Source organism: Bacillus sp. NPDC057893, assembly GCF_042796455.1.
Classification (GTDB): domain Bacteria; phylum Bacillota; class Bacilli; order Bacillales; family Bacillaceae_G; genus Bacillus_A.
The window spans coordinates 162,826-220,496 of sequence record NZ_JBHVNG010000005.1 but is presented as its reverse complement, the minus strand read 5'-3'; the positions used below and the strand labels follow the sequence as shown (position 1 = coordinate 220,496).

Annotated in this window: 54 protein-coding genes and 11 pseudogenes (1 of these 65 running past the window's edge); 45 read left to right on the top strand and 20 right to left on the bottom strand. The window is 32.9% G+C overall.

What is annotated here, in order from left to right; all coding sequences use genetic code 11:
- Positions 1–264, top strand: a pseudogene (gene thrS, locus ACFVQC_RS22280) (threonine--tRNA ligase) (it extends 1,656 nt beyond the left edge of the window).
- Between the two features lie 267 nt (positions 265–531).
- On the opposite strand, the gene ACFVQC_RS22275 reads toward thrS, so the two are convergent.
- Positions 532–1,029, bottom strand: a complete 498-nt coding sequence (locus ACFVQC_RS22275) for a DAPG hydrolase family protein (RefSeq protein ID WP_377899294.1) — start codon at positions 1,027–1,029, stop codon at positions 532–534.
- Positions 1,030–1,185: 156 nt separating this feature from the next.
- Here ACFVQC_RS22275 and ACFVQC_RS22270 point away from each other — a divergent pair.
- The 8 genes and pseudogenes from ACFVQC_RS22270 to ACFVQC_RS22235 form a co-directional block, all read left to right on the top strand.
- Positions 1,186–1,362, top strand: a pseudogene (locus ACFVQC_RS22270) (TetR/AcrR family transcriptional regulator); the annotation flags it as partial.
- A 371-nt stretch (positions 1,363–1,733) separates the two neighbouring features.
- Positions 1,734–2,264, top strand: a complete 531-nt coding sequence (locus ACFVQC_RS22265) for a hypothetical protein (protein WP_002065306.1) — start codon at positions 1,734–1,736, stop codon at positions 2,262–2,264.
- A gap of 1,295 nt (positions 2,265–3,559) precedes the next feature.
- A complete protein-coding gene (locus ACFVQC_RS22260) occupies positions 3,560–4,327 on the top strand; it encodes an ABC transporter ATP-binding protein (RefSeq protein WP_201040266.1) in 768 nt (255 codons plus the stop codon).
- Positions 4,328–4,339: 12 nt separating this feature from the next.
- A complete protein-coding gene (locus ACFVQC_RS22255; RefSeq protein WP_377899293.1) occupies positions 4,340–6,223 on the top strand; it encodes an ABC transporter permease in 1,884 nt (627 codons plus the stop codon).
- Between the two features lie 301 nt (positions 6,224–6,524).
- The gene (locus ACFVQC_RS22250; protein WP_377899292.1) at positions 6,525–7,556 is read left to right on the top strand and encodes an alpha/beta hydrolase; all 1,032 of its coding nucleotides are present in this window, start codon (positions 6,525–6,527) and stop codon (positions 7,554–7,556) included.
- Positions 7,557–7,823: 267 nt separating this feature from the next.
- Positions 7,824–7,953 (top strand): annotated as a pseudogene (locus ACFVQC_RS22245) (MFS transporter); the annotation flags it as partial.
- Positions 7,954–8,140: 187 nt separating this feature from the next.
- A pseudogene (locus tag ACFVQC_RS22240) lies at positions 8,141–9,006 on the top strand (ABC transporter permease subunit).
- Between the two features lies 1 nt (position 9,007).
- Positions 9,008–10,012 carry an ABC transporter permease subunit gene (locus tag ACFVQC_RS22235; RefSeq protein ID WP_335470990.1) on the top strand — a complete coding sequence of 335 codons (1,005 nt, stop codon included), beginning with the start codon at positions 9,008–9,010 and terminating at the stop codon, positions 10,010–10,012.
- A gap of 44 nt (positions 10,013–10,056) precedes the next feature.
- Here ACFVQC_RS22235 and ACFVQC_RS22230 read toward each other — a convergent pair whose 3' ends face one another.
- Together ACFVQC_RS22230 and ACFVQC_RS22225 are read right to left on the bottom strand one after the other, a co-directional pair.
- Positions 10,057–11,757, bottom strand: a complete 1,701-nt coding sequence (locus ACFVQC_RS22230; RefSeq protein ID WP_377899290.1) for a pyruvate oxidase — start codon at positions 11,755–11,757, stop codon at positions 10,057–10,059.
- An 82-nt stretch (positions 11,758–11,839) separates the two neighbouring features.
- The gene (locus tag ACFVQC_RS22225; protein ID WP_377891030.1) at positions 11,840–12,577 is read right to left on the bottom strand and encodes a ZIP family metal transporter; all 738 of its coding nucleotides are present in this window, start codon (positions 12,575–12,577) and stop codon (positions 11,840–11,842) included.
- A gap of 192 nt (positions 12,578–12,769) precedes the next feature.
- Here ACFVQC_RS22225 and ACFVQC_RS22220 point away from each other — a divergent pair, with 192 nt between their 5' ends.
- Positions 12,770–13,489: a class I SAM-dependent methyltransferase gene (locus ACFVQC_RS22220; RefSeq protein WP_377899330.1), complete on the top strand. Its 720-nt coding sequence runs from the start codon at positions 12,770–12,772 to the stop codon at positions 13,487–13,489.
- Between the two features lie 74 nt (positions 13,490–13,563).
- The gene (locus ACFVQC_RS22215; RefSeq protein ID WP_377899329.1) at positions 13,564–13,725 is read left to right on the top strand and encodes a DUF7003 family protein; all 162 of its coding nucleotides are present in this window, start codon (positions 13,564–13,566) and stop codon (positions 13,723–13,725) included.
- Positions 13,726–13,736: 11 nt separating this feature from the next.
- Here ACFVQC_RS22215 and ACFVQC_RS22210 read toward each other — a convergent pair.
- Positions 13,737–13,838 (bottom strand): annotated as a pseudogene (locus tag ACFVQC_RS22210) (ArsR/SmtB family transcription factor); the annotation flags it as partial.
- 488 nt (positions 13,839–14,326) lie between these two features.
- Here ACFVQC_RS22210 and ACFVQC_RS22205 point away from each other — a divergent pair.
- Both ACFVQC_RS22205 and ACFVQC_RS22200 read left to right on the top strand, forming a co-directional pair.
- Entirely contained in the window at positions 14,327–15,640 is a 1,314-nt protein-coding gene (locus tag ACFVQC_RS22205; RefSeq protein ID WP_377891025.1) for a hemolysin family protein, read from the top strand.
- A gap of 389 nt (positions 15,641–16,029) precedes the next feature.
- On the top strand, positions 16,030–16,896 hold the full coding sequence (locus ACFVQC_RS22200; RefSeq protein ID WP_033706758.1) for an MBL fold metallo-hydrolase: 867 nt from the start codon (positions 16,030–16,032) through the stop codon (positions 16,894–16,896).
- Positions 16,897–17,147: 251 nt separating this feature from the next.
- On the opposite strand, the gene ACFVQC_RS22195 is transcribed toward ACFVQC_RS22200, so the two are convergent.
- Positions 17,148–18,101, bottom strand: a complete 954-nt coding sequence (locus tag ACFVQC_RS22195; RefSeq protein WP_033706759.1) for a nucleoside hydrolase — start codon at positions 18,099–18,101, stop codon at positions 17,148–17,150.
- A 33-nt stretch (positions 18,102–18,134) separates the two neighbouring features.
- Positions 18,135–18,737: a DUF2441 domain-containing protein gene (locus ACFVQC_RS22190; protein ID WP_377899289.1), complete on the bottom strand. Its 603-nt coding sequence runs from the start codon at positions 18,735–18,737 to the stop codon at positions 18,135–18,137.
- Positions 18,738–18,917: 180 nt separating this feature from the next.
- On the opposite strand from ACFVQC_RS22190, the pseudogene ACFVQC_RS22185 reads away from it, so the two are divergent.
- Positions 18,918–19,157: pseudogene (locus ACFVQC_RS22185) on the top strand (GNAT family N-acetyltransferase); the annotation flags it as partial.
- Between the two features lie 304 nt (positions 19,158–19,461).
- Positions 19,462–19,965: a GNAT family N-acetyltransferase gene (locus tag ACFVQC_RS22180; protein ID WP_377891017.1), complete on the top strand. Its 504-nt coding sequence runs from the start codon at positions 19,462–19,464 to the stop codon at positions 19,963–19,965.
- An 80-nt stretch (positions 19,966–20,045) separates the two neighbouring features.
- Here ACFVQC_RS22180 and ACFVQC_RS22175 read toward each other — a convergent pair.
- Positions 20,046–20,174: pseudogene (locus ACFVQC_RS22175) on the bottom strand (class I SAM-dependent methyltransferase); the annotation flags it as partial.
- Positions 20,175–20,217: 43 nt separating this feature from the next.
- Positions 20,218–20,658 carry a MarR family winged helix-turn-helix transcriptional regulator gene (locus ACFVQC_RS22170; RefSeq protein WP_377891014.1) on the bottom strand — a complete coding sequence of 147 codons (441 nt, stop codon included), beginning with the start codon at positions 20,656–20,658 and terminating at the stop codon, positions 20,218–20,220.
- A 535-nt stretch (positions 20,659–21,193) separates the two neighbouring features.
- Here ACFVQC_RS22170 and ACFVQC_RS22165 point away from each other — a divergent pair.
- Together ACFVQC_RS22165 and ACFVQC_RS22160 are read left to right on the top strand one after the other, a co-directional pair.
- Positions 21,194–21,601, top strand: a complete 408-nt coding sequence (locus tag ACFVQC_RS22165; RefSeq protein ID WP_002148047.1) for a GNAT family N-acetyltransferase — start codon at positions 21,194–21,196, stop codon at positions 21,599–21,601.
- Between the two features lie 68 nt (positions 21,602–21,669).
- Positions 21,670–22,323 (top strand): MBL fold metallo-hydrolase, encoded by a 654-nt coding sequence (locus ACFVQC_RS22160; RefSeq protein ID WP_377891011.1) that lies wholly within the window; start codon positions 21,670–21,672, stop codon positions 22,321–22,323.
- A gap of 132 nt (positions 22,324–22,455) precedes the next feature.
- Here ACFVQC_RS22160 and ACFVQC_RS22155 read toward each other — a convergent pair whose 3' ends face one another.
- On the bottom strand, positions 22,456–23,073 hold the full coding sequence (locus tag ACFVQC_RS22155; protein WP_377891009.1) for a TetR/AcrR family transcriptional regulator: 618 nt from the start codon (positions 23,071–23,073) through the stop codon (positions 22,456–22,458).
- A 122-nt stretch (positions 23,074–23,195) separates the two neighbouring features.
- Here ACFVQC_RS22155 and ACFVQC_RS22150 point away from each other — a divergent pair, with 122 nt between their 5' ends.
- From ACFVQC_RS22150 to ACFVQC_RS22120, 7 genes and pseudogenes are all read left to right on the top strand, one after another.
- Entirely contained in the window at positions 23,196–25,424 is a 2,229-nt protein-coding gene (locus tag ACFVQC_RS22150; protein WP_377891007.1) for an MMPL family transporter, read from the top strand.
- A 436-nt stretch (positions 25,425–25,860) separates the two neighbouring features.
- A pseudogene (locus tag ACFVQC_RS22145) lies at positions 25,861–26,124 on the top strand (hypothetical protein); the annotation flags it as partial.
- Positions 26,124–26,471 (top strand): annotated as a pseudogene (locus ACFVQC_RS22140) (Ger(x)C family spore germination C-terminal domain-containing protein); the annotation flags it as partial. The pseudogenes ACFVQC_RS22145 and ACFVQC_RS22140, both read left to right, overlap by 1 nt.
- A gap of 478 nt (positions 26,472–26,949) precedes the next feature.
- Entirely contained in the window at positions 26,950–27,267 is a 318-nt protein-coding gene (locus ACFVQC_RS22135; protein WP_377899287.1) for a heterocycloanthracin/sonorensin family bacteriocin, read from the top strand.
- 325 nt (positions 27,268–27,592) lie between these two features.
- Positions 27,593–28,117: a GNAT family N-acetyltransferase gene (locus tag ACFVQC_RS22130; RefSeq protein WP_377891003.1), complete on the top strand. Its 525-nt coding sequence runs from the start codon at positions 27,593–27,595 to the stop codon at positions 28,115–28,117.
- 37 nt (positions 28,118–28,154) lie between these two features.
- On the top strand, positions 28,155–29,081 hold the full coding sequence (locus tag ACFVQC_RS22125; RefSeq protein ID WP_377891001.1) for a GNAT family N-acetyltransferase: 927 nt from the start codon (positions 28,155–28,157) through the stop codon (positions 29,079–29,081).
- A 172-nt stretch (positions 29,082–29,253) separates the two neighbouring features.
- A complete protein-coding gene (locus ACFVQC_RS22120; RefSeq protein WP_219918378.1) occupies positions 29,254–29,763 on the top strand; it encodes a GNAT family N-acetyltransferase in 510 nt (169 codons plus the stop codon).
- A gap of 25 nt (positions 29,764–29,788) precedes the next feature.
- Here ACFVQC_RS22120 and ACFVQC_RS22115 read toward each other — a convergent pair whose 3' ends face one another.
- Complete coding sequence (locus tag ACFVQC_RS22115) at positions 29,789–30,676, bottom strand: DMT family transporter (RefSeq protein ID WP_219918379.1); 888 nt, start codon at positions 30,674–30,676, stop codon at positions 29,789–29,791.
- Between the two features lie 138 nt (positions 30,677–30,814).
- On the opposite strand from ACFVQC_RS22115, the gene ACFVQC_RS22110 reads away from it, so the two are divergent.
- The 5 genes from ACFVQC_RS22110 (at position 30,815) to ACFVQC_RS22090 (ending at position 34,802) form a co-directional block, all read left to right on the top strand.
- Complete coding sequence (locus ACFVQC_RS22110; protein ID WP_219918380.1) at positions 30,815–31,408, top strand: helix-turn-helix domain-containing protein; 594 nt, start codon at positions 30,815–30,817, stop codon at positions 31,406–31,408.
- A 209-nt stretch (positions 31,409–31,617) separates the two neighbouring features.
- Positions 31,618–31,764, top strand: a complete 147-nt coding sequence (locus ACFVQC_RS22105; protein ID WP_258236994.1) for a hypothetical protein — start codon at positions 31,618–31,620, stop codon at positions 31,762–31,764.
- Between the two features lie 148 nt (positions 31,765–31,912).
- Positions 31,913–32,863: a hypothetical protein gene (locus tag ACFVQC_RS22100; protein ID WP_002148033.1), complete on the top strand. Its 951-nt coding sequence runs from the start codon at positions 31,913–31,915 to the stop codon at positions 32,861–32,863.
- Positions 32,864–33,099: 236 nt separating this feature from the next.
- Entirely contained in the window at positions 33,100–33,249 is a 150-nt protein-coding gene (locus ACFVQC_RS22095) for an aspartyl-phosphate phosphatase Spo0E family protein (protein WP_219918382.1), read from the top strand.
- 158 nt (positions 33,250–33,407) lie between these two features.
- On the top strand, positions 33,408–34,802 hold the full coding sequence (locus tag ACFVQC_RS22090) for a protoporphyrinogen oxidase (RefSeq protein WP_377899285.1): 1,395 nt from the start codon (positions 33,408–33,410) through the stop codon (positions 34,800–34,802).
- A gap of 71 nt (positions 34,803–34,873) precedes the next feature.
- Here the strand turns inward: ACFVQC_RS22090 and ACFVQC_RS22085 are convergent, their stop codons facing one another.
- Positions 34,874–35,422 carry a hypothetical protein gene (locus ACFVQC_RS22085; protein WP_264540784.1) on the bottom strand — a complete coding sequence of 183 codons (549 nt, stop codon included), beginning with the start codon at positions 35,420–35,422 and terminating at the stop codon, positions 34,874–34,876.
- Positions 35,423–35,625: 203 nt separating this feature from the next.
- Here ACFVQC_RS22085 and ACFVQC_RS22080 point away from each other — a divergent pair, with 203 nt between their 5' ends.
- A complete protein-coding gene (locus ACFVQC_RS22080) occupies positions 35,626–35,793 on the top strand; it encodes a hypothetical protein (RefSeq protein ID WP_002148028.1) in 168 nt (55 codons plus the stop codon).
- Positions 35,794–35,912: 119 nt separating this feature from the next.
- Positions 35,913–36,464 (top strand): GNAT family N-acetyltransferase, encoded by a 552-nt coding sequence (locus ACFVQC_RS22075; protein WP_033718163.1) that lies wholly within the window; start codon positions 35,913–35,915, stop codon positions 36,462–36,464.
- A 42-nt stretch (positions 36,465–36,506) separates the two neighbouring features.
- Here ACFVQC_RS22075 and ACFVQC_RS22070 read toward each other — a convergent pair whose 3' ends face one another.
- On the bottom strand, positions 36,507–36,692 hold the full coding sequence (locus tag ACFVQC_RS22070) for a cold-shock protein (RefSeq protein WP_000286202.1): 186 nt from the start codon (positions 36,690–36,692) through the stop codon (positions 36,507–36,509).
- A gap of 86 nt (positions 36,693–36,778) precedes the next feature.
- The gene (locus ACFVQC_RS22065) at positions 36,779–36,982 is read right to left on the bottom strand and encodes a cold-shock protein (RefSeq protein WP_377890988.1); all 204 of its coding nucleotides are present in this window, start codon (positions 36,980–36,982) and stop codon (positions 36,779–36,781) included.
- Between the two features lie 384 nt (positions 36,983–37,366).
- On the opposite strand from ACFVQC_RS22065, the gene ACFVQC_RS22060 reads away from it, so the two are divergent.
- Together ACFVQC_RS22060 and ACFVQC_RS22055 are read left to right on the top strand one after the other, a co-directional pair.
- Positions 37,367–38,263, top strand: coding sequence for a CPBP family intramembrane glutamic endopeptidase (locus tag ACFVQC_RS22060; protein ID WP_377890986.1), 897 nt, complete (start codon positions 37,367–37,369; stop codon positions 38,261–38,263).
- Positions 38,263–38,922: a chloramphenicol acetyltransferase gene (locus tag ACFVQC_RS22055; RefSeq protein ID WP_377899328.1), complete on the top strand. Its 660-nt coding sequence runs from the start codon at positions 38,263–38,265 to the stop codon at positions 38,920–38,922. The genes ACFVQC_RS22060 and ACFVQC_RS22055 overlap by 1 nt, the downstream gene beginning before the upstream one ends.
- Before the next feature lie 40 nt (positions 38,923–38,962).
- Here ACFVQC_RS22055 and ACFVQC_RS22050 read toward each other — a convergent pair.
- Positions 38,963–39,713, bottom strand: a pseudogene (locus ACFVQC_RS22050) (arginase family protein).
- Between the two features lie 342 nt (positions 39,714–40,055).
- Here ACFVQC_RS22050 and ACFVQC_RS22045 point away from each other — a divergent pair.
- The gene (locus ACFVQC_RS22045; protein ID WP_377899284.1) at positions 40,056–40,829 is read left to right on the top strand and encodes an HAD family hydrolase; all 774 of its coding nucleotides are present in this window, start codon (positions 40,056–40,058) and stop codon (positions 40,827–40,829) included.
- 76 nt (positions 40,830–40,905) lie between these two features.
- Positions 40,906–41,511, top strand: a complete 606-nt coding sequence (locus ACFVQC_RS22040) for a PRK06770 family protein (protein ID WP_002148017.1) — start codon at positions 40,906–40,908, stop codon at positions 41,509–41,511.
- 73 nt (positions 41,512–41,584) lie between these two features.
- Here the strand turns inward: ACFVQC_RS22040 and ACFVQC_RS22035 are convergent, their stop codons facing one another.
- On the bottom strand, positions 41,585–42,451 hold the full coding sequence (locus ACFVQC_RS22035; RefSeq protein ID WP_264540788.1) for a LysR family transcriptional regulator: 867 nt from the start codon (positions 42,449–42,451) through the stop codon (positions 41,585–41,587).
- A gap of 129 nt (positions 42,452–42,580) precedes the next feature.
- Between ACFVQC_RS22035 and ACFVQC_RS22030 the strand changes: the two genes are divergently transcribed.
- Positions 42,581–43,624: an aspartate-semialdehyde dehydrogenase gene (locus ACFVQC_RS22030; protein ID WP_377890983.1), complete on the top strand. Its 1,044-nt coding sequence runs from the start codon at positions 42,581–42,583 to the stop codon at positions 43,622–43,624.
- 78 nt (positions 43,625–43,702) lie between these two features.
- On the opposite strand, the gene ACFVQC_RS22025 is transcribed toward ACFVQC_RS22030, so the two are convergent.
- Complete coding sequence (locus ACFVQC_RS22025) at positions 43,703–44,077, bottom strand: hypothetical protein (protein ID WP_377891089.1); 375 nt, start codon at positions 44,075–44,077, stop codon at positions 43,703–43,705.
- Between the two features lie 344 nt (positions 44,078–44,421).
- On the opposite strand from ACFVQC_RS22025, the gene ACFVQC_RS22020 reads away from it, so the two are divergent.
- Positions 44,422–45,546, top strand: coding sequence for a C45 family autoproteolytic acyltransferase/hydrolase (locus ACFVQC_RS22020; protein ID WP_264540789.1), 1,125 nt, complete (start codon positions 44,422–44,424; stop codon positions 45,544–45,546).
- Positions 45,547–45,609: 63 nt separating this feature from the next.
- On the top strand, positions 45,610–45,873 hold the full coding sequence (locus ACFVQC_RS22015; RefSeq protein WP_377890979.1) for a hypothetical protein: 264 nt from the start codon (positions 45,610–45,612) through the stop codon (positions 45,871–45,873).
- Positions 45,874–45,968: 95 nt separating this feature from the next.
- Here the strand turns inward: ACFVQC_RS22015 and ACFVQC_RS22010 are convergent, their stop codons facing one another.
- Complete coding sequence (locus ACFVQC_RS22010) at positions 45,969–46,877, bottom strand: LysR family transcriptional regulator (RefSeq protein ID WP_377891087.1); 909 nt, start codon at positions 46,875–46,877, stop codon at positions 45,969–45,971.
- Positions 46,878–47,006: 129 nt separating this feature from the next.
- Here ACFVQC_RS22010 and gabT point away from each other — a divergent pair.
- From gabT to ACFVQC_RS21985, 5 genes and pseudogenes are all read left to right on the top strand, one after another.
- A pseudogene (gene gabT / locus ACFVQC_RS22005) lies at positions 47,007–48,310 on the top strand (4-aminobutyrate--2-oxoglutarate transaminase).
- Between the two features lie 14 nt (positions 48,311–48,324).
- The gene (locus ACFVQC_RS22000; protein ID WP_377890975.1) at positions 48,325–49,014 is read left to right on the top strand and encodes an MOSC domain-containing protein; all 690 of its coding nucleotides are present in this window, start codon (positions 48,325–48,327) and stop codon (positions 49,012–49,014) included.
- 255 nt (positions 49,015–49,269) lie between these two features.
- Positions 49,270–50,154, top strand: a complete 885-nt coding sequence (locus ACFVQC_RS21995; protein ID WP_377899283.1) for a GNAT family N-acetyltransferase — start codon at positions 49,270–49,272, stop codon at positions 50,152–50,154.
- Between the two features lie 257 nt (positions 50,155–50,411).
- Positions 50,412–52,166 (top strand): ABC transporter ATP-binding protein, encoded by a 1,755-nt coding sequence (locus ACFVQC_RS21990; protein ID WP_377899282.1) that lies wholly within the window; start codon positions 50,412–50,414, stop codon positions 52,164–52,166.
- Positions 52,159–53,955 (top strand): ABC transporter ATP-binding protein, encoded by a 1,797-nt coding sequence (locus tag ACFVQC_RS21985; protein ID WP_377890969.1) that lies wholly within the window; start codon positions 52,159–52,161, stop codon positions 53,953–53,955. Before ACFVQC_RS21990 ends, ACFVQC_RS21985 begins: the two co-directional genes overlap by 8 nt.
- 247 nt (positions 53,956–54,202) lie before the next feature.
- On the opposite strand, the gene ACFVQC_RS21980 is transcribed toward ACFVQC_RS21985, so the two are convergent.
- Both ACFVQC_RS21980 and ACFVQC_RS21975 read right to left on the bottom strand, forming a co-directional pair.
- On the bottom strand, positions 54,203–54,463 hold the full coding sequence (locus ACFVQC_RS21980; RefSeq protein WP_000774136.1) for a hypothetical protein: 261 nt from the start codon (positions 54,461–54,463) through the stop codon (positions 54,203–54,205).
- A 311-nt stretch (positions 54,464–54,774) separates the two neighbouring features.
- The gene (locus ACFVQC_RS21975; RefSeq protein WP_377899281.1) at positions 54,775–55,359 is read right to left on the bottom strand and encodes a LysE family translocator; all 585 of its coding nucleotides are present in this window, start codon (positions 55,357–55,359) and stop codon (positions 54,775–54,777) included.
- 116 nt (positions 55,360–55,475) lie between these two features.
- On the opposite strand from ACFVQC_RS21975, the gene ACFVQC_RS21970 reads away from it, so the two are divergent.
- On the top strand, positions 55,476–56,033 hold the full coding sequence (locus ACFVQC_RS21970) for a helix-turn-helix domain-containing protein (protein WP_377899280.1): 558 nt from the start codon (positions 55,476–55,478) through the stop codon (positions 56,031–56,033).
- A 378-nt stretch (positions 56,034–56,411) separates the two neighbouring features.
- On the opposite strand, the gene ACFVQC_RS21965 is transcribed toward ACFVQC_RS21970, so the two are convergent.
- Positions 56,412–57,071, bottom strand: coding sequence for a BclA C-terminal domain-containing protein (locus ACFVQC_RS21965; protein ID WP_377899278.1), 660 nt, complete (start codon positions 57,069–57,071; stop codon positions 56,412–56,414).
- A 220-nt stretch (positions 57,072–57,291) separates the two neighbouring features.
- Between ACFVQC_RS21965 and ACFVQC_RS21960 the strand changes: the two genes are divergently transcribed.
- On the top strand, positions 57,292–57,671 hold a 380-nt coding region (locus ACFVQC_RS21960; protein WP_377899277.1), incomplete at its 3' end, for an exosporium leader peptide-containing protein.

Sequence of the window (57,671 nt, the reverse complement as noted above, 5' to 3'; positions counted from 1 at the left end):
GTACATGTACAATATGCAAATGAGGTTGCAGACAAACTAGCACAAGCTGGAATTCGTGTTGAACGAGATATACGAGATGAAAAATTAGGATATAAAATAAGGGAAGCACAAATGCAAAAAGTTCCTTATGTTCTTGTTATTGGGGATAAGGAAATGGAAAGCGAAGCTGTAAATGTACGAAAATATGGTGAAGAGAAGTCAGAAGTTGTTGCGCTAGATGTATTTGTGGCAAGCATTGAAGAGGAAATAAAGGATAAAAAATAATAATTGATTAGAAAATACGCCATTATAATGAAGTGAACTCGAATAATGGCACATGAAAAAAACACCTCCTGAATTCGCATACTAAGTATGTCAATTCAACGGAGGTGTTTTTTATTTGAAGGGAAGAGTACATTACCTGGATGAGGTAAAGTGGAAAGTGATTGATTTGATATTGAAAGGCCCACAACATTGTAGACATATCTAAAATGTTGGAGGCGATTTGTTTTCTAGTTAATCACTTATTAAAAGTAAAGCTGTTAACTTGTCTTACAAATTTTCTTTAAAAAGTTTCGGTAAAAATTTGCTGAACTGACTCATTTCTTCTACATTGTGTTTATATAAACCACTTAGGTTAATAAATGGTGGTAATCCTTTCGGGAAAATGAATGTAGAAGTCATTACTGTACCGTTCTCGGATTTTTCGTATTGATGTATTACTTGTGAAATTACATCGTCATTATCATCTAAACATGAACCCATTAAAACATGGCTGTAATGGGTATTTATAGGACAATCTTTAGGATCTTCCCATCTAATTCTTAGCGGAAATTCTAGTCCATCCCCAGCAGATTCGATTGAAGCTGATATGGCTCCTACATGCCCATGCACTTTAGGATCAACTAGCCACTTAAAATCAACATGTTCTTCTGGGTGCCATAGTTTATATCGTTCAGAGTTATCAATATTATCCCACCACCAGTCAATCATTTCTGGTGTTACGTCATTCAATTCATGTTCAACTACTAGTGATACTTGGTTTTTCATTTCTGTACCTCCTATTTTTTAATCAACATAGTGTTGGTTATTTATATTTAGTATTATAGTATGGGTATCTTATGGGTTCAATAAACAGAAATAGCTGATCTGTTGCATTCTGAACATTATATAAAAATATGTCTAAAAAAAGTTATGAGGTAAAAAATGAAAAGTGCATACACTGATTTACGTGTAGCTCGTACTAAAGAAGCGATACGTGATGCACTAACTGAATTAATAAATGAAAAAGGGTTTGATTCCATTACGGTTAAGGATATTACAGCTAGAGCCAATATTAATCGAGGGACATTTTACTTACATTATCGTGATAAATATGACCTATTTGATTTGTGGAGTAGTATTGGTGATTTATATTTTATATTCATTTTTTCTAAAAGATGAAAGTGATTTGAATGTAATTATTATATTAACTGTCTTGCTCATTATTTCTGTAATTTTAGACAAAAGAAACATAAAAAAACGGATCGATTAAAGATCGGTTTTTTTTATATTTTTTAATAATAATGAAAGTAAACCAATATTTAAAAGTTTACTTTGGAACGGCTTAAGAAAAATAACATTCACTTCTTATGGAAAGTAGTCATAGGAATACAGCCTTCATTGTGGGCGGGGTGCACATATTTATAAAAAAATACCCTTGTCCAATCCATTATCATTCTTTAGTCATTTAATATTACAAAGGGGGTGAGAACATGGAAAACAATGAAAAAATCACGTTTCGATTTGTAAAAAAAAATGGGCAAGAAATTAATTTGGGAAATCTTGATGATAAACGAAAAATTGTCATTGTCATTAATAATCAGATTACATTTGCACCGAATACAACACAAATCGCCAGTGGAGCCGGACAAAATAGTGCAGCAGGAAGTAATGCAGCAATCGATTCATCGAATACCCGACAGCAAGAAACGGTGGGCGCTGGAGGCGAAGCGATAAATAAAGGAATTAGTGGGGATCAGATTGAGCCGCATAAAATGAAAAAAGAAACTTCGGATGAAGAGGCAGAATTTGTACTCATCATCAATAATCAAATTAATAGAACCCGTGAGAAACAGGCTAGTGCTACTCAAGTGGCAAGTGGTGGTGGAGATGACAGTGCAGCGGGAACCAACGCTGCCATCGAAAGTTCTAACACCAAACAGCAGCATGCAGTGGGAGGCGGAACGGATAGTTCGGCAGTAAACACAGGTGAAGAAGGCGACCAAATAGAAAAATGCGATTAAAGAAGGAAAAATAATGTGAATTTTAAAGGTTCTCTCAGTTTATCTGAGGGATTTTTTTTACTTTAATTGTATTGGTAATTTGATAATAAACTTAAACCGTATGTATTCAAAGTGAACAAATAATGGATACAGGATTTGGTGCTAGCCTATAAAGAAAAGAAACCCTAAGGTGCCTTCCTCCGACTTGAACCACTTTTTTTAGTAACCGAATTCTCCATCAAAATCACTGCAAGTACCGCCGTAACTCATAATTCTCCTTAATTCAAACGTAACAATTTAGAGTATAAGAATATTTTCTGGCCTTTAATATAATGTGAAATTAGTAAGGAGCTTATTTTATGAAAAAATGTTAACTAAAAAAGCGTTAGAAGTGATTATTTGAATAAATTAATATTATTGTTTTCATTGGCTACATTCTGTCTAAATATTGCAGGATGTTCTAATGATATGGCTACACTAAGGAATAAGTCTAAACCTTCAACAACTGTGAAGGTTAAATGCATCAACAAAGCGTGGTACAAAAAACATATGTTATGCAATAGTCTAAATAGACTTTAAATAGTTGATGATAAAGGTCATAAAGAAAAGACACCCTAAGGTACCTTCTTCAGACTTGAACCATCTTAATTTTAATAATATGTATTGGACTCCCATCCAAATAGTATTTTACCATGTTAAGTTATTTTATTCATTGAGAAATATGGTTCAAATCTATATTTTAATAAGTTATATAGAAGAGAACAAGCTATTAATTAGGGATAAAACTACATGCCGAGCCGATCAAGTTAAGACATCATAATATCCCAGAATGAAAGTTTTGAGCATGTTGCTCGTATTTATTGTTTGGGGATAACTCGTTCTTTTAGCTTGATGGAGATGGGGTACCGTCAGTATTTCGGAAAAAACCCACGCTAAGAGCATGCAAGATTTTATACAGTTTTTCGGCTAATCTAGTAACAAATAAGAACCCTAAAACCGCGCCAGGATAGGAATGTATAAAAAATGCATAGATCCATAGAACAAAAAAGAAGGTCCCTTGTGAGAATAGGATTCCCCCTTTTCGGGTTCACTTCAATTTCAAAGTGGTGTGTTTTCTTTTTTACCTTACAAAATTGTAAGGTAAATGTAAGAGAAATCGAATGAACGAGTTTTAGAAAAATGAGAATATTAAGAAGTGATATGATTCATATTTCTTTTAAGTTTGAAAAGTTAAAAAATCCTTAAGGATTTATATGACAAAAAGATAAGAAATATATGAGAAGTTAATACTATACAAAAGGGATGGAGTGAAAGAGATGTCAACAAATGTAGTTACTGTAGAAAGTGTAGAAAAAACGTATGGGAAAAGAAATGAGAATCAGTCAAAAGCATTAAGGGGTGTTTCATTAAGTATTAAAGAAGGAGAGTTTGTAGGGATTATGGGTCCATCTGGATCTGGTAAAACGACATTACTAAATGTGATTAGTACACTTGATCAAGCGACAGGTGGCAGTGTAACAATAGCTGGCACAAATATTACTTCTATGAAAGGGAATGCATTATCAGATTTTCGTTCTCAAAAATTAGGATTTATTTTTCAAGATTTTAATCTACTAGAAAATTTATCAATTTATGAAAATATCGCTTTACCACTTTCCTTGCAAGGCGTACCGTCAAGTGAGATTACTGGAAAAGTAAATGAAGTAGCAAAGAAATTAGGGATTACTGAAATTTTAACTAAATATCCGACTGCTGTTTCTGGTGGACAAAAACAAAGAACAGCGGCAGCACGAGCTTTAGTACATAATCCGGCAATCGTATTAGCAGATGAACCGACAGGAGCACTTGATAGTAAAAATGCAAAAAGTTTATTAGAAGCGATGCAAGATTTACATGAAAATCACAATGTAAGTATTTTGATGGTAACACACGATGCATTTAGTGCGAGCTATTGTGAACGTATTTTATTTATACAGGATGGACTTCTTTATAAAGAGTTAAAACGTCAAGGAACACGAGAAAATTTCTATCAAGATATTTTAGGTGTGCTTGCCCAAATGGGCTCAGCGGCTGAGCCTAAGTAAGGGGGCGAGACTATGTTATTCAAATTATCACGTCATAGTATGAAAAAAATGTTAAAGGATTATATGGTTTTACTTATTGGTCTAGTCATTAGTATTAGTATTTTTTACATGTTCCAAACGATGGCGATGAATAGTGAATTTACAAAAGATAATAGTCTCATTAGTAGTATTAGGCTCGTCTTCTGGGTTGGTGCAATATTGCTTTCTTTCATTACAGTTTTTTACATCATATATGCCAATTCTTTTTTACTTACATTAAGAAGAAAAGAACTCGGTATGTACATGATGCTTGGAGCGAAAAAGAAAAAAGTAGCGCAATTATTATTTATTGAGACTTTTGGTATGGGGATTGTCAGTATTATTATCGGTATTTTAGTAGGAATAGTACTTGCTAGTGTAGCAGGAAATTTTTTAATGAATGGAATGGAAATTTCAGCAAAAGGTAATTACGCATCTGTGTACACACCAGCTATATTAGTTACATCTATTTTCTTCTTAATATTATTTTTCATTACTGGTTTAATGAATAGTTTCCGATTATTACGTAAAACAGAATTAGAGTTAATACGTGAAGATGAAACGCAAGATGAGGTGAAGAAAAGTAAAACTCGCACAGTTATTATGACAGTACTAGGTGTATTGCTAGTAAGTACAGGATACTATTTTATGGTAAATATACAAATGTTTGCTGAACTAGGATTTATAATAGCGACAATCGTTACGACATTAGGAACGTATTTCATTTTCAACTCATTACTGCCACTTTTTGTAATGAAAATTAAGGGGAATAAAAAGCGAAATGAAACGGGATTAAATAGTTTTACTTATGCACAGTTACGCTTTCGAGTGACTAGTTTATCGAGAGTACTAGGCACTGTAGCGATGTTAATTGCATTAGGTGCAGGTGCGATGACAGCAGGTATGGCGTTTCAAAAGAACGTCGGTATTATGACAGACTTCTCACGTGTGTATGATGTCGTAATTCATGATCCAAATGAACAAGATAAAGCAGCATTAAAAGAAATGGAAATTGTTGAAGAAAGTAAGTATAAGTATAAAGTAGATGAAGAAGCAGTTTATTACTTACGTAACGACTTAACTGAAAAACCACCACTTATTTCAGATCATTTTGATACAAAGACTTTAAAAGAACCTGCTCGTAAACGTGTAGCTGAACCTTTAACTGAACCCGTATATTCTGCTTTGGAAGCTCCTGAAGTAGCGAATAAGCTTCCTCGTATGCCAAAAGATTGGGAAGATGCGGTTGTAAGAGAAATACAAATTACACATAATCAATTTAACGGAAAACCTGTAAGAATTGCTGATGAAGAGCATTATAAAGGAATTCAAGGAACAGAACACACTGTGACATTAGCAAAAGTAGATGATATGAAAAAATATAAACCGTTGTTGATCGAAATAGATAAGAGACAAAAAGAACAAATTGAAAAAACAACAGGTGCAAAAGTAGACTTATTTACTAAAATGACAATTTATCAGTTTATGAACAGTTTCATGAGCGGGACAATGTTTATGGGATTTTTCCTTGGAATTGCCTTTTTGGCAATGATGGCAAGTTCTCTTATGTTCAAAATATTAACGGGCGCTTCTCGTGATGTACGCCGTTATGAAATGTTACGAAAAATTGGTGTGAGACGTAGTATGCTGACAAAAAGTATATATAAAGAAATTTCATATTTATTTATCTTCCCAGCAATTATTGGAATTTCCCACGTTTTAGTAGGGCTTAACTTATTCAGCTTCATATTAGTTGACCCGTTTGTAAAAGTGTGGATGCCAATAGGAATCTTCATAGTAATTTATTTCATTTATTATTGGATTACTGTCCAACTTTATAAAGGGATGGTAATGCCGAAAGAAGAAGTAGCGAAATAGTTTAAGAAAAAAGTCCTTGTTATGAAAACAAGGGCTTTTTTCTATAGGTGTCATACATAAATATGTGTATGCGAGATGTTATAAAGTCTTTCTGAGGTTAGAATATTGAAAATTAAGAAAATATTAAGAGTTTATATAGAGGAAAGTTAAGAAGTGTATGGGACATTAATAATGTATAAAAAGATTGAGATGAAATTGGAAAGTGTAATTGCCCTACGTTCTTATTTTTTGAGGCGATTTGATGTAGTTTTATAGAATTAAATCGATATTTTTATAAATTTAGATAGAAAGGAAGCGTCTTATGAAGAAGATAAAAAAAATAATAAAACTTATTGGAGTCACTGTTATACTACTAATAATCATTGCACTAGTATTTCCTACATGGACTTCACAAATAAAAGGTAATAACAGTATAAGTACATTAGAACAAGTAGAGATAAATGGAAGTGATCATGAAATTATGATACGCGGCAAAGATAAGAGTAATCCAGTTATTATCTTTGTACATGGTGGACCTGGTTCTTCAGAAATACCGTATGCTCAAAAATATCAAGACTTATTGGAAGAGAAATTTACAGTTGTTAATTATGACCAAAGAGCAAGCGGGAAATCGTATCATTTCTTTGAAGACTATTCTAACCTTTCGTCAGATCTACTCGTGGAGGATTTATTAGCTATGACGGATTACGTTTCAAAACGTCTCGGTAAAGAAAAAGTAATATTGATTGGTCATTCTTACGGTACATATATTGGAATGCAAGCTGCCAATAAAGCTCCTGAAAAATATGAAGCGTATGTTGGTATAGGGCAGATGAGTGATACAGTAGAAAGTGAGATGAATAGTTTAAACTACGTTATTGAACAGGCACAAAATGCTGGGAATGCGGATGAGGTTTCACATTTAAAAGGGTTAACTGAACAAATTAAAAATGGCGATACATATCCCCCGCGAAATTATGTTGCGAAATACGGTGGAACGTCAAGACTTATTGAAAATCCAGATGGTGATAACATAGGGATGTTATTCAGTAATGAATATAACTTGTTTGACGTAATTCGTTATAACTATGGATTATCCTATTCTCAAACAGTTTTATTAGAAAAAGATTTAAAGAATCCATTACCTACTAAAGTAACTAAGCTGAATCTACCGTTTTATTTTCTTATGGGAAAATATGATTATAATACTTCATTTCTTGCAGCAAAAAAATATTTTGATATGATTGAAGCTGATAAAAAAGAATTTATTACTTTTGAGAAATCAGCTCATTATCCGCAATTTGAAGAGAAGGAAAAGTTTTATAAATGGATGTGCGACACATTCGTCAAGTAAATCAAATGTATCCGAACTTTAGGAAATTAAAAAAATTGAGAGATTAAGTAGGTATTAGCGAGAAGTTTAAAGATTTTAGATAAATATCCACAACAAATTCGTGAAGTGAAGAAAAATGTAAAGACTCTTGTATTTATGAACAAGGGTCTTTTTTTTAGCTTGTTTTTTATAAAGAAGGAAAAGATTGGATAATGGTCGAAAAATATAACAAGACTTCCGAGAAATGACCGAAATAATAATATTTTGTCGAGAGAAAGGATATTGAGTATGAAAGAAATGCTACAGTTATTTCGAAAGAAAGTGTATGCACGCTTTTTTCTAGCAAATATTTTAGAGCGACTCGGTTCTATGATTGCTGGAATTTCTTTAATGTTTTACTTGTTAGACCAATACAGTGCAGCAACAGGTATTAATCAAATGGTAAATAGTTTGTATGCTCTATTTGGTTTATTATTATTTGTTACGTGCCTTTATCAAGCTATATTACCTAGTGGGCAAAAGAGAGTGCAGGGTATAGCTGAAGAGATGTAATATGTCCAACTTTTTATCTCTGAATATTCTATCAAATTCTAAGGGGAATAGTTATGTTGATGCGAACTGCTAAGTGGTGTGGTATTACTTGTTTACAATTATTTGCTGCAATCTTATGTATAATCTGTCTAGGTGCGCTCCCTCGGTTATTTAAGGGATTGCAAATTGATTTAATCGGTTTTTGGAATGCAATTATATATGTTGGTGAGAAAGTACTTCACCCAACTGAAATTACATATGGTTTTCAAGCGCCGAGAAAATTATTTCCGCAAATTTGGATCCATTATATTGAAACGATGATAGTATTTCTTTCAGCTTTTTTACTTTCTTTATGTATAGCGTATGTACTTGTTGTTTTTGTACTGCAACGAACTCATATGAAACAAAGAATATGGAATGGGATTTTTCTTACCCTTGAGAGCATACCAGATATTTTACTTATTTTATTATCGCAACTTCTTGTCGTAATATTTTTCAAAAAACAGGGTTTATGCCAATCAAACTGGCTGGATTAGGGGAAGAAAGAGTACGTTTGTTACCGATTATATGTCTTACAATACCAACAACGTTATTGTTTATTAAACTTTTGTTATTAAGGTTCAGAGAAGAATTAGAGAAAGATTATAGTATGTTTGCCAAGAGTAAAGGGTTAAGCTTACGGCATATTTTGACACATCATATTTCAAGAAATGTTTTATTGACGACAGTTTATTATGCGAAAACAAATATTTTATTTATGCTATCCAATTTATATATTATTGAATGGATTTTTAACACGTATGGAATGTTTGTATTTGTAAAAGAACATTCGAACATAGAAATTTTCACAGTAAGTTTAATTATATTATATGTACCGATTTTTATCTTGTTTCGTTTATTACATACGCTTTTACAAAATGTTATAAAGGAGCGTGCGTAATATGTGGCAAGTTGTTAAAAGAGATGTAAGATTTTGGTTTGGTGTTACTTTTTTAAGTGTACTTATGATTGTTAGTATTGGGAATACGTTGTTTTTCGATGGGAACATTCGAGAACTAACGATGTTGTATAACGAAAAAGGAGAATTAGAGGCTGCTCCGTTTTCGCCATCGAGTAAATTTTGGTTCGGAAGTGATGACAAAGGTCGCGATCTTTTCCAGTTAATAATAGAAGGAGCAAAATGGACTGTAGGTGCGAGTATAGTTATTGCAGTTTTACGTGTAGTGATTGGGGGAGGCATTGGTTTATTACTTGGTATGTACAGTAAACGCTCATTTCCAGTTATCTCATCTTTTTTTGATCCATTCAGTATCGTGCCAATGGTTATGATTTCCTATTTTATTTTAAAGGAAGTTTTAATGTTCGACAGTGGAGAGGCAGCTGCTCCGTTTCATTTGCGAGTTGCGTTTCAAATTATAGTTCTTGCATGTCTTGCAGTACCGACAGTTATGTTGTATGTAGCGCAAGAAGTCAAGCGAATTAAGAAAGAAGAATTTATGTTGGCGGCAACAGTGCTTGGAGGAAGTAAGTGGCAAAGACTGAAGCGTCATGTATGGCCGCATATGTTACCATCATTTCTTTTATTAGTAGCCCAGCAATTTGTTAGCACTTTATTACTTCTCTTACATCTGGGTTTGTTGCGATTATTTTTTGGCGGAACAATAATTTTTGGCGCTATAGATGCAGATAGTGTAACAAAGGAATGGACTGGCCTAATTGGTCAAAACTTCCGTCACTTAACTACTCATACATGGATTGTACTTATACCAATCGCTTTCTATAGTATGACAATCTTGTCAGGAAATCTTATTAGTAATAGTATGCAAGATGCGATTAAACTAGGAAATGTAAGAATGCCGAAGAGGAAGGATAAAGAAGTGAAAGTAGAGAAGCAAGTACAACCTACTATGAATGATTTTTCTTTCTATAAAGAGGTACAAAAATAAAGAAAGATAGCTGAAGACAAATTGTTTTCAGCTATCTTTTTTGTTTAAAGTGGTGGTAAATCAATCTTACCTTCTTCAAATAATTCTTTTATCATATGTTTCGTATAACCAGCTGCTTGACCAAATGTGATTTTTGCTGGCATTGGTGCTTCATTTACATCTACAACTACATCAATAATGCATGGTTTACTTTGTTTTACCGCATTTTCAAAGGCAGGAAGTAAGTCATCTAACTGTTCTACACGGTATCCAATACCACCGCACGCCTCTGCGTATTTTGCGAAATCAGGATTCGTTAAGTCTGTACCAAATTCAATATTCCCCATAACTTCTTGTTCGAATTTAATCATAGCAATTTTATTATTGTTTAATACAATGACAACGATTGGTAGTTTATATTTAACAGCTGTTACGAAATCGTTCATTGTCATTCCGAATCCGCCGTCACCACAAACTGCAAACACTTGTTTATCCGGGAAAGCAATTTGTCCAGCAAGTGCACCAGGTAAACCGCAGCCAAGTGTTGCAAGCCAACTAGAAATGATAAATTTCTGGTTTGTCATACGGAAGTGCCTCGCAGTCCATACTGTTACATTTCCGACATCGACTGAAAGAATTGCATCATCTTCTGCTACTTTCTGCAGTGCATGCATAACTCGTTGTGGTTTAATTGGAGTAGAAGAATCTTCTTCTTGAGTGTGTAATTTTTCTTCCCACTTTTTCATCATTTCTTGATGATGCTCTAAGAAGGAATGATCCTCGTGTTTTTCTACATTTTCAATTAACCATTTTAATGTTTTATCAGCATCACCAGCTAAGCCGATATCTGTCGTATAACGTTTCCCGATTTGTGCGGGGTCTGTATCAATATGAAGTGTTTTTGCTTTTTCGGGTAAGAAACCAGTGAACGGATAAGAAGTGCCCACCATAATTAAAGTATCTGCATGCTTCATTGCTTCATAAGAAGGTTTCGTCCCGATTAATCCTAATCCACCGATACAAAGAGGGTGTTCATCAGGAACAATCCCTTTAGCTGGTAATGTAAGTACGATTGGAGCACCGATATGTTCTGCAAATGCAAGTAAAGACTCTCTCGCATGTTTCGCGCCTTTCCCGGCTAAAATAACAGGTTTTTTCGCTTCATTAAGTGCGAGTTTCGCTACAGTTAAATCTTCTTCTTGCGGAAATATTTCAGGTAATGTAAAGGAAGAGTTCGTAATACGTGCACCATTTTTCACTTCAAATTTCGGAACATCATCTGGAATGGTTAGAACCGATACACCTTTTTTCGTATATGCCATTCGAATCGCTTGATTCACTACAGCAGGTAGTTGTTCAGCTGACATTATTCGTTGGTTATAAACCGCAACGTCATCAAACATTCTTTCTAAGTTTACTTCTTGGAAAAAATCCGTCCCGAGTAAATCGGTTTCTACTTGTCCTGAAATTGCTAATACAGGAGCTTGATCGAGTTTTGCATCGTATAAACCATTTAATAAATGAATAGCTCCAGGTCCTGCAATAGCCATACAAACACCAAGATTCCCTGTTAATTTCGCATATGCCGCCGCTGCTAACGCGCCAGCTTCTTCATGGCGAACTTGAATAAATTTAATTTTATCTTGTTTTTTTCTTAAAGCTTCAATTATAGAATTGATGGAATCTCCAGGCATACCATATATGTGTTCTACGCCCCAATCAATTAAAAGATCTACTAATGCTTCACCGGCTGTTTTCCCAAACATAATCGTTCCTCCTTATAATAGGTAGATACTATTATGTTTTGGAGAAAAAGGAAAAATATACAAATGATATAACTTATTTGTTTTAATGATGTCCAGTGAAAAGAGTGAAGACTATTATTAGTAAAAATCCACTTGTAGACCACGATAGAAACGGAAGGAAAGGTAGCTGTTTTTTTGCTTTCCAAAGCATTTCGTGAATTGTGACATAGCCAAGAGAACCAATTGCACTTCCCATAGTAAGTCCTTGTAAATGGAGAGCTTTCCCATCCATCATAATGCCAAAAACAGTACCGGTCCCTAGGATGAGAGAAAGTAATAAAGTTGTTAATAAAAATGAAATATATTTATGTTTTGTAAAAAGAAATGGAATAATTAAAGCTAACCCTTCTGGAATATGGTGAATGACAATCGCAAGTAAGAAAGGAATGGCAGAGTCGTTATGATTCGTAAATGCTGTACCTAAAGCAAACCCACTCGGCATATTATGAATGAATATAGCGAAAGAAAGAAAAAGGAAGGTTTGCCATGCTTGTTGATCTTTCTTATGTATAATCGGATGATGGCAATAGTTATCTAATAAACTCATAACTAATACTCCCATAGCTATCCCAAGTATAGGACCTATTATTTCATAGCTTGAAAATGTCTCAGGAATAATTTCAAGTGATAAAAGCCCAAGCAAAATCCCACCACATAATGCGTATAAGCGATGCATCTTTTCTTCAATTAGTTGGCGTGTTGCTACTCCAACAGCACCTCCTAATAGTAATCCACCGAACGAAAAAAATGTTACAATCATTGGGATCCATAATCGTTCCACTTTATCACACTCCGATTCTTTCCACTTATTTTTAGCTTACGAAAAGGAAAGTTAGATTAGTCCAAGTAATTGTGTTTGATTATAGAGAAAAAACTGTGAATTCATTATAATTTATATATTAAAATGAAATGGGGAATGTAAGTACAAACAAAATGGAACTTATCTGAATATGAAAATCCAAAACGATATGATATAGAAAATAAAAGTTTGTCAGATTTTCCGTTTTTACTATCATGGGCGCAAAAACTAAATATACAAAATGAATGTATTCTAGATATAGCCTGTGGAACAGGGAGAGTTACAATTCCATTCATAGAAAACGGGTATCAAATGATTGGTATAGATATACATGAAGGAATGCTTGCTGAAGCGAAGAGTAAATCTGCGAGTTTAAAGAATATAAAGTGGTTACAGCAAGACTGCTTGCAATTGAGGGTCGAAGAAACAATTCCGTTAGCATTTATGGTAGGACATGGATTCCAACATTTTCTTACTAATACACATCAAAATCAATTATTAGCATCGATTCATAATGTAATAACTGATAATGGTATATTCATATTTGATACACGTTTTCCGTCAAAGGAAGAATTAATACAACCATCTACAGAAGAATATTGGACAACTATTACAGATGAAAAGGGAAGAAGATGCGATTTATATACTGAGATGAATTATGATTCAATTCAACAAATACAGCACTACATAACAACAAGAAGGTTTTATGAGGAGGATACGCTAGTAGAGGAACTGAAAACAACAATAGATCTTCGGTATACGTATCCACAAGAATTAGAAAGATTACTAGTAGCGAATGGGTTTGAATTGTTACATATATATAATGATTGGGATGGGAATGAGTTGCAGGAGAATTGTTATTCTATGGTGGTAGTTTGCCGAAAGAAAAGATAGGGATGCTGATTATTAGTTGATAAGTGACATAAAGAAGTGTTCCTTATCAAACAGAAGAATGGGAACATCCTGATATAAGTGATGATCAAAAACCGAGTGAGAGCATCTTTTTTCAAAGTTTAGCTAAAGCGATTGAATTAAATAATGTGAATTTGATTACTGTAGGGAAAGTGAATAATGATTGGACCAATTGGACATGGAGTGATTTTGAAAAACAAGAAGAGGATGACCTTTAAATCAGAAACTGTTTTTCACCACCTATGATACATTGAAAAATTTTTAACAATATTTTATCGGCAAAGCCACGTATGAACTTCGCTTTCACATCTAAATCATTTGAGTTGAACAATTGTATTCACTCCAATCGTATTAGTTATTACTAATATGTGTGTCAAAATATTTTAAAAAAAGATTGATATATGTTTCTTCGCTTTATTTTTAATGTGAAAAGGAATGTAAATAAGGAATAAAAAAATAATAAAGTTAGTAGAAGTGAAGGGGGGATAGTGTTTGGTGCACGCATTAATAGATTTTATGTAACAGGGAAGAGAAGCCCTTTGTTTAAATTTCAGGGGATATAAAATGTAAAAGTTGACTGGGATTTATTTCTCATGCTAACATATAGATAATTTAATCAAGGCGGTGGAAATGTATTGGACTCAGATGTTGACTCGGATAGGTGGCTAAATGACCTCGATTTTCTCAAAGTACCTCTCATCATTTTGAGAATGTAGATTGTATTCAATCTCATGTTAAAGTGTATGAAATTGTAGGTATGGAAAGAGAAAATATATCAGGAGGTGAATCCTTTAGTTTCAAGGAAGCTAAGGGAATTAGTTGGACATATTTAATTTAATCATGGTAGCGGTTTTAATCGCATGTACTGCATTTTTCGTGGCAATTGAGTTTGCTATTGTAAAAGTAAGAGGTTCAAAGATTGATCAATTTGTATTAGAAGGAAAGAAGGGTGCGCTGGCAGCTAAGAAAGTGACATCAAACTTGGATGAATATTTGTCAGCTTGTCAATTAGGGATTACAGTTACAGCAATGGGACTTGGGGCACTAGGTGAACCAACGATTGAGAGACTTTTACACCCTTTATTTGATAAGTGGAACATCAATCCTTCCATTGCAGGTGTATTATCTTTAGGGATTGCTTTTACTATTATGACGTACTTACATGTTGTAGTTGGTGAATTAGCACCAAAAACATTGGCGATTCAAAAGGCTGAGAAGGTTACTTTATTACTTTCGGCTCCGCTTATCTGGTTCTACAAAATCATGTATCCGTTTATTCGCTTGTTAAATGGCTCTGCAAGGATGATAACAGGAATGTTCGGCTTAAAACCTGCATCAGAGCATGATGTAGCACATACAGAAGAAGAATTACGACTGATTCTTTCTGAAAGTTATGAACGTGGAGAAATTAATCAAGCTGAATACAAATATGTAAATAATATTTTTGAATTTGATAATCGTATTGCGAAAGAAATCATGGTCCCTCGTACAGAAATTATAGGGCTACATGTAGATAATTCTTTAGCAGACCATATGAAAATAATCCGTGATGAAAAGTATACACGTTACCCAGTATTTGGGGAAGATAAAGATGAAATCATTGGCATGGTGAATGTGAAAGACTTCTTTATTCGTTATATGAATAAGGAAACAAAAGAATTTAGTTCTATTCAATCGTATACGCGTCCAGTAATTGAAGTAATTGAGACCATACCAATACATAATCTTTTACTACAAATGCAAAAGAAACGTATTCCGTTGGCTGTCTTATATGATGAATACGGCGGTACGGCTGGTATTGTAACCATTGAGGATATACTGGAAGAGATTGTAGGAGAAATACGTGATGAATACGATGAAGATGAGCGTCCGCCCATTCAGCAAATGAATGAAGGACATGTTGTCGTAGAAGGTAAGGTATTAATTAGTGAATTAAATGATTTACTAGGATTACATATGAATGATAGTGATGTTGATACGATTGGTGGTTGGATTCTGATGCAGAATTATGATATAGAGGAAGGGCAAACAGTAAATAGCGAAGGATATGCATTTAAAATTCTTTCTAAAGACCCTCACCAAATCAAACGTGTTGAAATACAAAAAGAAATGATGGAAGCAGCAACTGTATAGTTGCTGCTTTTATTTAGCTGGTAATATGTTAGCATTCTTCATTAAACGAATTGATTGATCAACTCTTTAGCTGCTAACGCATTACCGAAATAGGGAATGATTGTTTCCTTTGCATTCAAGGTTCAACACTCCTTCGATATTGTAAAATATATCTCATTTATACAAATTGTAATATAATATAAAGGTAAATTCGTAGCGTAAAATAGATTAAAAGTAACAAATGTTGAGAAATGATTCCCTTGTCAAAATTAGTATTTGTATTTCACTAGATAATAAAAAATGTAGAATGATTTTATTTTTGACATTGTTATTTACTAATAATCAAAATACAAAATAAAGAAATTTCTTGGCTGGAAATTTTCACACAGTCATAAATGGAGGCAATAGTTATGCAGCAAATTAAAAAAATAGGAAACTCATTTTGGTATATGACACCTGTTTCTGAAACAGATAGACCTATATTAGGAATGGTCGTTGGAAAAGAAAAAACTTTAATGATTGATGCAGGAAATTCAGAAGAACATGCACAATTGTTTTTAGAAATGCTAAAAGAACAGAATGTATCAAATCCTGATTTCGTAGCATTAACGCATTGGCATTGGGATCATATTTTTGGATTGCCTGTATTACAAGATGCAGTATCTATTGCACATATTGAAACGAAAAAAGAGATGAACACACTTGTTTCTTACGAGTGGACGGATGAGGCATTGGACGCACGTGTAAAAGAAGGTACAGAAATTGAATTTTGTGCGGAATGTATCAAAAAAGAGTTCAGTGAAAAACCAAGAAATATTAAAATTATTCCTCCGACCTTAACGTTCCAGGATCAACTTGAATTAGACCTTGGTGATGTGACATGTGTGTTAAAGCATGTGGGCGGAGATCATTCACATGACTCTGTTGTTATGTATATTAAAGAAGAAAAGATATTGTTTTTAGGAGACTGTATATATGCAGATATTTTTTCTTCAAAGTGGAACTATACGACGAAACGAACGTTTACATTAATAGAAGAATTAGAGAAATTTGATGCTGAGACATATATTCTTTCTCATGGGGAAGCAATAGATCGAAATGAGTTTTTGCGAGAGATTTGTTTGTTAAAAACAGTAGGAAGTTATACGGAAACTCATAAAGGCGATGAAGAGAAGATAAAGGCAGCGTATAAGCAAGAGCTAGATAGAGAATTAAATGAAGATGAGCTAGAAACAATAGCGTATTTTGTAAATGGTTATGAAATGGTTAATCTGTAAAACCTAACTCTAATGAAATTAATGCTTATTCTGACCAAATGCAATTTAACTGCACAAAAAGAGTATTGAAAGTTAATTCAATACTCTTTTTAATAATTAAATAATTAGTTCCAACCAATTTCTAAATCTTTTAGATGGCTCATCATCTGGATTTATACCACGGTTGTGAAAGTTAACATAATAAACCTTTCGTTGCAATTCCTAGCCTTTAAACAAGTGTTAGTTTTCATTCCCTAAGTAGAATACGTTAATTAGCGGGGGTTTCGAGTAGAAGCTTTCTTAGCTAATTCAGTTATATAGTCGAAAAATGCATTGTGGTTTACATCATATACTACATTTACAGGTCGTCCATCAGCAGTTTTCACTGTACGCCCTTGGCTAGGACCATATGTATGAACAATACTATTAATCATTTGTGTTTTTGCGAGATCACTTTTTCCAACAAATGCAGTAGTTAATACATCCCACAAATAGTAGGTAGAGTTAGTTGAAAAATAAACGAGAGGTGGGACCATTGCATAACATTGACCAAGGAAATCGACACCAATATATTTACGGTCTTTTGCCCAGCGTTCACGTACGTCTAAAGTTAGCGGAACTTGGTTTGTACTTTCTAGTGTTACTAAATCAATTTTTATATTAGTATCCCATACATGAGCGACTGCTTCGGGATCCCAAAACGAATTCCACTCGGCTGTTCCATCATGCCCAGGTTCATGTACGTTGCCCGCAGTACGAAATGTACCGCCGATCCAAACGAGGCTTTCAATTTTTTCTTTGATTACAGGCGCTTCATATAGTGCACGGGCAAGATCGGTAAGAGGACCTGTAAATAATAAAGTTGTTTTCTCCTCAGTTTGTAGAAGAGTTTCTATTAAATGGTGATGCGCAGGTTTGGCCGCTACGGGTGTCACAACTTTCCCAGACTCATTTAAAATTGGTAAAGCATCTACATAAAATGCATGCATCCGCCAGTCTTTTGGAAATGGATTTTTCCCACGAGAGTTTGACGCTGCTACTTCAATATTACTTTTGCCGAAGCGATCGATAATTTTACGACTTGCAGATATCGCTGGTTCTAAATAGCAATCTGCTGGGATAATAGAAACACCTGTGAGGTCAATATTGTCCATCTGAAGTAATAGGAACAATGAAATTAAATCATCTACACCACCATCATGATTGAAGTACACTTTTTTCATCATTGTAATCTCCATCCTATAATATTTAGTCAGGAATTAGATAAGAATTTGGGGAAAATCATCAATAATTTCTACCACTTCAATTCTCCCATTAATTAATAGCTCAGGAAGTTCATTTCTAACGTTTCCTTTCCAATACTCTCTAGCCTGTTCAATTTTTTGAGCGAAAGGAATACCATCTTCTTTCGGTAAAAGATTTCCGTCACCTTCAAAATAACTACCGATCACTCGTAGTTTAACAATCTGCAAAACTTCTCGATTGTAAGAATCAAATAGCGCTTTCCATTTCAAAGCAGCTTCATAGCTTTTGGAAGCATATAAGCAAGACAACCTTGAAGGATATTCAGGAAATTCTTGCAGTCTAACCATTTCTACAATAGTTTCTCTAACCGCTCTAATTGTTTGATCTATATAATTCATAACTACTCTAGCATTTTCATTATTTATATGTAATTCTTCATTTGTATAATGATTTTTTAAAATTTGAATAGAATCTTCACTGTTAGAATTTAATTGTTCTCTTTCAAAAAAGAAGTGATATAAGGTATTAGTTTGATTTTTGTCAAAGTGTATTGTTTGTCCAAGTTTCATTTTATTTTTTGTAACGATGTGATATGAGTAAAATTCAGATTCATTCATGTTAAACCTCCTATGGTAAGTGTCATAAATTTAGTAATTCAACATTTAAATATATAAAACCTCTACAAATAGAAAGTTATAAAGTAAGTTAAGTAGATTTGAGTGAAAAGTAGGGGAGGTATTTGAAACTGTTTCAAAAAACGTTCACAAATTGTTCACTTACGAAGAGGTTTCCACTATAGAAAAAGAGAAGGCATTGGTACAGAATTACTTTCTATAATTACAAATGATCAAATTGAACGTGGTGCAAAAGAGCAATGGGTTTCAGTTGCAAAAGATAATGATATGGGAATTCCATTTTATGAATCAGTTGGATTTAAATACCAAGATGAAAGACCAGCTTATGGGCTACCTGTAAGCGAAGGTTTCACATCTATTCGATACAAACGTGAGCTAGCAATTAGCTTAGTTGAAAGATAAATAAAAAAGACCTCGTCCGAATTATATTTAGGTTATAGTTGTTGAAGTCAATAAAAGTAAAGGCAAGGACCTATTTGATATGTACAATATGTTTTTGCCTTTATATTATAGTTAGTTTTGAAAAAAGTTTGACAAAAAGGTCTATTTGGTAGGGTAAGTACTTATGCATAAAATAACACTAATTTTTTGTACACTGTGCTATAAACTCTCGCGAGAGTTGGAAAACCGGTTGATTCGCGAATCAACCGGTTTTCCAACCTGATGACTATTATGAGTGCAGTAACATAACTAGGAGGTTTCCGCTATGACAGCTTTATTTAAAGCTATGGAGTTCCAGCTGAAAACCGAACGACTTGACCTGAGTATGTGGGAGGAATCTGATTCAGCTTGGATGAGAAAATTAATTGGCGAACGTGGTGTGGATATGCCAACCCTTGACGCCGTTCGTAGCAAGCTTATCGAGATGCGCAAGAGAGCAGTCGAAAATGGCATTTCCCTTCTCACCATTCGCCGACGAGACGAAGGTGATTTCATCGGATACTGTGGCTTGATTATCGGTCGTTCCACACTGGAAGAGCCGGAGATCGCATACGAGTTGTTCCGCAGTGCTCATCGTAAAGGCTATGCGACTGAGGCAGCATCCGTTGTGCTAGACGCTGCGATTGCTACCGGGCGCCACAGACTTTGGTCGACTGTAGGTGCTTGGAATGTTGCGTCTTTCCGGGTGTTAGAAAAGATAGGATTTGAGCGGCATCACAGTACGTGGGACGAGCGCGGTGAGATTGTTTGGAATGTACGCGATCTTTAGAAATCCCGACCTAAATCGAAACTATTGAAAAGGAGAAGAGGTCATTAGTTTGGGCGAGAATCCAGATAAAGATAAAAGAACTGATTTATAATCCAAATAGCTTCCGTATCATCTAAAATATCCTTATTGTTCTCACTACCATATGCTCGTCCCCATAGGGGGATAAGCATAGTACCTTGAACTGATTGTAAATCTATTTCTTTAACCATGGAGCATCCTCCGTTTAATAATAAAAATATTTTTTATATATGATTAGTGGTTATTTAGCATTTTTGATAGCATTTTATTTGTTTTATACAGTCCGTAAGTTAAATCATATAGATCTTCTTCAGAAAGTTTTTCAAGGTTATCTGTGAAATTATTATATATTTGTTTCCACTTTTCATAGTGCACCTTTTCAGCCTTTTCTGTTAGGGAAATTAAAACGGCTCGTTTATCTACTGTATCTTGTTTTTTTACAATGTATCCGTTTTTCTCTAAATTACGAACGGTTACACTTAATTGTTGTTTAGGTATGTTTAAATAACTAGCAATCATTTTTAAATTTACAGCGACTTTTTGCTGGGCGATATACTCCACTACGTGTTGCTCTAAATGTGTAAATTCAGGAGATTTCTCTGATAGTAATTTGAAAGTACCTGACATATTTAATAATAAATTCATGTATTCATTTAATAATTCTTTATGGGACATTGTTTTCGCTTCCTTTTTGGATTTAGTCACTATTTTATTGCTATTTTAGCTATAAATCAAATGATTTTATTTATTATAGTAAATTAATGTTTACTAATTTGTTGTTTTAGTAATTGTGTGGACTAAAGAAGGGAAGGATGAGAAGTGATTTTAGGAAAGGCGAATAGGGCCAAAAATAAAATATTACTAAATATACATAACTAATGAATGCAATGTCTTTTTCAGATATTATGCTGTAAATAATTTTATGGTAAAATCTTTTACATAAGTAAATAAAGGGGCAGTATTCAATGGGTAATTTCTCAAATAGTTTATTGGTGTTGTTTGTTCTTATCGTATGTAGCTGTATAATTTTTGGTTGATAATATAATGATAGATTTATATAAAAGAAGTTATCTCAGGTGAGATAATTTCTTTTTATTTTGAGAAGGGATTCTATTTTTCTTATTGAAGTTTGTTCTAGTTAATTTGATGACAGCTTGAAATTTTTAATAAAATAATTTAATAGGGAATACAAGTAAATAGGGAGGAGTTTATGAAAATTAAAATAAGCTACACAATTGAACATCCAACAGATTTCAATGAATTATTAGCTTTATACGAATCTTTAGGATGGAATTCTCTGAAATTAACGGTTAATGAATTGGAACAAATGTGTAAACAAAGTTGGTATGCAATTTATGCTTTTAAAGAGCAACAATTAATTGGGATGGGACGAGTAATATCAGATGGTGTAATAACGGGCATTATTTGTGGTGTATGTGTATTGCCAAAGTATCAGTCCGTTGGCATTGGAAAAGAAATAGTGAAACGATTAATCCAGCACTGTGAACAAAACAAGGTCATTCCCCAACTTATGTGTGTAGAAAATTTGCAATCTTACTATGAATCTATAGGGTTTGAGGCATTCTCTATTGGGATGACAAAACATATTATAAGATAGCGGGTCCGTGTATATTTTCGGTGTACTCGTACATATTTTCAAACTTCATTATAAAGGAGAATTGCTGTATGGAGATTGCTAAAGGAGTAGAAATGCTACACCTTGAATTTCAAGAATTTATTATTCATCCAATTCTTTTATGGGATGATGAAATGGCAATATTAATAGATACTGGCTTCCCTGGACAAATTGAAGATATACAAGTAGAGATGGAGAGAGTTGGGGTATCTTTTGATAAGTTAAAAGTCGTCATTTTGACACATCAGGATATAGATCATATAGGGAGTCTTCCTGAATTATTGAAGAACGGTGTAAGTAATATTAAAATTTATGCACACGAGTTAGATAAACCTTATATTGAAGGGGATTTACCATTATTGAAAGGTGCACATTTAGAGAACCTACCAAAAGGAAAAGTAAGTGAGATTGTGATTGATGGGCAAGAACTTCCATATTGCGGTGGTATTATTATTCTCCATACCCCAGGGCACACTCCCGGTCATATTAGTTTATATTTGAAACAAAGTAAAACTCTTATCGCTGGGGATTCCATGTACAGTGTGAATGGAATGTTAGGAGGAGTTCACGCCCCAACTACTCTGGATATTAAGGAAGCTCAACAGTCTTTGATGAAGTATTTAAATTTAGAAATTGAATCCGTAGTTTGTTATCATGGGGGATTAAGTAAGGGGAATATACATGCACAAATTCAAAAATTGTAGAAGGTGAAGATCAGACTTCTTTGTTAAATAATGCTAAAGTATAATTTAATTATTAGTATATAAATAATAAAAGAGCATGTTTGAAGGGATTTCTCCAAACATGCTCTTTTATTTTGGAAAATGTATTACATATTAATGACTTAACCCATTCCAATAAAACGAAACGATTTGTTTTGCTAATTCATCTATATTTGCAAGAGTAGGATTGTGATTCTCATCTTTAAAATTCCCGATTGATAATAAAGCTACGAACGCATGGGCAGCAAATTTAGGATCTCCTTTAGGTATTTCTCCAAGGGCCACCGCATTGTCAAGTGCTTTTTCCAATACTTCATACATGTTATCTTCGGCATTTTTTAATTCCTTTAATTGCTCTTCAGATAAAGAGAGTTTTGCATCTTTCATAAAATTATTCATATCAATATCCATCGTTGCGTGTAAGTATACTGTAGCAAAGTCCAATAATCTTTCTTCCAAAGTCTTATTTGTAGAGAGGATTTGATCCATATTTTCTTTTATTCGTACCATCATTTGAATCATAGTAGCGGTAAATAAATCCGCTTTTGTTGAATAGTAATAGTAGACGGTTGCTTTTGTAACACCACATTCTTTCGCGACCTCATCCATTGAAACAACTTGATAATTTTGGGTGAGAAATAACCTAGTTGCAACTTCTAAAATGATTTCTTTTGTAGACTTTGTATTTTTATTTTGGCGAGGCCTTCCGAGAGGACGTTGTTTTTGATCCAAATACATTCGCTCCTGACATTTATTATTGAGATAATTATAACATAATTTTTTAATCATTCTTGATTAATTAACCTCCCAGTATATATAATTAATATTGGAGGGAAAAAGGAAGGTGGGTTTTTATGAAAAAGCACCCGTTAAATATGTTAGGGAAGCTTGTAGCAGGGAAGAATACGCAATGGATAACTTTATCGATTTGGATTCTTATTACATTAGTACTTTCATTTACGTTGCCACAAGTAAACAGTATGAAAGAACCGAATCCGAAAAATTTACCTGAAACAGCTATGTCACAGCAAGCTGAAGCACTTATGAAAAAAGAATTTCCTAATAATGCAGGAAATCCGTTGTTAGTAGTATGGCATCGAGAGGGTGGATTACAGTCAAAGGATTATAAACTCATACAAGACGTTTATAAAGAATTAAAGGACAGTCCTTTAAAAGAACAATCAACATTACCACCATTTGATACAATTCCAGAGCAAGTATTATCAAAAAGTGCATCAAAAGATGGGACATCATTTGTTACACCAGTATTTTTTAATAAATCAGCTGGAACGGATATATTAAAAGGGAATCTTGAAGATTTAAGAAAAATAGTGAATAGTAAGGTGGATGTAGATCCATTCAAACAAAAAATTACCGACTCTGGTTTACATGTTCGATTATCTGGACCTGTAGGTATTCAAACGGATGCAGTAAGTTTATTTAGTCAAGCTGATGTGAAATTATTAGTTGCTACTGTATTACTTGTATTGGTTTTATTAATTTTATTGTATCGCTCTCCAATTTTAGCAATTTTACCTTTACTTGTTGTTGGCTTTGCATATGGAATTATCAGTCCGACACTGGGCTTTTTAGCAGACAATGGATGGATTAAAGTAGATGCACAGGCTATATCGATTATGACTGTCTTACTGTTTGGAGCGGGAACGGATTACTGTCTATTTTTAATTTCAAGATATAGGGAGTATCTGTTAGAAGAAGAAAGTAAATATAAAGCACTGCAACTTGCGATAAAAGCATCAGGCGGAGCAATTATAATGAGTGCACTAACTGTAGTATTAGGATTAGGAACATTATTACTTGCACATTATGGAGCGTTTCATCGATTTGCAGTACCATTTAGTGTTGCTGTTTTCATAATGGGAATCGCTGCATTAACAATTCTTCCGGCATTTTTATTGATTTTTGGTAGAGTTGCATTCTTCCCATTCATACCGAGAACAACTGCAATGAATGAAGAGTTTGCGAAAAAGAAAGTTTTAAAAGTAAAAACTACAAAGGGGGCCTTTAGTAAAAAGCTTGGTGATATTGTTGTACGTAAACCGTGGACAATTATTATGCTAACTGTATTTTTATTAGGAGGATTGGCTTCATTTGTACCACGTATTCAATACACGTACGATTTATTAGAATCATTTCCGAAAGATATGCCATCACGTGAAGGATTTACATTAATCACGGATCATTTTTCAGCTGGAGAATTAGCACCAGTAAAGATAGTAGTTGATTCAAAGGGAAAAGATTTACCTATTAAACAAGAAATAGAGAAATTATCTTTTGTTAATAAAGTGAAAGAACCAATGAAGGGAAAAGAAAATAATCAATTACAAATGTATGAAGTCTCTTTAGCGGAAAATCCATACTCAATTGAAGCATTAGATCAAATCCCTAAATTGAAAAATAGTGTAGAAAAGGTATTAAAAGATGAAGGAATCAGTAAAGCTGAGAATCATTTATGGATTGGCGGAGAAACAGCTTCCTTATATGATACAAAGCAAATTACTGAACGTGATGAAGCGGTTATTATTCCGGTTATGATTAGTATCATCGCTTTACTTTTACTCGTGTATTTACGTTCAATCGTTGCGATGATTTACTTAATTGTAACTGTCGTTTTATCATTCTTCTCTGCATTAGGAGCAGGCTGGGTCTTACTGCATTTCGGTATGGGGGCTCCCGCAATACAAGGTGCGATACCGTTATATGCATTCGTATTTTTAGTTGCCTTAGGAGAAGATTATAATATCTTTATGGTTTCTGAAATATGGAAAAATAGAAAGAAACAAAATCATGTAGATGCAGTAAAATCTGGTGTTATACAAACAGGAAGTGTAATTACATCAGCTGGTTTAATTTTAGCAGGAACTTTTGCAGTGTTAGGTACGTTACCAATTCAAGTTCTTGTTCAATTCGGTGTTGTAACCGCAATTGGAGTTTTACTTGATACATTTATTGTAAGACCATTACTAGTACCAGCAATTACAGTTGTATTAGGACGCTTCGCTTTTTGGCCAGGAAAGCTTTGGAAAGAAGAAAAGCAATTACAAAAAGAAGATACTTTATAAAAGAAGGTTGCCGATAAAGTCAGTAAAACTGATTTTTAGGCAACCTTCTTTTTTGTTTCTCTGATAAAGAATGACCATTTTGAATATGCAACGAAAAATAAAGAGGAAATGTAACATGAGGTTTTAAGTGCATCAAAATTTTTCTTATCAGACATAACAATTAACAATAAATTCCAATTGAGTGAAGGATTTCTAAAATCATGTATTGTTATAGGATGATAAAAATGTGGGACACAATTGTTTCTTATGTACCTGAGTGGAAAGTTTTTATACAAGCTTTCATCGTACTTTTTATTCCATATATAATTTCAAGATTCTTTAGTTGGATTCGCGCACTAGAAAAAGAATAATATAACGAACAATACGGGGGACTTAAGTGAGAATAAATATTGACATGTTAAGAAGATTAGTATAGGAAGTTTTTTGAGAAAGAGTGATGAAGGTGAAAGCGCAGGATTCAATAGTTAATCAAAGCCAAGAACAAGGAAATACATATGAGAATAACGCGACAAAGGTTTCTGAAGATTATTTTACAGGAGATTTCAACTTAGATTTAGAGGTCATAAAAAAACAAGCTCTTGATAATTCGGACGTTTATTGTCGAGAATTTAATATCGGCGGGACTAGCATTCGGGCAGTTCTTGTCTTTGTTGAAGGGCTGTCAAATAAAGATCTTATTGATACGCACATTTTGAAATCATGGAAAGTAAAATTACGCCCCATGTTAAAGGGGATAAAATCTCTTTCGATGTCAATGTGCAGTCTGTGGGACGGTTATCCGAAAACTGGTCTGAGTCAGAGGAAGCATTTAAAAATACATTTCTCAAAAGAGCGGAGCAATCTGCTCAGCAAGAAGTTAGGCAGTTAGTGAAGCATAAATTACACAAAATTCAAAAGGAATATAAAACTGATGTTGCTGGCTTTAATACTAGTTTGAAAATCAAGTATCCAAAAGTATGGAAGAAAGTTGAAAAAAATTGGGATGAAGTGTTTAGTAAGACACCTATCAAATATAATGTTAAGCTAACCATTGAAGACTATGGTTAGCTTAACGAATGAACAAAATGAAATATACAAAAGCTCTGAAGTATGAATTGTTTCTTGAATATGCTCCAGAGCTTTTTATTGTGCAGATTTATTGTGTTTTGTAAATGAATAAAAATATTCCGTTTTAATATAGCAGATATTGAGGCGAAGAAAAATAAAGACGGGATTCCTTATTGGAAATACGAAGATGACCAAACAAAATTATGGAATATACGACTATGGAACTGGAAAATAATAGCTTAAGTCTAAATGTTATTGTTTAAATTCATATTTTATAATTTCCACTTATAAAAATGAGCCTATAGTAAAAATAACATAAAAATAGGCATATGAACAAGGTGCATCATCTAGTGATAGGTCATATTTTGTTGGTGTACGTATTGAACTTAGTTTATGGCGCTATTTCTACTTAGATTTAACGAACAGAATTATAGGAAAGTATCGATGGGGTTTTAGTTTATAAACGGAGGTCATGAAAATGAATAATTTTCAAGAAGAACTACAAGCGTTAAGCCTTAATGGTTATCAATCTGGAAATGTTGTGTATTGGGACCAGCAAAACCAATATCCATATTACTATATTGAAGGTGATGCTCGTCGCTGTGGCGGTTGTGGTGGTCGCTGTGGCGGTTGTGGTGGTCGTTGTGGCGGTTGTGGTGGTGGTCGTTGTGGTGGATTCCGTTGTTTTGGTTGCTTCGGTTGCTTTAGTTGTGGTGGTTGTGGCGGTTGCGGTGGTTGCTCTAATTGTTTTAATGGTACTACTGATACTACTGGTACTATTGTAACATTTGGATAAAGTTTAATCAGAAATGCTTTACAACCCCTTATTTGATAAGAGACAAAAGGAATCCATTTTGAAAAAAGGTTGATCAAAACGGATTCCTACTTCGTGAAGTATTATACAATTTTTGTAAAAAGCACTAACAAGTTTGCAAACGAACTTGCTAACACCTATGCGAAATAGACATAAAATATCGTTGATATGTCATTTGATAAAATGATAATAATTAAACACTTATAATGAATAATAGGTTAATATAAAAAAAGAAATGAAAAATTCTCTATTTTATAATTATTTACGAGTGCTGGTAAATACAATCACTAAAAATAGGAGTGATAAAATGACAATATTACCCATAAGAAAAGATGAAGCCATAATTATTAATATGGCAAAACTATATTGTAAAGTATTTAATAAAACAAATTTTGATGAAATGGTAGAACGAATTACAAGACATATGGGATATACAGATTTTAAAGGAGCAGTAGCAATAAATGATGAAAATGAAGTAGTTGGTTTTACTTATGGTTATCGTTCTTTGGAAGGACAGTACTATAATCAATTAATGAGAGAAGCATTAAATTCGGAACAAGTAGACCGATGGCTACAAGATTGTTTTGAATTTGTAGAGTTAGCAATTCACCCAGAATATCGAAATGAGGGGCTTGGGACGAAATTACATAATGGATTATTAGAAGGGATTCCAAATAAAACGAGCGTTTTAACAACACAAATAAACAATGAAAAGGCACGTTCTTTATATGCAAAATTAGGTTGGGTGAATGTATTGGAACCCTTTCATCCAAGTAAAGATGATGTTCCATATGTAATAATGGGGAAATTTATAAAAACGAAAGTAAATTAGTAACTAATTTGTTTATGAAAATTAAGGGGAAAATGAAATGACGATAATATCTATTGAAAAAGCTACAATTTTAGATGCTGAAAAGTTAACAGAAATAATGAAAAGAACATTTGATGAAGAAGCAAAACAATGGTTGTGTGATCAAGATGGTGTAATTGATTATAACATTCAGCCACCAGGATATTCTTCAGTTGAGATGACTATATATTCAATTGAAGAATTGGATTATTTTAAAGTTAGAATGGATGAAGAAATTGTCGGTGGAATTATAGTTACGATTTCTGGTAAGTCTTACGGTAGAATTGATCGTATATTTGTGGATCCTATTCATCAGGGGATAGGGATTGGATCACTGGCTATTAAGTTTATAGAAGAAGAGTTTCCAAGCGTAAGGATTTGGGATCTTGAGACGTCTAGTAGACAAGTTAATAATCATCATTTCTATAAAAAAATGGGCTTTGAGACAATTTTTGAAACAGAAGATGAATATTGCTATGTAAAAAGAATAAAGACAGATTCAAGCGAAGAGAACTTAGTTAAAAATAAAGATATGAAAAGTGGGCAATACGAAAACTGTAATTTGGCAAATACAGAGTATTATCAGGTGAATTTAAAGGATAGTTCATTTGTTAATAGCAATGTAATGCATATGAACATGAGTAATTGTAATGTAAGTCAATCAAAGTTTAAAAATATAAATCTAAGGAACTCCTCATATGCAGATTTAAATCTTTCAGGCAGTAAATTTAATTTGGTGACTTTAGGTGGAGTTCAATTTAAAGATACGAGCCTTGAAGAAGGTAAGGAGTCTATTTCTTTTGAAAGATGCGATCTTGAAGGTAGTAAAGTAATTAATTGTAATCTTAAAAATGTTGAAATACAAAATAGTGATATAACAGGTATGAAAATAAATAATATTGCTGTAGAGGAACTACTTGAATTGTATAATCGGGTGAATAGTTAAAATAAAATCGCTTGGATTTTTTTAAGTGGTTTAGAGTAAAAAGTGTTGAGTTTTAAAAATGTTATTATACTGGAATAATTATATAAAAATAACATGATTAATTAAGGTTAGGAAGGATTTTCGCATTGCATATTAGAATATCTATATGATTATTTGAATGGAGGGGGAAAAGATGGGGATTAACATTAGAGCAGTAGAACTACAAGATGCTAGAGCAATTCATCGTATATGCATTCAAGAGGATGTTTTACCTTATATGGTTTTCTTACCTAGTATGCGTGTAGATGCGATGGAGAATAGAATTCGTAATTTAGCACCAAATCAATTTGAATTTGTTGCAGAATATGATGGAGAAGTTGTTGGATTTGTCGGTTTAACCCAAAGTCCTGGACGTAGATCTCACTCAGGAGATTTATTTATTGGAGTAGACAGCGAATATCACAATAAAGGAATAGGAAAAGCACTTCTTACAAAAATGCTGGATCTTGCTGACAATTGGTTAATGATAGAGCGAGTAGAGCTTGGTGTGTTAGAAACGAACCCTGGAGCGAAAGCCTTATATGAAAAATTTGGATTTATAGAAGAGGGTGTAAAGGTAGGGAATTTGAAGGCTCATGGGAAATTTGTTAATGAAATTATGATGAGTCGTTTTAGACCGGGTGGTTTGATTGTACATAATTAATAGTTAAAAGCATGACAATACAATGTCATGCTTTTTTATTAGGATACGGTTGTAATAAAAATAATGTTAATCCAATAAAAATAAGTAAAATACCTGCACCTTGTTGTAACGAAATCGTTTCATTCAAAATGAAATACGCTAATATACACGTTCCAATCGTTTCTCCTAAAATACTCATTGAAATAACAGTAGTACTCATCCATTTTAATAACCAATTGAAAATTGTTTGTCCTAAAATCGTTGCAATGAATGCTAAGCCTATAAAGGACCACCATGTTTGTGCTGAGTAATTGGAGAAAGATGACTGCTGCGAGTAAGCAAATATACCGAGAACGAGTGAACTACTGCCATAACTAATTACTGAATATGGTATCAGAGATAAATCTTTACGAACGTGTTGACTAATGAAAAAATAGGCTGTTATGACTCCGGCTGCAATGAAAGCTAAAATATCTCCGTATAATGCTTCTCCACTAATTTGGAAATCTTGCCATCCAATTACGATACTTCCGGAAATTGCTATGAGACACCCTATAATGGCACCTTTCGTAAACCTTTCTTTAAATAAAAAATGGCTTCCAAGCATTGAAAATAAAGGTTGTAACGTAACGATAACTGTAGAGCTTGCTACAGAAGTATATTGTAATGATTCAAACCATAGTACATAATGTGCTGCTAGAAATAATCCGGATAATAGTCCGAATCCCCATTGTTTTTTTGATAAAGAGCGTAATTCGTTTCGATTATCCTTATTAAATATTAGAAATGGAATAAGAATTAACGTTGCAAACAATAATCTGTAAAAAGCAGTAATTGCTGTAGGGGCATCCGCTAATTTTACAAAGATTGCTGAAGTTGATAAGGCAAACACGCCGAAAAATAAGATGAAATATGAAAGAATAGGTGATTTCAAAGTTTGTCTCTCCGATATATTGTTTATTATAATGAACTGTATATAATATAATGTACAAGAGTTAGTATATAAGTCTTTAATGAGATAAGGAAGGATTAATTGTCTCTGTTTAGTATGTCAGCACAAAAGGGATAAAACATGCACTATGATAGACGAAAGGAAGTTTTTGTTATGATTCATTATCGATTAGGTCAAACTGTCTTAAGTTATCGTAAGAAAAATAATATGACAATTCGTGAATTTGCTGATTATGCAGGAATCAGTACTTCACTGATTAGTCAAATTGAAAGGGGACATGCTAATCCTTCTTTAAGTGTATTAGAATTAATAGCGAAAGCATTAAACGTACCGCTGTTTACACTTTTTATAAATGATATTGATACAGATTCACTCATTTCTAAGAAAACAGATCGTAAAAAGGTTTACCGAGAAAATAATGATCATATTGTTTACGATGTATTAACACCAGACTTTATGAAAGCTCGTATTGAAATGTTAATGATGGATTTAAATAGACATGCAAATACGACGGAAAGTCATTATTCACATGAAGATAAGGAAGAGATTGCGGTTGTAATGAAAGGGGAAGTATATGTGGAATTGGAAGGGAACGAATATTTTTTAGAAGAAGGGGACGTTGTGCGTATTCCCCCGAACGTGAAACATAGATTTTTGAATAAGAGTAGTGAAATGAATCATATCTTATTTGTGTTAACACCGTCATTAAGTTAAGGGTGTATCCGCCTTAGGGAAATACAAAGTGGTAACATGCTAGCAATTTTGAATTACGTAAATAGGTGCGTGTGTAATTGAATATTCTCCCATAAATACATACACATTTACTCTCTACTTTTTATGTTAAGTAAGCGGAGGGATTTGACAAAAAAACAAAAATAAGATAGTTCAATGACTATCAAATAAAAAAATCAGATGAACACAGAGTGAAAATAGTTAAGGCATTAGCAGAAGTGAAACGTATCGAAATTGTTCGTTATTTATTTCATAATAAAAACAAACATACTTGTAGAGAAATTGAGACTACATTAGAGATGAGTCTAATCGATCGTATCATCTCAAAATATTGTTAGAAGCAGATTTAATTATTGTTGAGCGGCAGGGTCAATTTAAATTTATAACTGTAAAGGAGAAAACGTTTCAAGAGTTTTACCGGGCTTTTTGGCGACTTTGTAGATGCTATAAGGCCATTTTTATTAGGGTTTAGAGGGGATAATAGAGATGGAAAATATAAGTGTATTAAAAGATGGGCTTTCAATTATATCTCAATGTAAAAAAGAAACAAATGATATTTGGTATGCACATTTCGGAGCAGCTGCAATTGCTAGTTATTTTTTTACGAAAAACAATAACATTGATGAAAAAACGGCCTGTCACATTTATTCTCAGGCGAAAATGATGCTCCATAAGCAAAGGTTAGGCAAAACAATTGATAATAAACAAGGTGTTGATTATCAAAGTGCTGAAGAAACGATAATCAAATCTTTGGAACAAACGATTGATGAACTCCATTGGGTTGGTCATAATGTAATTTACGCTTCTTTAAGTTTACTAGCCATTAAGGAGTTAGGTCATTGGGGGAGTGAGCAAGATATTAATAATATAGCAAACCTTATATTATCGTTTCAAAAAACAATTCCCGGTAGATCTTGGATTGGTTTTACAACTAAAGAAGTAAAGCAACTAATTATAAATAATGATGAGATGCAAAGTGAAATTAAAAACCCAAAACAATTATCTGAATTTATTTTAAATGAGTTATCTAAATTTAATATTATATATAGGGCGGAATCACATCACGATTTAATTGGTCATATGCTTACTTTTTCGCATGCAATTAATATATTATATGACTTAGGACATATAGAATTATTTCAACGAGGAGTAAAGCCACTAATAAAGCTAGTTTATGTACTTAGAGAAAGTCGTAATTTAACTTCAAATGCGCAATTAATATTGAATTCTCCAGTAGATCATCTACCTCTCATACAAGCAAAACAAGTTGATACACTTCCGATAGAAAACGTATTTTGGCTTAAAGACTATAATGAATTAAATTGGGATTTTGGACATATATTTAAATTTTCATATAGTTATTTTGACCACTTGAAAAGAGTCCCAGAATATGAAAATATCACGTTAGATAAATTCCGTTGTATTATTAATGAGTAACAGGTTCTAAATTTAAATAAGAGTAAATGGCACAAATTCATAAGGTTTAGTAACATATTAATAGAAATACGAAATTCTTCTGTAATAAGGGACTTAGTTTAAGTCTCTTTTTTTGTTAGTAGTATATTGTTTTTTCAAATATGTAAGATTTTACATTAGTATGAGACTTTTACTTATTATGTAAGTAGGCTATACTATAATACATATATTTTAAAATTGGAGCGAATAAAGACGACATGGAATTAGTGAAGTTAGAAAAAGTAATTGAAATGAAAAAAGAAGAATTATTGAATCTAGTCTCAAATTATGGACTTCAACATGAAAAAGTAATAGAACTCAGCCAAGAAATAGATAAATTAATAAATTGGTTTATGTTTTTAAAATAGAAAGAACTATGACGTGAGTTGAATATGTTATAGTTCTTTTTTATTCATATATATTGTCTAATTTCTTACAGAATGCGCAAGCTGCTAGTCGACTATGATAATTTTTGGTTATAATAATAAAGGAATTATTAATTGTATCGGTTAGGAGCGCAGCAAATATGAAAACAGTCGTTGTCATCGGTGGAGGTATTACTGGACTTTCTACTATGTTTTATTTAGAAAAATTAAAGAAGGATTATAATATAGATTTAAATTTAATCCTTATTGAGAAAGAAGAGTATTTAGGTGGTAAAATCCACAGTGTGGAAGAAAATGATTTTATTATGGAATCTGGAGCAGATTCTATCGTAGCTCGTAATGAACATGTTTTGCCGCTTGTAAAAGATTTAAATTTAGAAAATGAAATGGTATATAACGAAACAGGTATTTCTTACATATACTCTGATAACATATTACATCCAATTCCTGTTGACACTATATTCGGGATTCCTATGAGTGTTGAATCATTATTTAGCAGTACGCTAGTCTCAAAAAAAGGGAAAGTCGTTGCTTTAAAAGATTTTATTACGAAAAATAAGGAGTTTACAAAGGATACATCACTTGCTGTATTTTTAGAAAGTTTTTTAGGGAAAGAGTTAGTGGAAAGACAAATTGCACCTGTGCTTTCAGGTGTATATTCCGGTAAATTGAATGAGCTTACAATGGCATCTACGTTACCATATTTACTTGAGTATAAAAATAAATACGGAAGTATTATTAAAGGTTTTGAAGAGAATAAAAAACAATTTCAGTCAGCAGGAAATAAAAAGTTTGTATCATTTAAAAGGGGACTATCAACGATTATTAATCGCTTAGAAGAAGTGCTGAAGGAGACTGTCATTAAAAAAGGTGCTGTAACAACAGCGATAAGTAAAAAAGGGGATCGATATGAGGTTTCTTTTACAAATCATGAGACAATACAAGCTGATTATGTCGTTTTAGCAGCTCCACATGATATCGCACAAACTTTATTACAGTCTAATGAGTTAAATGAGCATTTTAATAAATTTAAAAATTCATCGCTTATAAGTATTTACTTAGGTTTTGACATACTAGATGAACAACTACCGGCTGACGGCACAGGTTTTATCGTAATGGAAAACAGTGATTTACATTGTGATGCTTGCACATGGACAAGCAGGAAGTGGAAACATACATCGGGTAAACAAAAGCTATTAGTAAGAATGTTTTATAAGAGTACTAATCCAGTGTATGAAACGATCAAAAGTTATAGTGAAGAGGAATTAGTACGAGTAGCTTTACATGATATTGAAAAGAGTCTTGGAATTCAAGGTGAACCAGAAGTAATTGAAGTTACAAATTGGAAAGGTTTAATGCCGAAATATCATTTAGAACATAATCAAGCTGTTCAATCATTACAAGAAAAATTGGCCGCTCTTTATCCTAATGTATACTTAGCTGGAGCTTCATATTACGGTGTAGGAATTGGTGCTTGTATTGGAAACGGAAAGAATACTGCCAATGAAATAATTGCGACATTGAATGAACAGTAAAAATAATAATATTGAATACATATGTAAATAAAATGTCCCTCCAACATAATGGAGGGACATTTTATTTGTAATTATTTCACATTAATTGCAATCTTTTTATGAGATGTTTTATTCTCTTTAATAGTTAAAGTTATTTTTCCGGATTCCTCAAAGGAATACGGTGAGAGTTGATAAAGTTCTTTAATATTATGTTCTTCTTGTAATTTATTTGTAGGTATTATTGTTATATTAGGCTTCCATGTTTTCTGTTTGCCTGAAGGGTAGTCTACTATTATTTCTGGATTATTTAATTGTAATGTTTCCCAAGAGACAAAATACAGTTCAACTTCTGCATCTTTTTTTAGTAATTCCTCTGAGAAATAACCAAACTCACCAACATTACCGAAAACAGTGAAATTTTGATTTTGTAATTTAATATCTAAATATCTAGGCTGATATGTTGCTGCGTGATACATTCCGTATGAAAGAGAGAGTGTGGCAGCGATTAATATACCAACTGAAAATGTCTTAAAGCTATTTCCTTTAAAACTTGTCATCATAAATGAGCTTGGTGTGAATTTTTTTGCGAATAAAAAAATGAGTAAAATGAGCAAGAGGGATAAGCCGATGAAAATATACATAGGAATTTTACACCTCCATAATAAAAAAACTTATTTTCTATATTTTAACATGAATGTATGGATTAGGTTGTTGTTTTAGAAGGGAAAGGTGGATATGTTATCGAAATTATAAAATAGCTTAGTACGAGCGGAGTGATAGAAATGAAAAGAATAAAACATATTTTTAAGTGAAGATGAGAAAAGAGTAACAGGAGGGGGGGTAATTGTTACGTACTCTTGAAGCGAGAGAACGAATTGGGAAGAAGTGGGATAGTACAGAAGTATATCCTTTCGTTAATGAGTTAGATACTCTTCTAAGAGAAACTGGGTTTTCAAGTGTAAACTGGAGACAAACAGCTCCATGTCATTGGGCGTTAGTTGCATATAAATAGAAAATGAGGAAAAGCGGCGCTAGAAATATTTGATTTGTGGGACATTGAGGACTTTCCTAATTATAAATACTTTTTCTGCTATAATAAATTAGTAGAGAGAAAGGAGTGATCCTATGGTTATGGCATTTCCTATATTAGAAACGGAACGCTTGCGCTTAGTTGAAATAGAACAATCTTATTGTCAAAAAATATATGAAATATTCTCATTGGATGAGGTAACGTGTTATTACGGTATGAATTCTTTTACTGAGTTTGGACAAGCTTCACGTATGATTGAATCTTTTTCGAAAAATTACTTTGAGAAAAAGGCAATGCGTTGGGGCATTGTATTAAAAGACACAAATACTTTAGTAGGAACAATTGGATTAAATAATTTACAACTTTGGAGTAAACGCTCAGAGATTGGATATGATTTGCATCCTCGTTATTGGGGGAAGGGTTATGCTTCTGAAGCTGCTCGAGAAATTATTACTTATGGATTTCGAGATTTAGGATTATTTAGAATTGGAGCTATTACATATCCTGAAAATATAACTTCGTGTAATATGTTATCTAAATTAGGTTTTCAACAAGAAGGGCTGTTACGTGGATATATTCATCAAGGAAATAAACAACACGATGCATTAATGTATTCTATTGTACGAACAGATGTAGAGGATATTCATTATTAATAAAAAGCCCCTCTTATTTAAAATAAGAGGGGCTTGTAAAAATCAACCTATTTTAGGTAATAAACGTTCTCCGCTTTTCATACTACTTTTACATAAAGGGCATTTAGGCTCTTCTTCAAATGAAAAGTTCTTTCTCATCCATCCTAAACAATCCTCTGATTCACATTCCCAAACAGGGGTTTGTTCTGGTGGTACTTCTGCTACATCGTTCTTTCGATTGCGATACATGTAACCACTCCTTTTATGTAAAAATTTTTAGTTATATATTAAAAAGGTTGTTACCAGCTCGGTTAACAACCTTTTTATTGATTGAATTATAGCTTTACAACGTTTTTAGCTTGAGGTCCACGGTTACCGTCTTCAACTTCGAAGCTAACTTCTTGACCTTCGTCAAGAGACTTGAAACCGTCGCTAGTGATAGCTGAGAAGTGAACGAATACATCGCTACCGTCTGCAACTTCGATGAAACCGAAACCTTTTTCGCTGTTAAACCATTTTACTTTACCTGTTAATGTCATGGTAATGCCTCCTAAAATTTAAAAAGATTACAATATGATCGGCCTTATTCGATTGAAAATAAAAGTTCACATATTATCAAAAACCCATAAGGAGTACAAAATGTTCCTGATTGATACTTGATAATATGCAAAGAAAATATAGTACTAAATTGACCTTAATTACTATCTTACAACAAATGGTGGGAAATAGCAAGTGCTGGTAATACCAGTGAGTAATTTGGGCGATAATGGTAAAAGGCGCAAAGACATCTTTTTTATTTATATATTATTCCTAATCTGAATGTATTCCAAACAGAAATCATTTATATAAAGAAGTATGTTTAAGGGAAATGATATATATATTTTAAGAATACAGATGATTACAATAATTAGGAGGATAGAATATTGCAAAATAAACAATTTAAAATAATTGAAGCAGCAAAAGAAGGAAGAAGAAAAGTTCATCCTGTTTTCGCTGTCATACTTGCTATTGTATTTTTAACTTTAGGTGAATTATTTATGTTATTTATGCTGTTTTTACCGAAAACAGAAACAACCTTTATGAAGGCGATGTATAACAATATTGAGATGATATTAACGTTTGGCGGGGCTATATTTTTTGTGTTTTTATGGATTAAATTTGTTGAGAAAAGATCATTTTCATCTATTGGTTTTTGGAATGAGCAATGGATGAGAAAGTATTTGAGAGGGGCACTATTAGGGTTTATTTTCATTTCGATACCAGTAATTTTACTCGTATTAACAGGAAATGTAAAACTACAAATGCAAGAAATTACGCTGACAGCTATATTTGGTATTGCAGGGTCTTTAGTCGCATTTTTAATACAAGGGGCCACTGAAGAAATTGTTGTACGAGGTTGGTTATTCCCAGTTCTTTCTGTTAGAAGCCGTATATGGATTGGGATTGTTGTGACGTCCTTTTTATTTGGTTTTCTTCATTTGCTTAATCCAGGAATTACAATTCTTTCAATATCGAATATAATATTAGTTGGTGTATTTGCAGCATTTTACGTTTTAAAAGACAGTAGTCTTTGGGGGATATGCGCGTGGCATTCAATTTGGAATTGGGCGCAATATAACGTCTATGGCTTTGCTGTTAGTGGAATGACGATATATTCAACACCACTATTTAAACCTGTAACAAATGGCAATGAAGTCCTTCATGGAGGCTCATTTGGGATTGAAGGTAGTATTATTACAACAATAATGCTTTCTATCGCTTCAATTGTTTTATGGAGACAGTTATGGGGGAGAAGAGCGAAACAACGAGATTTTAGTTAATAAAAGTGGGGGAAACTATGGGGATTATAGCGTTTGAGGGAGCGAGTGCTGTTGGTAAGAGTAGCACATGCCGTAAACTAGAAAACAATTATGGAGCATTCATTATACCTGAAGTGAATTTTTTATTTGAAAGACCAAAAAATGAACATAGAACATGGTATTTTGAAAAACAAGTAGAGCGCTGGAATATAGCAGTGCAAAAGTCGCAGCAATATGAATTAGTAATACTTGATGGGGATATATATCAGCCACTTAGTTATAATTGGTGTTTTCATTTTGATATATTTAATCAGCCCTTATCTTTAATAGAAAACTTTTATAAAGAAAAGATGATAAATAGGGAAATTGGTTTTCCAGATCAATATTTTTATTTGTACACGAATGATGAAGAACTTAGAAAACGGAAAGAATTTGATGAGACGAGAAGCAGAAGAAACTTTGAAAAACATTTACATATATCAAAACCGTTGCGGCGTTATTATGAAAATTTAAATACCGTCACAGACGGGTACTGTAAATGGATTGAAGCAAAAAGTATAAAGTCGAATGAATTAGAAATTGTGAAAAGTTTAAACAGCTTAAACGTATGTGAAGATAGACGTTTTGATGTTTCGAGGTTAGATGCTATTACGGAGTGGTTACAAGAACATCGTGCATAGTATGAAAACAACGAGTGTCATAAATGGCACTCGTTGTTTTTTATGCATATGTAAAATTCGAATTATATATTATTTTTAAAATTTGTAAGTTTGCTGTTTCATTTTTTTTAATAGCGTTTGTATATTTAGGTAAGAAAAGTTGAGAAGGATAAACTGGTAGTTCACCACAAATATCAATTCCATAAACAGATTTATTCATAATGAGAGTATGAATAGATTTTAAAAGTTTAGGTAGTTTCATATGTCCTTGATCCCAATTTGTAATAGTTACTTTTGGATCTAAAACGTCTTTATCAACACTTACATGTATTATTTCTGTATGAATATGTGAAAGGAGTGTATATACGGATATTTCATGGGATATGTCTATCGGGAAAACTTCTACGCATGAACAATCATTAGAGTGAATTGTTAAAGAAGAAGGACCAATAATAATTACTTTCTTTAATTTATGATTATTTTGAAGAGCAAACGATACCCATGGCCCACAGGAAATAAGAGTTTGTTTATTCATTCCTTTTAAGTTCATATCAGTATGATGGTCAAATAGTATAAGGCTAAATGGTTTTTTAATTTCTTCTAGTAATAAATAAGATACATAATGATAATTTCCAGAACCAATAAAAGTAATTCCTTTTTATATGCATTAAAGAAGGGTTTTCACAATACAGATTTGAGTGCTCTAAATGAGTAAAATCAATATCTTCATGAGAATAAGAATGTAGTTTATTTTGTAATAAATACGTATCATCAAAGTTTAAAAATGTTAAACCGTTATACAATAAACTCATATTTATTCATCTCCTTTAAATATTAGGCTAACATTTATTTTTATAAACTTAAAATGAAATGCTTAAAGTAGAATTTGCATTTGAAAAAGAAGGTATTTTTAGACAGAATAATCTTTCAATTTACAAAGAAAAGAAATACAATATAAGGAAATATACATATGATTTAGGAAATAGTAATCATGTAATAGAGTTATCTAGTATTTACGGTAACTGGTAGTAAGGTTCAAAATCAAGCTGGGATAAAGAAGTTAGGTGGGAGATCAATCGCCTGTATAAGGTAGATTAGTTCAACTAGTATTTATTGTATCAAGTATAATTTTTGAAGGGGGAATAAATGAAAACATGAAAAAGATTATAATTTCAGATCTTGATGGGACTTTATTAAGAAGTGATAAAACAATTTCAGAGAAATCTATTAATATTTTAAGGGAGTGCAAAAATAATGGAGACGAACTAATTTTTGCTACGGCAAGGCCTCCAAGAGCTATAAACCAATATATTCCCAACGTGTTAAAGAATGAGATTATTATTTGTTATAACGGAGCGCTTGTTCTTAAAGGTAATGATATTTTATATGAAATGAAAGTTTCTAAAAATAACGTTTTAGAGATTATAGAAATAGCAAAAAAATATAATCTCCATCAGATTTGCCTTGAAATAAATGATAAACTGTACTCAAATTTTGATGTTACTGATTATTTCGGTAATGTACTGTGTGAAGTTATGGATATTAGAGAGTTGAACTTTGAAACAGCTTCGAAAGTAATAGTTTGTACGAAAGGACCAATAAATGAGGATTTCACTAAAGAATTGCCTATTGAGTGCAATGCAGTCATTACAGATGACGGAACATTGTGTCAAATCATGCATGCAGAAGTTTCGAAGTGGAATAGCATTCAACATGTTCTACAGCATCTAAATCGAGACGCATCTGAAGTGATTGCATTTGGAGATGACTACAATGATATGGAAATGATAGAGAAGTGTGGGATTGGTGTAGCGATGAGTAATGCTGTTGAGGAATTAAAATCAGTTGCTAAATTTATTGCGAAAAGTAACGATGAAGATGGCGTTGCTACATTTTTGGAAAGTAATAGTTATATTTATATTAATTAGTATGAAAAAAATATGCTACACCTGCTTTTAATAGATAGAAATTATGAAAAGGGATATTTGGGAGGAAACAAGCGAGATGAAAACACTATTTAAAATAATCGGTATTATAGCTGGTATGGCAGTAATTGGAGTAGGTTTAACATATGGTATGCTGTATTATTTAAATAATAGTAAACCAGCTGCGAAAAAGACAACACCAGCAGCTCCCGCAATAGAAGTGTTAGCTGATATTAATGTAAAAGCAGAAGAGGCGAAGCTTTTAGAAAATGGCAATCATTCATTACCAAATAGCGGTTTTAATAAAAATTTTAAATGGACAGATGAGCACATACAGACAGCATTACATGAAATGGCACATCAAAAAACGAAAGCCGATCAAAAGTGGGGCTATATTTTTATCACACAAGAACGTATTGAAAGTTTAATTGATATTGTAAAGAGCAATGATCTTGTACAGGGAAGTACATATGTTGACATTTTAGAACGATGGAAACAAGGAAAATATGAAAAAGTCGATGCGGATCACAATAAGATTTGGAAATTGCAAAGTGGGAACTTAGGAGAAGGGAAAGGAATAATGTCAGAAGCAGAACAAAAAGAATTAATTAATCAAGTGTTTATGCAAAAAGGTACATATTCGGGTAGCAAATTAATTGCAGGTGGGGGACAGGCTAATAAATAATATACTTAGCAATGAAAGAGAGTAAGTGCTTTTTAGGCAGTTACTCTTTTTTGTATGCACTTTTTTAATATTTTTAGTCTCGCTCTAGTAAGGAAAGAAACGACTGTAGTACCGGGGAGATCCATCTAGATTTATGATAGATTACATGACTTTGAATAACGGCTGGAGTTTCGATAGGCTGAAAACATAGTTGTTCTTTTTGACAACTTTCTTGTACAACAATATAAGGAAGAATTGAAATGCCTAACTCACACATAACGGATTGTTTAATTACTTCAACATTGGAAGTTTCAAATGTTTTATCTGGAATATTCCCGCTTTGATGTAAAAAACGATCTACCATCGGTCTATAGCCACAGCTTTGTTCTGTAAAAATAAACTGGGTGTCCTGTAATAACTGGAATGGATTTGCGTGTGCAGAGGAATAAGCCGGTAAAATCCATCCAAATGTTTCATTACTAAAAGTACGTGTAATAAAATCATTATGTTCTATACTTTCTCCAATTAGGAAGATAACATCGCTTTCTCCTTCACGTAGCTTTTTCATTGCTTGCTCGTTTGTATTTGTTTCAAGAACGATATTCACTTTCGGATTTTCTTGTTTGTAAGTACGTAATAATTGTGGTAACCGGTACACTGCTAATGATTCGTTAGATGTAATCGTTAATGTTCCCTCTAAATCATCACTATTTTGAGGGATTTCTTGCGCTTTTTCATAAATAGCAAGTAATTCTAATGCATACGGATGAAATTGATGACCCGCTTTTGTAAGAAGTACTTTTTTGCCTAATCGATCGAAAAGAGGAATGTTTAAATCGTTCTCTAATGCTTTCATATGCGTTGTTACAGTAGATTGGGCATAACCTAACGCATGAGCAGCTTTGGAAAAACCGCTGTGCTTAACAATGGCACAAAATGTTTTAACATGTCTCATTTCCATAAATGATACCTCTTTTATTATCATGATTTGTGAATGATTATATCATGTATTTCAATTTTTCAAATGAATAAATTTCTTTTAAAATGAAGTTGTGAAGAAATTTATTCAAGCGATATTGGAGGAGAAAAGATGATTGAAAAGGGCTATCATGTAGCTGTTGTTGGGGCTACAGGTGCAGTAGGGCAGAAAATCATTGAACTGTTAGAACAAGAAACAAAGTTTAATATAGCTGAAGTTACATTACTTTCGTCAAAACGGTCCGCTGGTAAGGTAGTGCAATTTAAAGGACGAGAGATAATTATACAAGAGGCAAAAACAACTAGTTTTGAAGGTATAGATATTGCCTTTTTTAGCGCTGGGGGAGAAGTTTCTAGACAATTTGCCAATCACGCAGTTTCTAGTGGCGCAGTCGTAATTGATAACACAAGTGAATACCGAATGGCACATGGTGTACCTCTCGTTGTTCCAGAAGTAAATGCGCACACATTAAAGGAACATAACGGTATTATTGCAGTTCCGAATTGTTCAGCATTACAGATGGTAACAGCTCTTCAGCCAATACGAAAATCATTTGGTATAGAACGAATTATCGTTTCAACGTATCAAGCTGTATCAGGCTCAGGAATCCATGCGATTCATGAATTAAAAGAACAGGCTAAATCAATGCTTGCAGGTGAAAAGTTTAAGAGTACTATATTACCAGTGAAGAAAGATAAAAAACATTATCCAATTGCGTTTAATGTACTACCACAAGTAGATATATTCACAGATAATGATTTCACATTTGAAGAAGTAAAAATGATTCAAGAAACGAAGAAAATTTTTGGAGACCAAAACTTGAAAATGGCAGCTACTTGTGTGCGTGTTCCAGTTGCATCAGGACATTCAGAATCGGTTTATATTGAACTTGAAAAAGAAGCAACTGTTGCGGAAATCAAAGAAGTACTGCTGGATGCACCAGGTGTTATTTTACAGGATAACCCTAGTGAACAGCTGTATCCAATGCCATTATATGCAGAAGGGAAAATAGATACATTTGTCGGGAGAATTAGAAAAGATCCTGATACACCAAGAGGCTTCCATCTTTGGATCGTTTCCGATAATTTATTAAAAGGTGCGGCTTGGAATTCAGTTCAAATCGCAGAGACGTTGGTGGAAAAGGAGATTATTTAGTATAGACATACACATGTATTATAAGAACTAGGAAACTAATGATTATAAAAGTATCCTAGTTCTTATTTTAGTGAGAATTTAATATAAATTAGTTTTTATAGTATTTTTATAAATATCCACTTTATTCGCAGAAAATATTAAAGTTGTAGGTTCTTCATTAATAGTAAGATTTATATGAATTGTTAAAGGTAGTTCAAGTTTTTTCACTACATCTTCTATAGCAATATACTCATCTTCTATTTCGTTATAATAAACAACAGAACTAAGGAATACCTCGTCATTTTCAATATTAATTTCACACATCATAGAGAATTTCTCGCCATTATGTAAGAGTAATTTGCCTAGTACTATTGAACCGTTTAACTCTTCTGTAAAATTAGAAGTTGCCGCTGGTTTCACCCATGTTTCATCACGTTCTTCGTTTTCTTCTTCATCTATTGCCCATTCCCATATTGGGTTTTATTTTAGGTCCTCAATAGTTAATTCATCAATTGGTTTGCAATTACTCATAAATATATTCTCCTTTTGTTCTGATAAGTAAGTTTCTTAATTTCATGAACTAGATGATTGCTTATAAATGGGTTCAATAGAGTGTGTTGCTCATTTGATATCAAACTAATTTATTACGGAAATCTGCTATTACGGTAATATTAACAAGGTTTTAATTAGCTAGCAAATAATTATTAGTTGAGATTTTTCAAAAGGGATGACGTGAAGGGAAGATAGTGAAAAACATCAAGAATGAATAAAATTCATTTGGTATGATATGGATATATTCAGTGTGAGGGGGAATTATAATGTATAAAGTAAAAGGGTATTTTTCATCATTAAAAGGAAGCCATTATGAAATTGGAAAACAGCAAGGGGAATTTGTAAAAAATCATCTGTACCTCATTCCACAATTTATGCAGGAAGAACATTTAATATTGGATAACCATTGGACAGAATCTAGAAAAATACTAAATAAATATTGTCCAGGAATAAATGAAGAAATTGAAGGCTTTTGTGAAGTGTTAAAAATTCCTTCTAAAAATATGATGTATTATTATCAAACACTATTAAAAGCAGGTTGTAGTCATTGTGCAGTATTGCCTAAAAAAACTGATTTAGAGCATACATATGTATTAAGAAATTATGATTTGTCACCAAAAATTGATGATATGCGTTTTTGTTCGACGCATGTTGAAGGTGCGTATGCACATAGTGGTTTTTCTACTCAATACTTTGGCCGGACAGAAGGAGTGAACGAGCATGGATTATCTGTTACATTTTCAGCATGTGGCCAACCGGTAGGAAATATTGAAGGTTTAAGAAAACCCAAGGTAAATGGATTACAATGTTTTGCGGTAATCCGGGTATTATTGGAGAAATGTAAAAATGTTCAGGAAGCTATATCGTTAATAAAAGATCTGCCTATTGCAAGTAATATTAATATTATTGTAGCTGATCCTTTAAATGCAGCACATATTGAAATATTTGACGGATATAAATCCATAACAACGATTGATGATGACAATCAAGCTTTTATCGTATCAACAAACCATGCAGTTAGTTCATCTATTCAGAAATTAAATAATAGGAAATTAGAACAGTCTACAAAGAGATATCACATTTTACATGAACATTTAAATCGAAATGAAAAGTTGAGCATGGAGTCTTTAAAAGGATTAGTAGAAGAAGAATATCCTGTAGGGCTGACTGTACATAATTATGAAGAATGGTTTGGGACTTTGCATTCTGTATTATTTGATTTACAGGATTGTACAATGAATATTTGTTTCGGATCGCCACTTTTAAATGATTGGTATTCATTGAAAGTAGGAGAAAGTCTTCCGTTTATTGAGGTGAATGTGAATTTTAAAAATAAAGCTTATGCTGACTTTTGGAGAGAAGAGAAAAATGATTTGATTCCTAAAAGGTAAAAAGGTATGTAGGAATAAGATGGTAACATGAAATGGAGTGGAAATATATTGGAGGGGATGTCATTGTTGGAAGGTATATTACCAATTGTTATTATTTTTGTTCTGGTTATCTCAATGTATGTTACTTATCAAAAAAGAAAAAAAGCGGGGATAAAAGGGTTAAAAAGTTCATTAACTTCTATTTGTTGCTTTTTAATTGCAATCTTAAATTTGTTTGCATATTGGTTTCGTTTTGGCGGTGTTTTTACGTGGCTAGTCTCAATTGTATTGTTGCTAGTGGGGGCGTATTTTACAAAGTATATTCCAATCTCAAAAAAGGTACACTAAAATTATATGAGTTTATACGTATCGGTTTTATTTCATAATGAAAAGAGATTATTCTATTAGGTCGTTGTGCAGCGGCTTCATAGGATAATCTCTTTTTATGCTTTTTTTTGTAGAGAATGTACTGTTATTTTTAGTTGCTCAATAAATTCCCGGGTAGAAGCGCACATATATTTATCTTTTCTATAAATAAGTCCTATATCTATTGTTGGAGTGGGGTTTTCAATTTTAATAGCTTGTATGTGCTCACTTTGCAAAAAGTTTATATACGGTTTGGGTAACACTGTAATTCCCATACCTTTTGAAACCATTTGAATTAAAGATTCCATCGTACTAATTTCTAAAATTGGTTTTGGTTTAAAGCTAAAGTTTTGACAATAGGTCGTAAGTAATTCTGTTAAATAAAAGTTTTTTGGTAGAAGGATTAAAGGGTAGTTCTGTAATTCTTTGATAGACACGTGATCACGTTCACTTAAAGGATGACCGATTGGAATAACTAATGTAAGTTCACTTTTATATAGTGGGATAGAAACAATCTCTTTATCTTGCACTGGGAGAAATGTAATGCCAATATCTAATTCGTTTTGTAATAATTTTTCACGAATTTCTCCTGTACGAAGACCTAATACAGAAAGTTCAATATTCGGATATAAATTATTGAAATTTAAAATGGCTGGTGGTAATAAATAATTTACGACGGTTAACAATGAACCGATTGTTAAGGATCCATGCTGTAATCCGTTTAAATCTTGAATGGCAGAACGGGCTTGTTCGACTTCATGAAAGATTGTTTTACTGTGCGATAATAAAACTCTTCCTGCTTCAGTTAAAGATATTTTTTTACCAATTCGATCGAAAAGTGGCATGCCTATTTCATGTTCTAATGCACGTATTTGTTGGCTTAGTGAAGGTTGTGAAATATTTAATTTCTCGGCTGCTTTTGTGAAATGTAATTCTTTCGAAACAGCTAAAAAGTATTCTAATTGTCGTAATTCGATTGAAATCACCTCAAGTTTAATCATAGGATATACCTATCATTATTATATAAATAATTGAATTGAACAATGGTTTTGTGGGATTTATAATCACTTTATCAGAAATGGATTGATTAAAAAATTAGATGAGGTGAAGAAGAATTGTTGAAATCTAGCGTATTACCGGGCAGTTATTCACAAGTACTTCAAAAAAGGTATGAGGAGGCTGTACCGACAGGAATATATCATTTAACGCCTTTATATGTAAAAGAAGCAAGGGGAGCGATAATAACAGATGTAGATGGAAATCAGTTTATTGATTTTGCTGGTGGAATTGGTATGCAAAATGTTGGACATTGTCATCCGAAAGTTGTAAGAGCGGTACAAAAACAAGCAGAATCATTTATACATCCTTGTTTTCATGTAACTCCATATGAAAATTATATTACTTTAGCTGAGAAAATTAATGAGAAAGTGCCAGGTACAAGCAAGAAAAAAACGATGTTTGCCAATAGTGGTGCGGAAGCGATTGAAAATGCTGTAAAAATCGCACGTAAAGTAACAGGGAGGAGTAAAGTAATTTCGTTCGAACGAGGATTTCATGGGAGAACATTAATGACAATGTCCTTATCGACCAAAGAAAATCCATATAAAGCAGGATTTGGTCCGTTCGTTTCAGACATGTATATATTGCCGTATCCGTACTATTACAGAGCTGAAGAAGGAGTTTCTCTTGAAGAAGTGGATTCTCAAGTCATCTATCAGTTTGAAAAGTTTTTAGAAGAAGTATCACCTGAACAAGTAGCAGCAATCGTAATGGAACCAGTACAAGGGGAGGGTGGGTTTATTGTTCCTTCCATTTCATTTGTAATCAATGCGGTATTTTAATGATAATGGATGAAGTGCAAACTGGATTTGGCCGAACAGGGAAATGGTTTGCAACGGAACATTTTCATATAGAACCTGACATAATGACTTTGTCAAAATCAATTGCTGGCGGTTTACCATTAAGTGCTATTGTCGGTCGTGCGGAGTTGATGGACATTCCTGGGAGAGGACAAATTGGTGGAACTTTTGCCGGGAGTCCGTTATCATGTGCAGCCGGTCTTGCTGTATTTGAAATAATGGAAGAAGAAAATCTAGTTGAAAGGGCTCAGCAAATTGGAAATAGAATAATGTCACATCTACATCAAATGCAATTAAAGTACGAAGTGATTGGTGAGGTTCGTGGAATCGGTGCGATGGTTGCAATGGAACTTGTAACGAATCGCATAACGAAAGAACCTGCAAAAGAACTAACAGTAAAGCTAATTGAAGATTTTTGGAAGAATGGGCTTATAAGTATTGGAGCGGGGATATTTGATAATGTACTACGCTTTTTACCACCTCTAGTTATCTCAAACGAAGAAATAGATAGAGGGTTTGAAATAATAAATGAGTCTTTTGAAAAGTTGTGCCGCAATTAAGAGGAGGGATTTGAATGACTAAAGTATATGAAATCCTATCTTTAAATATAGGATTACCAAAAGAGGTTATGTATGGTGGGAAGTTAATTCAAACAGGGATAAATAAAAAGCAAGTAAAGGAACCTGTTTTTTTATCATTTTTAAAGTTTAATGGAGACGGACAGGCGGATTTAGTTCATCATGGAGGGGTAGATAAAGCGGTTTGTGTTTATACTGGTGACCATTATCCTTACTGGGAAAAAGAGTTGAATCAAGAACTTGTATATGGAGCTTTCGGTGAAAATATAACGGTAAGAGGAATGCGAGAAGAGGATGTTTGTATCGGGGACATGTTTCAATTTGGAGAAGCGATTGTACAAATAACGCAACCAAGACAGCCATGTTTTAAATTAGCGAAGAAATATAATATTCCAAAGTTGCCATTATATTTTCAAGATACAGGATACACAGGGTTTTATTTTCGTGTATTAAAAGAAGGGTGGGTATCACCAGTCGATACGTTAAAACGGCTGGAGTCTGATCCAAAAGGTGTTACAGTAGCGTTTGCTAATCGTATCATGCATAAGGAAAAACTAAATATTGAAGGATTAAAAAGAATTTTAGAAGTAAATGCACTTTCTACTAGTTGGAGAAAGACATTTGAAAAGCGTATGAGCGGAGAAGAAATCAATACGAAGGAGAGGCTTGAAGGAACGAAAGAATAAATTTTTTTTTTATAAATGGTGCATTTCTATTAGTAAAAGCTAATTAGAAAGCACTATTTTTATATAATAAACTAATTAATATTCAAAAATCCTAATATTAGTTTATTCGACTTATTTTTTAATAATCAAAACATAAAATAAATTAAACCATTGTTAAAAGTTTTATGATACTATATTGATTTGAAAGGCCTATTTTTTGAGAGCAGGTCATATAAGTATATCTAAATTAATGGAATCGACGTATGGAGGGACAACATGGGGAATGTTGAAAAAATGGCAAACTTTCTATTAGAAAAACCGAGAAGAGAACAGTTATTTCCTTTATTTGAAGAAGTGTTTGGGATTACAAGTCAAACATTGAATGATTTTTCGGAGAAAGGGTATTGGGATTATACATATAAAGCATTATCATTTTTACAAGATGATAAAGCGATTGCAAATGTTGCGGCATTTTCACTTCCGCTTTTAATTAATGGTGAAAAAATAAATGCAGCGGGTATTCAATCAGTAATGACACATCCGAATTATCGTAGACGAGGATTAATGAAACAATTGTTTAGTAAGATGATAGAGGAAATTGATGAGCAATGCGAGTGTGCGGTCTTGTTTACTGAAAATCCGGAACTATATAAACCATTTGGTTTTCAAATTGTGCAAGAATATTTGATGACAGTATCATACGAAAACAAGAGTGATAAAGATTCTCAACTTAAAAAGTTAGATTTTTATGATGAAGAGGATAGACAATTAATACATGAGATTATTGAAAATGGCCAAAGGCTTTCTAATAAATTTTCAACGTTAAATTACCGCTCTTCGTTTTATTTAAATATGTATGATTCAACATGGAATGAAAACCTTTATTATTCAGAGAAATTAGATGCGCTGATTGTTTTTACAGTAGAAAATCAAAAACTAAAATTATTTGGAGTATTTGCGCCGGTAATTCCGATTTTAGATGAATTATGTGAGGAAATCTCTGGGGAATTTACGGAGATTGAATTTTATTTCTACCCAGATCAATTAGGAATTGATGATGTACAATATACAGAATTACAGACTAGTAAGTATTTAATGGTTCGAAGTAATAAAGAATTAGATTTTAAAGGTTATAAATTCCCGGTATTAACTGAGTTTTAAATATTAATTTACATGCTTTTTTATTGAAGAAATATAGATACAAAACCGTATTCTTTTCATTAAGAATGCGGTTTTGTATTTACATAATAGAAAGCACATTTATTGACCGAAAAGTCATTAATGCTTATCATTTAATAATGTTAAATATTAATTTGCATAATATAATAAAAGTAAAGAAGAAATTACAAACTATAGGGTTTAAATAAGGAGGGATATGAATTATTCAGTGGTAATTTCATGGAAAAAGGAGATTATGTATGAAATCATTTTGCAAGTTATTACAGTATTTAAAACCATACATGTTCTTCGCTATTATTGGACCGCTATTTATGGTACTTGAGGTTGCGATGGACTTAATTCAACCGACTATTATGCAACATATTATTGATGTTGGGATTGCAAATAGGGATTTGAATTATGTAATAAAAATGGGGCTTCTTATGATAGGAGCAGCGGCACTTGGGTTAGTTGGAGGACTTGGGTGTATGATGTATTCTACAAAAGCAGCTGTAAATTTCGCTACAGACATACGAAGAGATGTGTTTACGAAAATAGAAACATTTTCTAGTAAAAATCGGGATACATTTGGAACCGGAAAATTATTAACGATTGTGACAAATGATATTACATCAATTCAATCGGCGATGACAATGACTTTACGTGTTCTCGTTCGTGGCCCTTTGTTATTTATCGGAAGTATAATTATTGTTTTTGTAACAGCGAGAGAGTTATTTCCAATATTACTTGTAGTTGTACCAATTTTATTACTGGCGATTATTTTAATTGCAAGTAAAGCGAGTGGAACGTTTAAAAATGTGCAAGAAGCATTAGATAAAGTGAATACAAAGTTACAAGAAAATTTATCTGGTGTACGTGTTATAAAAGCGTATGTAAGACAAAAATATGAAATTTCTCAGTTTGGAAATGTTAATACAAATTTAACGAAGATAAATATTCGAGCTGTGCAGCTTATTTCCTTAATGATGCCAATTATTATGCTAGTTGTAAGTGGTGGGATTGTCGCAACACTATGGATTGGTGGAGAAAAAGTATTTAATGGAACTCTTCAAGTAGGTGCGATTTTAGCATTTATTAACTACTTGAATATCATTTTAATGGCACTTATGTCTATTAGTATGGTATTTATTCAAATTGCTCGAGCTTTTCCATCTGCGGATCGTGTACAACAAGTTTTAAATACTGAAGTTGATATTATGAACGAAGCTAACGCAATTGAACCTGAGAAAATCGAGGGGAATATTGATTTTAAAGATGTTAGTTATAGTTATACGAAAAATAATGAATACGTTTTAAAAGATATTTCATTCAGCATACGTAAAGGTGAAAAAGTAGGGATTATCGGTTCTACAGGAAGTGGTAAATCTACTTTAGCTAAACTATTACCACGCCTATATGATATTGAGCAAGGTGAAATATGTATTGACGGAATAAATGTTAAGATGTTCGATTTACAAAAATTGCGTGCTTCAATAGGTTTTGTACCTCAAAAGGCATTGTTGTTCTCAGGAAGTATAGAAGAGAATTTACGTTATGGTAAAGAAGATGCAACACACGATGAATTGGAAACAGCAACTTCATCTGCGTGTGCGACTGAGTTTATAAACAAGTTGGAAGAATCGTATCATTATAATTTAACACAAGGTGCGACGAATTTATCAGGTGGACAAAAACAACGTGTATCCATTGCGAGAGCGCTTGTGAGAAAACCATCCATTCTTATATTAGATGATTCTACATCAGCAGTTGATGCGAAGTCAGAAGCCAACATTCAATCGGCATTAAGAACAGAATATAAAGGAACAACGACATTATTAATTGCTTCTAAAATCTCATCTATAATAGATGCTGATAAAATTCTCGTATTAGATAATGGTGAATTAGTTGGTGATGGCACACATGAACAACTGTTAGAACAATGTGATGTATATCAGGAAATTTATCTTTCCCAAGGTGGTAATTTGCATAAAGAAGGTGGGAAAGAACATGCGTAATTTTCAAGGGCAATTTGCTAATAAAGGTGGACGTAACGCACCTAAGAGTGGAAAAGTTAAAAATACTAAAGGAACTGTAAAGCGGATTTGGAACTATATGGGGTATGAAAAGGCTGCTCTAATGTTCGTTATATTTCTAGTATTTATTACGACATTACTTGGGTTATTAGGTCCATATTTTATGGGAGTAATTATAGATCAATATATTGTACCGAAAGATTTAAATGGTACGGCAAGAATGTGTATGTTACTTATTGCAATTTACGGTGTAACGGTGCTTTTAACATGGTTACAAACATTTGTAATGATTAATGTTGCATTAAAGACAATTCAAAAAATACGACAAGATATATTTGAGAAAATCCAAACGCTTTCATTACGGTTCTTTGATGTACGTTCTCAAGGTGATTTAATGAGCCGTGTGACAAATGATATTGATAACTTAAATCAAGCTTTGACACAAAGTGTTGTACAAATTATTTCATCAGCGTTAACATTTATAGGTGTAACGATTGCGATGTTTTCATTAGATTGGATTTTAGCGATTGTAACTTTAATTACAGTACCTATTATGTTTTTCGTTACAAAAAAACTAGTTGTTTATAGTGGCAAAAACTTTGCGAAACGTCAAAAGGATTTAGGGGAATTAAATGGATTTATCGAGGAAGCTATTACAGGTGCAGACGTAACTACGTTATACGGAAAAGAAAAAGAAACCGTACATAACTTTAATGAAATTAACGAACAGCTAAGAATTTCAGCAACGAAGGCTGAAACGTTTTCAGCATTTATTTTTCCAAGTATGAACTTTATTAATAACTTAGGAATGGCGCTTGTAATTGGAACTGGATCGGTAATGGTATTAAACGGAATGACAACAGTAGGTGTCATTGCAGCTTTTATTAATTATTCTCGACAATTTTCAAGACCACTTAGTCAATTTGCAACTTTAATGAATACGATTCAAGCGGCAGTTGCTGGAGGAGAACGTGTCTTTGAAATTATGGATGAAGTACCAGAAATTCAAAATAAAAAAGACGCATTCGTTGTACAAAATTTACAAGGGCATGTTGAACTTGAGAATGTTTCGTTTGGTTATGTGGAAAATAAAACGATTTTAAAAGAAGTGAGCCTTAAGGCACAGCCTGGAGAGACAATTGCTTTAGTTGGTCCAACGGGATCGGGAAAAACAACAATCATAAATTTATTGACTCGATTTTATGATATACAGCAAGGGAAAATTCATATTGATGGAAAAGATATAAAAGATTATGATATCAATTCTTTACGAAGTAAAATAGGAGTAGTTTTACAAGATACGTATTTATTTGCTGGGACAATTATGGATAATATCCGTTATGGACGATTAAATGCAAGTGATGAAGAAGTAATCAATGCAGCAAAGGCTGCATCGGCACATTCTTTTATTAAGCATTTACCGAAACAATATGAAACAGAGATTGCTTCAGAAGGGTCGAATTTAAGTCAAGGACAAAAACAACTTCTTGCGATTGCAAGGGCAATTTTAGCAGATGCAGATATACTAATTCTTGATGAAGCGACATCTAATATTGATACGAGAACAGAATTGCAAATTCAAGCAGGATTAAATAATTTAATGAGAGGTAGAACGAGTTTCGTAATCGCTCACCGACTCAAAACGATTGAAAAGGCGGATCAAATCCTTGTCATAAAGGATGGAAGTATTTTAGAAAGAGGAAATCATGAATCTCTTATGGAAGATAGAGGATTTTACTTTGAATTGTATACGAGTCAGTTTAAAATTTAATAATAATATTCATGTGGTGCGGTTTCTTTAGAAAAGAGAAACCGCATTTTTAATGATTGCAAACATTGCTAAACCCAATAGTCTTTCATTAAATGCTTTGACAGTATCACCTTGAATCTCTGGTAAAACATATGAATAGTGTTTTAGGTTGCAAAAATGCAGATTAAACGTAGTTAAGTTACAAAAAGGGTGGAATATACAGTTGTTCAGGTATGTAATTTATGTGTTTTTTTAGAATCACGAGTTGTTAGCAAAAACTAGCGGCCTCAGTGACAGATGGTAGAAATAGTTTGCGTGGTATTGTAATAATCTCAAGCGCTATCTGCGTTGAATATAGGAGTATTTGAGTTAAATCTAAAGCGAGTGTTAAAAGTATTATGAAGCTTGTAAGAATTACAAAACTACCCCAAAAGAAACTTTTTGAAGTGTTGCGGAAATCTTTTATTAAAGAAAAGAAAGAAAAAAATGCGGTAACAATGAGAATGAAAACTTTATACTTATCAGCCATTATAACCCTCCAAAAGAACAGTAATTTATATTATACCGTATTTTTCAGTATTATTATAAATAGATTTTTAAGTTCTTTGTTTTAGAAGATAGATAATCTAGAATTGAAAATTTTTCAAATGGATTACCATATTTTATTTCCGATTCAACATCAGGTGCTCAATGAAATGGTATGTAAGGTTATAGGCTGGTAATACGAGAATAAATAAGGGTGGATCTGTGTGCAGCAATATTCCTACATCAAAGTTCTACTAGAGAAAAATAGATTGGTATGAAAAAGTACAAAAATCTAAAATTAGAAGGAGCATCGAATTAGTGTATAACGATTGAAATGGCACTGAAAACTAATAAAATGGCCATAATGATGTTAAATAATTGGTTATGTTTTATTAAGAGTTTTTGGAATATTGAACCAAATAAACTCCAACTAAATGTACTCATTAAACCGACTACACCTAGAAATAATGAAAAAAGTAGAAAACTTGAATATGAATTGTAGTAAGGGAGTATGAAAGTCGATACTACAGTCAGTCCGAATAATATCCCTTTAGGGTTAATGAATTGAAGAGAAATCCCCACTGTAAATAAGTTTTTATTAGCTTTTTCACTGGGATTCGTACTGCCTTTACTAGTGAGTATTTTAAAAGCTAAATATAACATATACGTTACACCTAAAATTTTTAAAGGGAATTCGATTATTGGTAAGATATTGAGTAGTACTACATTAAAGAAACTACATAAAGAAGTGAGGATGAAAAAGCCAAAAGCTACTCCAAAGCAAAATTGCATGCTCCTCTTTAACCCGTGTTGATTGGCGTATGTCATAGCTAAAAAATTGTTAGGACCGGGTGTGAAGCTACTTATAAAAACAAATAATAAAAAAGAAAATATAGGCATTTCAAAACCCCCTTATTATTTTTTTGTATGTTATAATGACCAGAAAGGACAATATAACGTGTGCTTTTTATTATACATAACGGTCGTTATATTGTATATATTGTGGGGGTTTTTTTATGGAAGAAATTCAACTTACTTTGGCGAAAAATTTAAAAACAATACGGGAAAAAGAAAAATTAAGTTTAGAAAAGGTTTCTCAATTAACAGGTGTGAGTAAAACGATGATTGGACAAATTGAAAGAGGAGAATCAAGCCCGACACTAACAACAATATGGAAAATTGCGAATGGATTGAAAGTGTCTTTTACTTCTTTAATCAATAATCCACAACCTGATATAAAAGTTATTTTAAGGGATGATGTTCAAGTATTGTCTGAAGATAATGGAAAATATAAAGTGTATCCTTCTTTTCCTTTTCAAGATGATAGACATTTTGAAATGTATACAGTTGAAATAGAAACAGAAGGGGAACTGAGTTCAGAAGGGCATAAAGAAGGAGTAGAAGAATTTATAACGGTATTTGAAGGAGAATTGACAATAAAAGTGAATAATTGTCAGTATAAATTAAATAGTGGAGATTCAATTCGTTTTAAGGCCGATAGATCACACTCTTATCATAATTTAGGGAAATCGTTGACTCGATTAAGCATGACAATTTATTACCCAGCTACATAAGTGTGCATTTATATATAAAAGATAAAACCATCTATACAAGGTGGTTTTTATTTTGTGTTAAATTACAAAAAAAGACACTCGTTTGAGTGTCAACATAGTATTGCTCTCGCGTATAGGATTGGAGTACGTTTCTCAAATACGTATTGAGAGATGGTTCGTAAAGGAGAAACTGTCTTCATATTTAATGTAACATCGGTAAGGGTGAGTGTAAATTGATAATGTATATACGGAAAATTTAGTATAGATAGTTTCTACTATAAATATAGTACAATTTGTTCTGTGTTACGTAATCAACGCCATGAAATAATTGGGTGGTTCTTATTATTATGACAGACTTGGTATTTAATAATGTGTATTAGAAAAAGAATGAATCATTTTTTAATCGATTCGTATAATTGTTAGAGAGGCACCTGTTGAACCACCTCCAACTAAATTAACAATGGATAATATACCGAATAATTGAAGTGAAATTGTATTACCAGCAATTAAATTAGTAATTAAATTATTATTATAATTTGAAGTTGATATAGCGGGAGAAAAAACAGAGCCAGAAAGTGGAGTAGAAGCGTTTAATAGTAACCTTGTTCCAGCGAGTAGAGAAGTTGTCGTATTAACTTGATAGGTTAAATGATATCTTCCGGTTACAGGAATTGTAAATACATCGTTTGAAGCGTTAACTGTAAAATTACCGAGGCTTTGGTTATTAGAAAGTGGAATATTAGTTCCACCTAATATAACTGAGATGGGACCACCTAATGTATTATTAGCGAACATAGAGTTTGTTGTAACTATTGACCCAGTACTTCCAGTAGGTCCAGTACTTCCGGTAGGCCCAGTACTTCCAGTAGGTCCAGTACTTCCGGTAGACCCAGTACTTCCGGTAGACCCAGTACTTCCGGTAGGCCCAGTACTTCCGGTAGGTCCAGTACTTCCAGTAGGCCCAGTATTCCCAGTAGGTCCTGTAAATCTGTATGGAAGAATTATTTCAAGAGCCATTGATAGTAGTTCTTCTTTTATTTTTTCATTTTTATTTTGCATATAAATCACCTAATTTTTAAATTAGAACCCAATAAGTGTAGTGTTTTTAGAATGGAACTATCATTTTATTCTATTAATAGTAGTAGTTTATAGTAACGGTAAAATGTTTAATAAATGTATGAATCATTTGGGAAGAAAAAGAATAGTTATGAAGTTATTCCTTAATAATAGAGTCATAATAATGTATGTTAGTTAAAAACATGTGGAATGAGGTATTGAATTGAAGCGGAATGATAAATTATCAATGAATAAAGGTAGGATAGGACCTGAGAATATTGGACCTACATTTCCAGTTTTTCCACCAATTTATGTTCCGACTGGAAGTACAGGGCCAACAGGAGCAACAGGGCCAACAGGAGTAACAGGGCCAACAGGAGTAACAGGAGTAACAGGAGTAACAGGAGTAACAGGAGAAACGGGGGCAACAGGAGTAACAGGGCCAACAGGAGAAACGGGGTTAACAGGAGTAACAGGAGAAACGGGGTTAACAGGAGTAACAGGAGTAACAGGAGTAACAGGAGTAACAGGAGTAACAGGAGTAACAGGAGTAACAGGAGTAACAGGAGTAACAGGAGTAACAGGAGTAACAGGAGTAACAGG

What these genes read in the sequence shown, in the direction of transcription:
- ACFVQC_RS22235 (WP_335470990.1), top strand. Translation starts at nt 9,008, where the DNA reads ATGTGGCAAGTTGTTAAAAGAGATGTAAGATTTTGGTTTGGTGTTACT.
- ACFVQC_RS21985 (WP_377890969.1), top strand. Translation starts at nt 52,159, where the DNA reads ATGCGTAATTTTCAAGGGCAATTTGCTAATAAAGGTGGACGTAACGCA.
- ACFVQC_RS22230 (WP_377899290.1), bottom strand. Translation starts at nt 11,757, where the DNA reads ATGTTTGGGAAAACAGCCGGTGAAGCATTAGTAGATCTTTTAATTGAT.
- ACFVQC_RS22265 (WP_002065306.1), top strand. Translation starts at nt 1,734, where the DNA reads ATGGAAAACAATGAAAAAATCACGTTTCGATTTGTAAAAAAAAATGGG.
- ACFVQC_RS22095 (WP_219918382.1), top strand. Translation starts at nt 33,100, where the DNA reads ATGGAATTAGTGAAGTTAGAAAAAGTAATTGAAATGAAAAAAGAAGAA.
- ACFVQC_RS22250 (WP_377899292.1), top strand. Translation starts at nt 6,525, where the DNA reads ATGAAGAAGATAAAAAAAATAATAAAACTTATTGGAGTCACTGTTATA.
- ACFVQC_RS21970 (WP_377899280.1), top strand. Translation starts at nt 55,476, where the DNA reads ATGGAAGAAATTCAACTTACTTTGGCGAAAAATTTAAAAACAATACGG.
- ACFVQC_RS22075 (WP_033718163.1), top strand. Translation starts at nt 35,913, where the DNA reads ATGGCATTTCCTATATTAGAAACGGAACGCTTGCGCTTAGTTGAAATA.
- ACFVQC_RS22135 (WP_377899287.1), top strand. Translation starts at nt 26,950, where the DNA reads ATGAATAATTTTCAAGAAGAACTACAAGCGTTAAGCCTTAATGGTTAT.
- ACFVQC_RS22160 (WP_377891011.1), top strand. Translation starts at nt 21,670, where the DNA reads ATGGAGATTGCTAAAGGAGTAGAAATGCTACACCTTGAATTTCAAGAA.
- ACFVQC_RS22040 (WP_002148017.1), top strand. Translation starts at nt 40,906, where the DNA reads ATGAAAACACTATTTAAAATAATCGGTATTATAGCTGGTATGGCAGTA.
- ACFVQC_RS22165 (WP_002148047.1), top strand. Translation starts at nt 21,194, where the DNA reads ATGAAAATTAAAATAAGCTACACAATTGAACATCCAACAGATTTCAAT.
- ACFVQC_RS21990 (WP_377899282.1), top strand. Translation starts at nt 50,412, where the DNA reads ATGAAATCATTTTGCAAGTTATTACAGTATTTAAAACCATACATGTTC.
- ACFVQC_RS22065 (WP_377890988.1), bottom strand. Translation starts at nt 36,982, where the DNA reads ATGACATTAACAGGTAAAGTAAAATGGTTTAACAGCGAAAAAGGTTTC.
- ACFVQC_RS22090 (WP_377899285.1), top strand. Translation starts at nt 33,408, where the DNA reads ATGAAAACAGTCGTTGTCATCGGTGGAGGTATTACTGGACTTTCTACT.
- ACFVQC_RS22255 (WP_377899293.1), top strand. Translation starts at nt 4,340, where the DNA reads ATGTTATTCAAATTATCACGTCATAGTATGAAAAAAATGTTAAAGGAT.
- ACFVQC_RS22260 (WP_201040266.1), top strand. Translation starts at nt 3,560, where the DNA reads ATGTCAACAAATGTAGTTACTGTAGAAAGTGTAGAAAAAACGTATGGG.
- ACFVQC_RS22275 (WP_377899294.1), bottom strand. Translation starts at nt 1,029, where the DNA reads ATGAAAAACCAAGTATCACTAGTAGTTGAACATGAATTGAATGACGTA.
- ACFVQC_RS21975 (WP_377899281.1), bottom strand. Translation starts at nt 55,359, where the DNA reads ATGCCTATATTTTCTTTTTTATTATTTGTTTTTATAAGTAGCTTCACA.
- ACFVQC_RS22130 (WP_377891003.1), top strand. Translation starts at nt 27,593, where the DNA reads ATGACAATATTACCCATAAGAAAAGATGAAGCCATAATTATTAATATG.
- ACFVQC_RS21995 (WP_377899283.1), top strand. Translation starts at nt 49,270, where the DNA reads ATGGGGAATGTTGAAAAAATGGCAAACTTTCTATTAGAAAAACCGAGA.
- ACFVQC_RS22085 (WP_264540784.1), bottom strand. Translation starts at nt 35,422, where the DNA reads ATGTATATTTTCATCGGCTTATCCCTCTTGCTCATTTTACTCATTTTT.
- ACFVQC_RS22170 (WP_377891014.1), bottom strand. Translation starts at nt 20,658, where the DNA reads ATGTCCCATAAAGAATTATTAAATGAATACATGAATTTATTATTAAAT.
- ACFVQC_RS21965 (WP_377899278.1), bottom strand. Translation starts at nt 57,071, where the DNA reads ATGCAAAATAAAAATGAAAAAATAAAAGAAGAACTACTATCAATGGCT.
- ACFVQC_RS22200 (WP_033706758.1), top strand. Translation starts at nt 16,030, where the DNA reads ATGCAGCAAATTAAAAAAATAGGAAACTCATTTTGGTATATGACACCT.
- ACFVQC_RS21980 (WP_000774136.1), bottom strand. Translation starts at nt 54,463, where the DNA reads ATGGCTGATAAGTATAAAGTTTTCATTCTCATTGTTACCGCATTTTTT.
- ACFVQC_RS22070 (WP_000286202.1), bottom strand. Translation starts at nt 36,692, where the DNA reads ATGTATCGCAATCGAAAGAACGATGTAGCAGAAGTACCACCAGAACAA.
- ACFVQC_RS22195 (WP_033706759.1), bottom strand. Translation starts at nt 18,101, where the DNA reads ATGATGAAAAAAGTGTACTTCAATCATGATGGTGGTGTAGATGATTTA.
- ACFVQC_RS22150 (WP_377891007.1), top strand. Translation starts at nt 23,196, where the DNA reads ATGAAAAAGCACCCGTTAAATATGTTAGGGAAGCTTGTAGCAGGGAAG.
- ACFVQC_RS22120 (WP_219918378.1), top strand. Translation starts at nt 29,254, where the DNA reads ATGGGGATTAACATTAGAGCAGTAGAACTACAAGATGCTAGAGCAATT.
- ACFVQC_RS22045 (WP_377899284.1), top strand. Translation starts at nt 40,056, where the DNA reads ATGAAAAAGATTATAATTTCAGATCTTGATGGGACTTTATTAAGAAGT.
- ACFVQC_RS22030 (WP_377890983.1), top strand. Translation starts at nt 42,581, where the DNA reads ATGATTGAAAAGGGCTATCATGTAGCTGTTGTTGGGGCTACAGGTGCA.
- ACFVQC_RS22125 (WP_377891001.1), top strand. Translation starts at nt 28,155, where the DNA reads ATGACGATAATATCTATTGAAAAAGCTACAATTTTAGATGCTGAAAAG.
- ACFVQC_RS22110 (WP_219918380.1), top strand. Translation starts at nt 30,815, where the DNA reads ATGCACTATGATAGACGAAAGGAAGTTTTTGTTATGATTCATTATCGA.
- ACFVQC_RS22020 (WP_264540789.1), top strand. Translation starts at nt 44,422, where the DNA reads ATGTATAAAGTAAAAGGGTATTTTTCATCATTAAAAGGAAGCCATTAT.
- ACFVQC_RS22100 (WP_002148033.1), top strand. Translation starts at nt 31,913, where the DNA reads ATGGAAAATATAAGTGTATTAAAAGATGGGCTTTCAATTATATCTCAA.
- ACFVQC_RS22035 (WP_264540788.1), bottom strand. Translation starts at nt 42,451, where the DNA reads ATGGAAATGAGACATGTTAAAACATTTTGTGCCATTGTTAAGCACAGC.
- ACFVQC_RS22180 (WP_377891017.1), top strand. Translation starts at nt 19,462, where the DNA reads ATGACAGCTTTATTTAAAGCTATGGAGTTCCAGCTGAAAACCGAACGA.
- ACFVQC_RS22190 (WP_377899289.1), bottom strand. Translation starts at nt 18,737, where the DNA reads ATGAATGAATCTGAATTTTACTCATATCACATCGTTACAAAAAATAAA.
- ACFVQC_RS22000 (WP_377890975.1), top strand. Translation starts at nt 48,325, where the DNA reads ATGACTAAAGTATATGAAATCCTATCTTTAAATATAGGATTACCAAAA.